This window comes from Isoptericola sp. NPDC056618, assembly GCF_042792715.1.
In the GTDB taxonomy this organism is placed as follows: Bacteria; Actinomycetota; Actinomycetes; order Actinomycetales; family Cellulomonadaceae; genus Isoptericola; species Isoptericola nanjingensis.
In genome coordinates this window covers 1-54,014 of sequence record NZ_JBHTVZ010000003.1, presented here as the reverse complement: position 1 = coordinate 54,014, position 54,014 = coordinate 1, and the positions used below count along the sequence as shown (strand labels likewise).

The 54,014-nt window shown below is 75.2% G+C and carries 58 protein-coding genes, 1 tRNA gene, 2 pseudogenes and 1 riboswitch (1 of these 62 running past the window's edge); of the genes and pseudogenes, 38 read left to right on the top strand and 23 right to left on the bottom strand.

The genetic code is table 11. The features are described from left to right. Window positions 1-414 carry the 3' portion of a thymidine kinase gene (locus tag ACFQ8T_RS06150; protein ID WP_430545670.1) on the top strand. 165 nt of this gene lie to the left of the window's left edge, so 414 of the gene's 579 nt are visible here — the last part of the coding sequence; its start codon lies off the left edge, out of view; the stop codon is at window positions 412-414. 27 nt (window positions 415-441) lie between these two features. Here the strand turns inward: ACFQ8T_RS06150 and ACFQ8T_RS06145 are convergent, their stop codons facing one another. Together ACFQ8T_RS06145 and ACFQ8T_RS06140 are read right to left on the bottom strand one after the other, a co-directional pair. After that, window positions 442-1,545 carry a fatty acid desaturase family protein gene (locus tag ACFQ8T_RS06145; RefSeq protein WP_430545669.1) on the bottom strand — a complete coding sequence of 368 codons (1,104 nt, stop codon included), beginning with the start codon at window positions 1,543-1,545 and terminating at the stop codon, window positions 442-444. 76 nt (window positions 1,546-1,621) lie between these two features. Continuing rightward, on the bottom strand, window positions 1,622-2,437 hold the full coding sequence (locus tag ACFQ8T_RS06140) for an inositol monophosphatase family protein (protein ID WP_430545668.1): 816 nt from the start codon (window positions 2,435-2,437) through the stop codon (window positions 1,622-1,624). Window positions 2,438-2,530: 93 nt separating this feature from the next. On the opposite strand from ACFQ8T_RS06140, the gene ACFQ8T_RS06135 reads away from it, so the two are divergent. Further along, on the top strand, window positions 2,531-3,376 hold the full coding sequence (locus ACFQ8T_RS06135) for a hypothetical protein (RefSeq protein WP_430545667.1): 846 nt from the start codon (window positions 2,531-2,533) through the stop codon (window positions 3,374-3,376). Between the two features lie 36 nt (window positions 3,377-3,412). Here ACFQ8T_RS06135 and ACFQ8T_RS06130 read toward each other — a convergent pair whose 3' ends face one another. Continuing rightward, entirely contained in the window at window positions 3,413-4,036 is a 624-nt protein-coding gene (locus ACFQ8T_RS06130) for a protein-L-isoaspartate O-methyltransferase (protein WP_430545666.1), read from the bottom strand. Window positions 4,037-4,162: 126 nt separating this feature from the next. On the opposite strand from ACFQ8T_RS06130, the gene ACFQ8T_RS06125 reads away from it, so the two are divergent. From ACFQ8T_RS06125 to ACFQ8T_RS06040, 18 genes are all read left to right on the top strand, one after another. Next, window positions 4,163-4,372, top strand: a complete 210-nt coding sequence (locus ACFQ8T_RS06125; RefSeq protein WP_429732001.1) for a dodecin family protein — start codon at window positions 4,163-4,165, stop codon at window positions 4,370-4,372. A 235-nt stretch (window positions 4,373-4,607) separates the two neighbouring features. Next, entirely contained in the window at window positions 4,608-4,916 is a 309-nt protein-coding gene (rplU, locus tag ACFQ8T_RS06120) for a 50S ribosomal protein L21 (RefSeq protein WP_430545896.1), read from the top strand. Between the two features lie 84 nt (window positions 4,917-5,000). Then, window positions 5,001-5,258, top strand: a complete 258-nt coding sequence (gene rpmA, locus ACFQ8T_RS06115) for a 50S ribosomal protein L27 (RefSeq protein ID WP_429764026.1) — start codon at window positions 5,001-5,003, stop codon at window positions 5,256-5,258. A gap of 92 nt (window positions 5,259-5,350) precedes the next feature. After that, the gene (gene obgE, locus ACFQ8T_RS06110; RefSeq protein ID WP_430545665.1) at window positions 5,351-6,868 is read left to right on the top strand and encodes a GTPase ObgE; all 1,518 of its coding nucleotides are present in this window, start codon (window positions 5,351-5,353) and stop codon (window positions 6,866-6,868) included. 25 nt (window positions 6,869-6,893) lie between these two features. Further along, window positions 6,894-8,024 carry a glutamate 5-kinase gene (proB, locus tag ACFQ8T_RS06105; RefSeq protein ID WP_430545664.1) on the top strand — a complete coding sequence of 377 codons (1,131 nt, stop codon included), beginning with the start codon at window positions 6,894-6,896 and terminating at the stop codon, window positions 8,022-8,024. 72 nt (window positions 8,025-8,096) lie between these two features. After that, on the top strand, window positions 8,097-9,584 hold the full coding sequence (locus ACFQ8T_RS06100) for an alpha/beta hydrolase family protein (RefSeq protein WP_430545663.1): 1,488 nt from the start codon (window positions 8,097-8,099) through the stop codon (window positions 9,582-9,584). 43 nt (window positions 9,585-9,627) lie between these two features. Continuing rightward, on the top strand, window positions 9,628-10,956 hold the full coding sequence (locus ACFQ8T_RS06095; protein WP_430545662.1) for a glutamate-5-semialdehyde dehydrogenase: 1,329 nt from the start codon (window positions 9,628-9,630) through the stop codon (window positions 10,954-10,956). Between the two features lie 61 nt (window positions 10,957-11,017). Beyond that, the gene (locus ACFQ8T_RS06090; RefSeq protein WP_430545661.1) at window positions 11,018-11,170 is read left to right on the top strand and encodes a hypothetical protein; all 153 of its coding nucleotides are present in this window, start codon (window positions 11,018-11,020) and stop codon (window positions 11,168-11,170) included. 64 nt (window positions 11,171-11,234) lie between these two features. Beyond that, window positions 11,235-11,807: a nicotinate-nucleotide adenylyltransferase gene (nadD, locus tag ACFQ8T_RS06085; protein ID WP_430545895.1), complete on the top strand. Its 573-nt coding sequence runs from the start codon at window positions 11,235-11,237 to the stop codon at window positions 11,805-11,807. After that, the gene (locus tag ACFQ8T_RS06080) at window positions 11,800-12,897 is read left to right on the top strand and encodes a hypothetical protein (protein WP_430545660.1); all 1,098 of its coding nucleotides are present in this window, start codon (window positions 11,800-11,802) and stop codon (window positions 12,895-12,897) included. Before nadD ends, ACFQ8T_RS06080 begins: the two co-directional genes overlap by 8 nt. After that, entirely contained in the window at window positions 12,894-13,340 is a 447-nt protein-coding gene (rsfS, locus tag ACFQ8T_RS06075) for a ribosome silencing factor (protein ID WP_430545659.1), read from the top strand. The genes ACFQ8T_RS06080 and rsfS overlap by 4 nt, the downstream gene beginning before the upstream one ends. Next, a complete protein-coding gene (locus ACFQ8T_RS06070) occupies window positions 13,337-14,026 on the top strand; it encodes a histidine phosphatase family protein (RefSeq protein ID WP_430545658.1) in 690 nt (229 codons plus the stop codon). Before rsfS ends, ACFQ8T_RS06070 begins: the two co-directional genes overlap by 4 nt. Before the next feature lie 90 nt (window positions 14,027-14,116). Beyond that, window positions 14,117-14,189: transfer RNA gene (locus ACFQ8T_RS06065), tRNA-Ala, on the top strand. 143 nt (window positions 14,190-14,332) lie between these two features. After that, window positions 14,333-14,444: riboswitch (TPP riboswitch) on the top strand. Then, window positions 14,438-15,076 carry an ECF transporter S component gene (locus tag ACFQ8T_RS06060; RefSeq protein WP_430545657.1) on the top strand — a complete coding sequence of 213 codons (639 nt, stop codon included), beginning with the start codon at window positions 14,438-14,440 and terminating at the stop codon, window positions 15,074-15,076. (Overlaps the previous riboswitch by 7 nt.) Then, window positions 15,051-16,532 (top strand): ATP-binding cassette domain-containing protein, encoded by a 1,482-nt coding sequence (locus ACFQ8T_RS06055; protein WP_430545656.1) that lies wholly within the window; start codon window positions 15,051-15,053, stop codon window positions 16,530-16,532. Before ACFQ8T_RS06060 ends, ACFQ8T_RS06055 begins: the two co-directional genes overlap by 26 nt. Further along, complete coding sequence (locus ACFQ8T_RS06050) at window positions 16,529-17,224, top strand: energy-coupling factor transporter transmembrane component T (protein WP_430545655.1); 696 nt, start codon at window positions 16,529-16,531, stop codon at window positions 17,222-17,224. Before ACFQ8T_RS06055 ends, ACFQ8T_RS06050 begins: the two co-directional genes overlap by 4 nt. 63 nt (window positions 17,225-17,287) lie before the next feature. Further along, window positions 17,288-17,896: a class I SAM-dependent methyltransferase gene (locus ACFQ8T_RS06045; RefSeq protein WP_430545654.1), complete on the top strand. Its 609-nt coding sequence runs from the start codon at window positions 17,288-17,290 to the stop codon at window positions 17,894-17,896. Window positions 17,897-17,952: 56 nt separating this feature from the next. Continuing rightward, window positions 17,953-19,176, top strand: a complete 1,224-nt coding sequence (locus tag ACFQ8T_RS06040; RefSeq protein WP_430545653.1) for an MFS transporter — start codon at window positions 17,953-17,955, stop codon at window positions 19,174-19,176. A gap of 10 nt (window positions 19,177-19,186) precedes the next feature. On the opposite strand, the gene ACFQ8T_RS06035 is transcribed toward ACFQ8T_RS06040, so the two are convergent. Next, window positions 19,187-19,957, bottom strand: coding sequence for an NAD(P)H-dependent oxidoreductase (locus tag ACFQ8T_RS06035; RefSeq protein ID WP_430545652.1), 771 nt, complete (start codon window positions 19,955-19,957; stop codon window positions 19,187-19,189). 115 nt (window positions 19,958-20,072) lie between these two features. Between ACFQ8T_RS06035 and ACFQ8T_RS06030 the strand changes: the two genes are divergently transcribed. The 4 genes from ACFQ8T_RS06030 to ACFQ8T_RS06015 are packed head-to-tail and all read left to right on the top strand — an operon-like array spanning window position 20,073 to window position 25,049. Beyond that, a complete protein-coding gene (locus tag ACFQ8T_RS06030) occupies window positions 20,073-21,095 on the top strand; it encodes a GlxA family transcriptional regulator (protein ID WP_430545651.1) in 1,023 nt (340 codons plus the stop codon). 32 nt (window positions 21,096-21,127) lie between these two features. Beyond that, on the top strand, window positions 21,128-22,375 hold the full coding sequence (locus ACFQ8T_RS06025; RefSeq protein WP_430545650.1) for an aspartate aminotransferase family protein: 1,248 nt from the start codon (window positions 21,128-21,130) through the stop codon (window positions 22,373-22,375). Window positions 22,376-22,419: 44 nt separating this feature from the next. Continuing rightward, window positions 22,420-23,667 carry an ectoine hydrolase gene (doeA, locus tag ACFQ8T_RS06020; protein ID WP_430545649.1) on the top strand — a complete coding sequence of 416 codons (1,248 nt, stop codon included), beginning with the start codon at window positions 22,420-22,422 and terminating at the stop codon, window positions 23,665-23,667. Beyond that, window positions 23,664-25,049 carry an aldehyde dehydrogenase family protein gene (locus tag ACFQ8T_RS06015; protein ID WP_430545648.1) on the top strand — a complete coding sequence of 462 codons (1,386 nt, stop codon included), beginning with the start codon at window positions 23,664-23,666 and terminating at the stop codon, window positions 25,047-25,049. Before doeA ends, ACFQ8T_RS06015 begins: the two co-directional genes overlap by 4 nt. A 36-nt stretch (window positions 25,050-25,085) precedes the next feature. Here the strand turns inward: ACFQ8T_RS06015 and ACFQ8T_RS06010 are convergent, their stop codons facing one another. The 3 genes from ACFQ8T_RS06010 to ACFQ8T_RS06000 all read right to left on the bottom strand — a co-directional run bounded on the left by ACFQ8T_RS06010 (window position 25,086) and on the right by ACFQ8T_RS06000 (window position 28,320). Further along, on the bottom strand, window positions 25,086-26,981 hold the full coding sequence (locus tag ACFQ8T_RS06010) for a rhamnogalacturonan lyase (RefSeq protein ID WP_430545647.1): 1,896 nt from the start codon (window positions 26,979-26,981) through the stop codon (window positions 25,086-25,088). Between the two features lie 115 nt (window positions 26,982-27,096). Then, a complete protein-coding gene (locus tag ACFQ8T_RS06005; protein ID WP_430545646.1) occupies window positions 27,097-27,426 on the bottom strand; it encodes a cupin in 330 nt (109 codons plus the stop codon). A 99-nt stretch (window positions 27,427-27,525) separates the two neighbouring features. Then, on the bottom strand, window positions 27,526-28,320 hold the full coding sequence (locus ACFQ8T_RS06000; RefSeq protein ID WP_430545645.1) for an HAD hydrolase family protein: 795 nt from the start codon (window positions 28,318-28,320) through the stop codon (window positions 27,526-27,528). 151 nt (window positions 28,321-28,471) lie between these two features. Between ACFQ8T_RS06000 and ACFQ8T_RS05995 the strand changes: the two are divergent. After that, a pseudogene (locus ACFQ8T_RS05995) lies at window positions 28,472-28,702 on the top strand (maleylpyruvate isomerase family mycothiol-dependent enzyme); the annotation flags it as partial. Window positions 28,703-28,770: 68 nt separating this feature from the next. Continuing rightward, window positions 28,771-29,073, top strand: coding sequence for a hypothetical protein (locus ACFQ8T_RS05990; RefSeq protein WP_430545902.1), 303 nt, complete (start codon window positions 28,771-28,773; stop codon window positions 29,071-29,073). Here ACFQ8T_RS05990 and ACFQ8T_RS05985 read toward each other — a convergent pair. Beyond that, a complete protein-coding gene (locus ACFQ8T_RS05985; RefSeq protein WP_430545644.1) occupies window positions 29,070-29,498 on the bottom strand; it encodes a VOC family protein in 429 nt (142 codons plus the stop codon). The two genes, ACFQ8T_RS05990 and ACFQ8T_RS05985, sit on opposite strands and share 4 nt — an antisense overlap. Window positions 29,499-29,569: 71 nt before the next feature. On the opposite strand from ACFQ8T_RS05985, the gene ACFQ8T_RS05980 reads away from it, so the two are divergent. After that, window positions 29,570-30,157, top strand: a complete 588-nt coding sequence (locus ACFQ8T_RS05980) for a TetR/AcrR family transcriptional regulator (protein WP_430545643.1) — start codon at window positions 29,570-29,572, stop codon at window positions 30,155-30,157. Window positions 30,158-30,188: 31 nt separating this feature from the next. On the opposite strand, the gene ACFQ8T_RS05975 is transcribed toward ACFQ8T_RS05980, so the two are convergent. The 3 genes from ACFQ8T_RS05975 to ACFQ8T_RS05965 form a co-directional block, all read right to left on the bottom strand. Beyond that, complete coding sequence (locus ACFQ8T_RS05975; protein WP_430545642.1) at window positions 30,189-31,805, bottom strand: UxaA family hydrolase; 1,617 nt, start codon at window positions 31,803-31,805, stop codon at window positions 30,189-30,191. Next, complete coding sequence (locus ACFQ8T_RS05970) at window positions 31,802-32,836, bottom strand: LacI family DNA-binding transcriptional regulator (RefSeq protein WP_430545641.1); 1,035 nt, start codon at window positions 32,834-32,836, stop codon at window positions 31,802-31,804. Before ACFQ8T_RS05970 ends, ACFQ8T_RS05975 begins: the two co-directional genes overlap by 4 nt. Before the next feature lie 97 nt (window positions 32,837-32,933). Beyond that, window positions 32,934-33,368: a carboxymuconolactone decarboxylase family protein gene (locus tag ACFQ8T_RS05965; RefSeq protein WP_430545640.1), complete on the bottom strand. Its 435-nt coding sequence runs from the start codon at window positions 33,366-33,368 to the stop codon at window positions 32,934-32,936. 153 nt (window positions 33,369-33,521) lie between these two features. Between ACFQ8T_RS05965 and sigJ the strand changes: the two genes are divergently transcribed. Beyond that, window positions 33,522-34,439 (top strand): RNA polymerase sigma factor SigJ, encoded by a 918-nt coding sequence (gene sigJ / locus ACFQ8T_RS05960; RefSeq protein ID WP_430545894.1) that lies wholly within the window; start codon window positions 33,522-33,524, stop codon window positions 34,437-34,439. A 58-nt stretch (window positions 34,440-34,497) separates the two neighbouring features. Next, the gene (locus ACFQ8T_RS05955; protein WP_430545639.1) at window positions 34,498-35,415 is read left to right on the top strand and encodes an NADP-dependent oxidoreductase; all 918 of its coding nucleotides are present in this window, start codon (window positions 34,498-34,500) and stop codon (window positions 35,413-35,415) included. 2 nt (window positions 35,416-35,417) lie between these two features. Here ACFQ8T_RS05955 and ACFQ8T_RS05950 read toward each other — a convergent pair whose 3' ends face one another. Beyond that, window positions 35,418-36,128, bottom strand: coding sequence for a rhamnogalacturonan acetylesterase (locus ACFQ8T_RS05950; protein WP_430545638.1), 711 nt, complete (start codon window positions 36,126-36,128; stop codon window positions 35,418-35,420). A gap of 180 nt (window positions 36,129-36,308) precedes the next feature. On the opposite strand from ACFQ8T_RS05950, the gene ACFQ8T_RS05945 reads away from it, so the two are divergent. From ACFQ8T_RS05945 to pntB, 3 genes are read left to right on the top strand one after another with little or no spacing between them, the layout of a single operon-like run. Then, window positions 36,309-36,731 (top strand): pyridoxamine 5'-phosphate oxidase family protein, encoded by a 423-nt coding sequence (locus ACFQ8T_RS05945; RefSeq protein WP_430545637.1) that lies wholly within the window; start codon window positions 36,309-36,311, stop codon window positions 36,729-36,731. A gap of 11 nt (window positions 36,732-36,742) precedes the next feature. After that, window positions 36,743-38,308, top strand: coding sequence for a Re/Si-specific NAD(P)(+) transhydrogenase subunit alpha (locus ACFQ8T_RS05940; RefSeq protein ID WP_430545636.1), 1,566 nt, complete (start codon window positions 36,743-36,745; stop codon window positions 38,306-38,308). Further along, on the top strand, window positions 38,305-39,726 hold the full coding sequence (pntB, locus tag ACFQ8T_RS05935) for a Re/Si-specific NAD(P)(+) transhydrogenase subunit beta (protein ID WP_430545635.1): 1,422 nt from the start codon (window positions 38,305-38,307) through the stop codon (window positions 39,724-39,726). The genes ACFQ8T_RS05940 and pntB overlap by 4 nt, the downstream gene beginning before the upstream one ends. 21 nt (window positions 39,727-39,747) lie before the next feature. On the opposite strand, the pseudogene mqo reads toward pntB, so the two are convergent. The 6 genes and pseudogenes from mqo to eis form a co-directional block, all read right to left on the bottom strand. Further along, window positions 39,748-41,307: pseudogene (mqo, locus tag ACFQ8T_RS05930) on the bottom strand (malate dehydrogenase (quinone)); the annotation flags it as partial. A 109-nt stretch (window positions 41,308-41,416) separates the two neighbouring features. Further along, a complete protein-coding gene (locus tag ACFQ8T_RS05925) occupies window positions 41,417-42,118 on the bottom strand; it encodes a maleylpyruvate isomerase family mycothiol-dependent enzyme (RefSeq protein WP_430545634.1) in 702 nt (233 codons plus the stop codon). Beyond that, window positions 42,115-42,798 carry a pyridoxamine 5'-phosphate oxidase family protein gene (locus tag ACFQ8T_RS05920; RefSeq protein WP_430545633.1) on the bottom strand — a complete coding sequence of 228 codons (684 nt, stop codon included), beginning with the start codon at window positions 42,796-42,798 and terminating at the stop codon, window positions 42,115-42,117. Before ACFQ8T_RS05920 ends, ACFQ8T_RS05925 begins: the two co-directional genes overlap by 4 nt. Then, window positions 42,795-43,388, bottom strand: a complete 594-nt coding sequence (locus ACFQ8T_RS05915) for a TetR/AcrR family transcriptional regulator (RefSeq protein ID WP_430545632.1) — start codon at window positions 43,386-43,388, stop codon at window positions 42,795-42,797. The genes ACFQ8T_RS05920 and ACFQ8T_RS05915 overlap by 4 nt, the downstream gene beginning before the upstream one ends. Before the next feature lie 19 nt (window positions 43,389-43,407). Further along, complete coding sequence (locus ACFQ8T_RS05910) at window positions 43,408-43,854, bottom strand: DUF2809 domain-containing protein (protein WP_430545631.1); 447 nt, start codon at window positions 43,852-43,854, stop codon at window positions 43,408-43,410. Window positions 43,855-43,865: 11 nt separating this feature from the next. Then, window positions 43,866-45,107, bottom strand: coding sequence for an enhanced intracellular survival protein Eis (gene eis, locus ACFQ8T_RS05905; protein ID WP_430545630.1), 1,242 nt, complete (start codon window positions 45,105-45,107; stop codon window positions 43,866-43,868). A 61-nt stretch (window positions 45,108-45,168) separates the two neighbouring features. Here eis and ACFQ8T_RS05900 point away from each other — a divergent pair, with 61 nt between their 5' ends. Continuing rightward, window positions 45,169-46,581 carry an MFS transporter gene (locus ACFQ8T_RS05900; RefSeq protein WP_430545629.1) on the top strand — a complete coding sequence of 471 codons (1,413 nt, stop codon included), beginning with the start codon at window positions 45,169-45,171 and terminating at the stop codon, window positions 46,579-46,581. Here ACFQ8T_RS05900 and ACFQ8T_RS05895 read toward each other — a convergent pair. After that, entirely contained in the window at window positions 46,565-47,029 is a 465-nt protein-coding gene (locus ACFQ8T_RS05895) for a GNAT family N-acetyltransferase (RefSeq protein WP_430545628.1), read from the bottom strand. The genes ACFQ8T_RS05900 and ACFQ8T_RS05895 overlap by 17 nt on opposite strands. A gap of 35 nt (window positions 47,030-47,064) precedes the next feature. Between ACFQ8T_RS05895 and ACFQ8T_RS05890 the strand changes: the two genes are divergently transcribed. Together ACFQ8T_RS05890 and ACFQ8T_RS05885 are read left to right on the top strand one after the other, a co-directional pair. Further along, window positions 47,065-48,129: a DUF2804 domain-containing protein gene (locus tag ACFQ8T_RS05890; RefSeq protein WP_430545627.1), complete on the top strand. Its 1,065-nt coding sequence runs from the start codon at window positions 47,065-47,067 to the stop codon at window positions 48,127-48,129. Window positions 48,130-48,180: 51 nt separating this feature from the next. Next, window positions 48,181-48,369, top strand: coding sequence for a hypothetical protein (locus tag ACFQ8T_RS05885; protein ID WP_430545626.1), 189 nt, complete (start codon window positions 48,181-48,183; stop codon window positions 48,367-48,369). Between the two features lie 158 nt (window positions 48,370-48,527). Here ACFQ8T_RS05885 and ACFQ8T_RS05880 read toward each other — a convergent pair whose 3' ends face one another. After that, on the bottom strand, window positions 48,528-49,115 hold the full coding sequence (locus ACFQ8T_RS05880; RefSeq protein WP_430545625.1) for an HD domain-containing protein: 588 nt from the start codon (window positions 49,113-49,115) through the stop codon (window positions 48,528-48,530). A 91-nt stretch (window positions 49,116-49,206) separates the two neighbouring features. Here ACFQ8T_RS05880 and ACFQ8T_RS05875 point away from each other — a divergent pair, with 91 nt between their 5' ends. Continuing rightward, entirely contained in the window at window positions 49,207-50,232 is a 1,026-nt protein-coding gene (locus ACFQ8T_RS05875; protein ID WP_430545624.1) for an epimerase, read from the top strand. Window positions 50,233-50,403: 171 nt separating this feature from the next. Next, window positions 50,404-51,171 (top strand): SDR family NAD(P)-dependent oxidoreductase, encoded by a 768-nt coding sequence (locus ACFQ8T_RS05870; RefSeq protein ID WP_430545623.1) that lies wholly within the window; start codon window positions 50,404-50,406, stop codon window positions 51,169-51,171. 92 nt (window positions 51,172-51,263) lie between these two features. Here the strand turns inward: ACFQ8T_RS05870 and ACFQ8T_RS05865 are convergent, their stop codons facing one another. Genes ACFQ8T_RS05865 through ACFQ8T_RS05855 form a run of 3 tightly spaced genes read right to left on the bottom strand, consistent with a single transcriptional unit; the run spans window position 51,264 to window position 52,987 of the window. Further along, window positions 51,264-51,764 carry an SRPBCC family protein gene (locus tag ACFQ8T_RS05865; protein WP_430545622.1) on the bottom strand — a complete coding sequence of 167 codons (501 nt, stop codon included), beginning with the start codon at window positions 51,762-51,764 and terminating at the stop codon, window positions 51,264-51,266. After that, complete coding sequence (locus ACFQ8T_RS05860) at window positions 51,761-52,138, bottom strand: ArsR/SmtB family transcription factor (RefSeq protein ID WP_430545621.1); 378 nt, start codon at window positions 52,136-52,138, stop codon at window positions 51,761-51,763. The genes ACFQ8T_RS05865 and ACFQ8T_RS05860 overlap by 4 nt, the downstream gene beginning before the upstream one ends. 39 nt (window positions 52,139-52,177) lie before the next feature. Next, window positions 52,178-52,987: a DUF2599 domain-containing protein gene (locus tag ACFQ8T_RS05855; protein ID WP_430545620.1), complete on the bottom strand. Its 810-nt coding sequence runs from the start codon at window positions 52,985-52,987 to the stop codon at window positions 52,178-52,180. A gap of 82 nt (window positions 52,988-53,069) precedes the next feature. Here ACFQ8T_RS05855 and ACFQ8T_RS05850 point away from each other — a divergent pair, with 82 nt between their 5' ends. Beyond that, window positions 53,070-53,942, top strand: coding sequence for a siderophore-interacting protein (locus ACFQ8T_RS05850; protein WP_430545619.1), 873 nt, complete (start codon window positions 53,070-53,072; stop codon window positions 53,940-53,942). Window positions 53,943-54,014 lie beyond the last annotated feature (72 nt).

Here is a 54,014-nt window from a genome sequence, read left to right as displayed (position 1 = left end):
GTGGCGTCCCACTCCGGGCTGGAGATGCCGTCGCGCAGCGTGCGGGACGCCGAGGAGATCCCGGGCCTCGTCGCGGAGGGCACGGAGCTGGTGGCCGTCGACGAGGCGCAGTTCTTCGGCCCCGACCTCGTGGGCGTCGTCACGGCGCTGGCCGACACCGGCCTCGTGGTCGTGGTCGCAGGGCTGTCCGTGACGTTCGACGGCCGCGCGTTCGCGCCGCTGCCCGAGCTGATGTCGGTCGCCGAGTCGGTCACGAAGCTCACCGCGGTGTGCGCGGTCTGCGGGCGCGACGCGGCGTTCCACGTCAGGCTCGAGGCGACGCCGGCAGACGACGACGCGCTGGCCCCGACGTCGGGCCACGTGGGGGGGTCCGAGTCGTACGAGGCGCGCTGCCGGCAGCACCGCGCGGGCTGACGCAGGAGCGGGCGCGTCGTCGGACGCTCAGCGGCGCCCGAGCCGCTGCCGCATCGGGCAGTCGAACGGGTCGCGGGCGGCGAGCCCGACCTCGTTGAGGTAGCGCACGACGATCGCGTACGAGCGCAGCAGGGAGGTCTCGGTGTAGGGCAGCCCGAGCCGTGCGCAGTGCGCACGGACGAGGAGGCGCGCCCGCGCCAGGTGCGGCCGGGGCATGCTCGGGAACAGGTGGTGCTCGACCTGGAGGTTGAGGCCGCCCATGAGGACGCTCATCCAGGCGCCGCCGCGCACGTTGCGGGAGGTGAGCACCTGCTTGGAGAGGAAGTCGATCCGGCTGCCCTCGGGGATCATGGTCATGCCCTTGTGGTTGGGCGCGAACGTCGCGCCCATGTAGACGCCGAACACGGCGAGCTGCACGCCGAGGAACGCGAACCCGAGCCCGAGCGGCAGCCACCAGAAGATCACGGCGACGTAGAGGGTCAGGCGCACCAGGATCGTGATCAGCTCGCGCCGCCGCGAGGCCCGGTCCTCCGGCGTGCCGGTCAGCAGCGACCGCACGGCGGTCACGTGCAGGTTGAGCCCCTCGAGGGTGAGCAGCGGGAAGAAGAGCCAGCCCTGCCGGCGGGTGATCGCGCCCAGGAACCCGTGGTGGTCCGAGGCCGCCTCCTCGGTGAAGGAGATGACGCCCGGCGCGACGTCGGGGTCCTTGCCCACCTGGTTCGGGTTGGCGTGGTGGCGGGTGTGCTTCGTCATCCACCACGAGTAGCTGATCCCGACCACGGCGTTCGCCAGGATGCGGCCGACGCGGTCGTTGAGCGGCCCGGACGCGAAGACCTGCCGGTGCGCCGTCTCGTGGGTGAGGAACGCGAGCTGCGTGAGCACGACCCCCAGCGCGGCCGCGATCAGGAGCTGGAACCACGAGTCGCCCAGCAGGACGAACCCGGTCGTCACGCCGCCGAGCGCCAGGAGGAGGACCAGCGCGTTGACGAGGTAGTAGCCGTACGCCCGGCGCAGCAGCCCGGCGTCGCGGACCTCCCGGGACAGGGCGCCGTAGGTGCTGGTGAACTTCGCCGCGGCGCCGCCGCGCGGGGCGGCGGAGCTGTCGAGGACGGCCGGGACGACTGGGGGCATGCGTGCCTCGCAGGGGTCGGGGTCGACTTCCCAGCCGAGGTGTGAGCGGTCGCTCGGTCGCGCGGATGACTCGAGCCTACGGGGCCGTAGGTTCGGGACAAGGGGGTTGTCCCCCCAGGGCGCGGATCCGTGCGAGGAGGTGCTCGGACGTCGCGGCGTCGGCGGCGGCGACGATGCCGCGCCCGCCGTGCACGGGCCCGCCGTCGAGGTCGGTGACGACGCACCCGGCCGCTTCGCACACGGCGACGCCGGGCAGGAAGTGGACGCTGCCGTCGACGTCGGCCCCGGTCACGTAGGCGGCGTGCCGGCCCGCGGCCACCCAGGCGAGCGCGAGCGAGCTGGACGCGACCCGGACCGCCCAGGCCCCGCGCAGCCCGGCGTCGGCGACGAGCGCGGGCGCCCCGCGGCCGTTGTCGACGTCCATGTTGACGAGGCGGGTCACGGGGGTGGGCGAGGCATCGACGTCGGGGTTCTCCGCCGCGCGCCGCACGCGGGTGCGGACGCCGTCGGTCCACACCACCTCGCCGGTGAGGGGGTCCGCGACGGCCGCGGCCAGCACGTGCTCGACGGCGCCGCGACGCTCCGCGAGGGCGACGTTGACGCCGAACGACGGGACACCGGCGGCGAAGTTGAGCGTGCCGCACAGCGGGTCGACGTACCACCTCCGGGCGCTGTCGCCGCCGGACGCGCCGAGCTCCTCGCCGACGACGGCGTCGCCCGGCCGGGCCGCGGCGAGGACGTCGCGGACCGCCCGCTCGGCGGCGACGTCGGTGTCGGTGGCGAAGTCCAGCCCGACCTTCGCGTGGCGGGTCACGGGTCGCCGGAACGCACCGGCGACCACCGCGGCGCCGGCCAGCGCGGCCTCGACCGCGACCTCGGAATCGATCGTCACGACGCCGAGCATGGCAGAACTTCATCCTCGTCAGACGCCGGACGGCTGCATAGTCTCCTTCGGCACGCAACAGAACGTCGGACAGGACAAGAGATGAAGCGCACGATCGCCGCGATCCTCGCAGGAGCCGTCGTGGCCACCGGCCTCACGGTCGCCCCGGCGCAGGCCGCGTCGAGCGGGTCGGCGGGGAGCGTCAGCCACCCGGACGTCGTGCTGTACAACGGGCAGCACAACAAGACGGCCAAGATCACCTACTCGGTGAAGAACCCGACGAGCGCGCAGATCCATGAATGCTTCGCCGACGAGTCGTACCCCGAGTACGGCGAGGCCTACACCGGTTGGGGCGAGCTCGACTGGTCTATGGACATCGGGTACTACGACCGGTACGGCAACTCCGTGGGTGGTGGGGCGTTCCTCTACTCGGGCAAGAACGCCAGGTCCGGCAGCGTCACCTCGAGCCGCTGGTACGACTGGGAGGACTTCGGGCGGTACTCCGCCAGAGCGGTCGTGGACCGGAGTTTCTCGGTCTACGGAGTCGATGACGAGGGATACACCTGGGAGCACTACTGCACCCTGCCGGAGCGCACCTACTCGGACTCCTTCTCCTTCAAGCGCGCCAGCTACCTGTCCGTCAACGCCACCCCGGAGCCCGTGCGCAAGGGGTCGTCCGTGACGGTCAAGGGCACGCTCCGGTACTGGAACCCCGACTACCACTACGGTGAGGGCGCGCTCCGACCGCTCACGAGCCGCACGGTGAAGATCTACTTCGACCCGTGGGGATCGAAGGGCCCGGTCTACAAGGGGTCCGCGAAGACGTCCAGCAAGGGCACGTACGCCAAGAAGCTCAAGCAGTCGTCGTCGGGCACGTGGATCGTCAAGTACGCCGGAAGCAGCACCCTCACCGCCAAGCAGGCGACGGACGGCGTCAGGGTCCGCTGAGCCCACGCTGTGGCGTTCGGGTCGTGGGGGCCAAAGTCAGGCCCGGTCCTCCACGAGCGGGACGAAGGAGTACGTCCCGTGCTCGGAGGTGCGGACCGCACCGCGCTCGTCGCGGGTCACGAGCACCATGACGTGCCGCACGGGGATCACCATCCGGCCGCCGGGGGCGACCTGGTCGACCAGCTCCGGGGGCAGCCGGGTGGGCGCGGCGGACACGAGCACCCGCTCCCATCCTCCGATGCGCGGGGCGCCCAGGCGGCCGGGGACGGCCCGGGCCACCCGGGCCCAGGGCATGCCGGTGCGGCGCACGTTGGCCGCGCCCCAGGCGGCGAGGTCCGCGTGCCGCTCGAGGCCCAGCACCGACCCGGTGGGCCCGACGAGGCGAGCGAGCAGCGCCGTCGTCCAGCCGGAGCCGGCCCCGACGTCGAGCACGTCCGCACCCACCGGCACCTCGAGGAGCCGGAGCATCGCCGCGACGGTCGACGGCTGCGAGCACGTCTGGCCGTGCCCGATCTCGACGGGGCTGTCCGCCTCGGCCCAGCGGACGCCGGCGCGGGGCAGGAAGCTCCGCCGGTCGACGTCGCGCAGCGCGTTCGTCACCGCGTCGTCGACGCCCCCGGCCCCCGTCGGCAGGGCCGGCCGTCCCGTCCGCCCGGTCATCCCTCCATCGTCGCCCCGGAGCGGTCCGGACACCGGGCGGGACGCCGGGCGAGCAGGCCCGGCCGGGTCGACGATCGGAGGGACGGCCGGCGACGGACGCCGGCCCGCCCGAGATCGGAGGACGACATGGCAGGCACGGTCGCGCGCGTCACGGAGATCACGGCCCGGTCGGACACGAGCTTCGAGGACGCGATCCGCGTCGGCCTCGAGCGCGCGGGCCAGACGGTCCGCCACATCACCGGCGCCTGGGTCAAGGAGCAGAAGGTGGAGGTGTCGGACGGCGCCATCGTCGCGTGGCAGGTGGACCTGCAGGTGACGTTCGTGCTCGAGGGCTGACCGGCGCTCGCTCGAGACCGACCCGTGGGGTGGGGCACGTCACGGCCACCGACGGTGGAGGACGTTTGAACCGATCGGCACCGTGACGTAGTCTTGGACGTCGGCGCGCCTTCGGCGTGCCAGTCCCGTGTGCTCACGACGCACCGCACTCGACCGCCGCGGCGGGCCGAGTTGCAGACCAAGTCGGTGAAGAACGTCGTGCGGCATGCCCAGACCAGGAGAGATGAGCAGCAACGTGGTGTACGCGATCGTCAAGGCCGGTGGCCGTCAGGAGAAGGTGTCCGTCGGGGACATCGTCGTCATGGACCGAGTCAAGGCGCAGGCCGGTGACACGGTGGAGCTGCCCGCTCTGCTTCTGGTGGACGGGGAGAAGGTGACCACCGACGCCGCGAAGCTGGCGAAGGTCACGGTCACCGCCGAGGTCGTGCGGGACGAGAAGGGCCCGAAGATCACGATCCTCAAGTACAAGAACAAGACCGGCTACCGCAAGCGCCAGGGTCACCGTCAGTCGCTGACCCGCCTCAAGGTCACCGGCATCAAGTGACTCACCGCCGGGCCGAGCGCGACACCCCGCAGCACGGCCCGCGGCACTGATCCCCTCGTTCTTCGCAGAAAGCAGGTCTGACAGATGGCACACAAGAAGGGCGCGAGCTCCTCGCGCAACGGTCGTGACTCGAACGCGCAGCGCCTCGGCGTCAAGCGCTACGGCGGTCAGGTCGTCAAGGCCGGCGAGATCATCGTCCGCCAGCGCGGCACCCACTTCCACCCCGGCGAGAACGTCGGCCGTGGCGGCGACGACACGCTGTTCGCGCTGACCGCCGGCTCGGTGGCCTTCGGGACGCGTCGTGGCCGCAAGGTCATCGACATCGTCGCGGCCGAGGTCTGAGCCTCACCGAACGTTTCGACTCACCCGAGTCCACGACGAGGGGCGCACCGTCGCGGTGCGCCCCTCGTCGCTTTGCCTGAGAGGATCTGACCATGGCCAGCTTCGTCGATCGCGTGGTGCTGCACGCCGTGGGCGGTGACGGCGGCCACGGCGTCGCGTCGATCCGCCGCGAGAAGTTCAAGCCCCTGGCGGGGCCCGACGGCGGCAACGGCGGCGACGGCGGCACCGTGAAGCTCGTCGTGGACCCGCAGACGACGACGCTGCTCGAGTACCACCACTCGCCGCACCGCCGCGCGACCAACGGCACGCAGGGCATGGGCGACGACCGCGACGGCGCCAACGGCGGCGACCTCGTGCTCGGCGTGCCCGACGGCACGGTCGTCAAGGACCGCGACGGGAACGTGCTCGCCGACCTGGTGGGCGCGGGCGCGGAGTACGTCGTCGCGCAGGGCGGCCGCGGCGGGCTGGGCAACCGCGCCCTGGCCTCCCCGAAGCGCAAGGCCCCGGGCTTCGCCCTCCTCGGCGAGCCGGGGGAGGAGCACGAGGTCGTCCTCGAGCTCAAGTCGATCGCCGACGTCGCCCTCGTCGGGTACCCGAGCGCCGGTAAGTCCTCGCTGGTCGCGGCGATCTCCGCCGCGCGCCCCAAGATCGCGGACTATCCGTTCACGACGCTCATCCCGAACCTCGGCGTCGTGCAGGCGGGCGACACCCGGTACACCGTGGCCGACGTCCCCGGCCTCATCCCCGGCGCCAGCGAGGGCAAGGGCCTCGGGCTCGAGTTCCTGCGCCACGTCGAGCGCACCGCCGTGCTGGTGCACGTGCTCGACTGCGCCACCCTCGAGCCCGGCCGCGACCCGCTCAGTGACCTGGACGTCATCGAGGCGGAGTTGGCCGCGTACGCCGGCGACCTCGGTATCGAGGGCGGCCGCGTGCCGCTCACCGAGCGCCCCCGTCTCGTCGTGCTCAACAAGATCGACGTGCCCGAGGCGCGCGACCTCGCCGAGCTGGTGCGCCCCGACCTCGAGGCGCGCGGCCTGCGGGTCTTCGAGGTCTCGACCGCCAGCCACGAGGGCCTGCGGCCTCTCACCTTCGCGCTGGGCGAGCTCGTGGAGCGCGCCCGTGCGGCAGCCCCCGCGCCCGAGCCGACGCGCGTCGTGCTGCGCCCGCGCGCCGTCGACGAGGCGGGCTTCACGGTCACCGCGAAGAGGGACCACGAGGGCGTCTACTACGAGGTGCGCGGGTCGAAGCCCGAGCGCTGGGTGCGCCAGACGGACTTCAACAACGACGAGGCCGTCGGGTTCCTCGCGGACCGGCTCGCCAAGCTGGGCGTCGAGGACAAGCTCCTCAAGGCCGGCGCGGTCGCGGGCGACGAGGTGCGCATCGGCGACCCGACCAACGCCGTCGTCTTCGACTGGGAGCCCACGCTCACCACGGGCCCGGAGCTGCTGGGCGCGCGCGGTACGGACCTGCGGCTCGACGAGAGCGCGCGGCCGACGCGCGGCGAGAAGCGCCGCGAGCACCACGAGCGCATGGACGCCAAGACGGAGGCGCGTCGCGAGCTGTGGACCGAGCGCGAGTCGGGTCACTGGACGGACCCCGACGACGCCTGACGGCCGATCCGGCGAGAATGCACGGGTGAACGCCGCCACCTCCCGCGCCAGCCTGCCCACGGCACACCGGATCGTCGTCAAGATCGGTTCGTCGTCGCTCACCGGCCCGGACGGGCACCTGGACCTGGCGGCGCTGCGGGCGCTCGTCGACGTCCTGGCCGCGCGGGTGGCGGGCGGCGCCCAGGTCGTCCTCGTGTCCTCCGGCGCGATCGCGGCCGGCATCGGGCCGCTCGGCCTGAGCGCACGCCCCCGCGACGTCGCGACCATGCAGGCCGCCGCCATGCTGGGCCAGGGGCAGCTGGTGGCCCGGTACACCGAGGCGTTCGCGGCGCACGGCCTGCAGATCGGGCAGGTGCTGCTCACCGCGGAGGACACGGTGCGCCGGTCGCGGTACCGCAACGCGCAGCGCTCCCTGGAGCGATTGCTGGCGCTCGGCGTCGTGCCGGTCGTCAACGAGAACGACGCGGTGACCACCGACGAGCTCACCTTCGGCGACAACGACCGCCTCGCGGCCCTCGTCTCGCACCTCGTGCGGGCCGACGCCATGGTGCTGCTCACCGACGTCGACGGCCTGCACGACGCGCCGCCGTCGCGCCCGGGCGCCCGGCGCATCGCGCACGTGGGGGACCTCGCGGACCTCTCCGGGGTCGAGGTCACCGCGCGCGGGAGCGCGGTCGGCACGGGCGGCATGGTCACCAAGCTCGAGTCGGCCCGGATCGCGACCGGTGCCGGCGTGCCGGTCGTGCTCACCAGCGCGCGGAACGTCGCCGCCGCGCTGGCGGGCGAGGACGTCGGCACGTTCTTCGCGGTCACCGGCCGGCGCACGACGGCGCGGCGGCTGTGGATCGCGCACGCGGCCCAGGCGCACGGCCGCCTCCACCTCGACGACGGCGCGGCGCGGGCCGTGCTCGGCGGTCGCGCGTCGCTGCTGCCCGCGGGCGTCACGCGCGTCGAGGGCACCTTCGAGGCGGGCGACCCGGTGGAGCTGGTCGCGCCCGACGGCGCGGTCGTGGCGCGGGGGCTCGTCTCGTTCGACTCGGGCGAGCTCCCCGGCCTGCTCGGGCGCTCGACGTTCGACCTGCGGGCCGAGCTCGGGGAGGGGTACGACCGCGAGGTCGTGCACCGCGACGACCTGGTGCTCGAGCACCGGCGATGAGTTCGCCGGCCCCCGGGCGTCGGTAGGGGCACGGGCGCGCACGGAGCGCGCCACCGAACCCCGGAGGCCGGCATGCGCCGTCCGCACCACGCCACCCCGACCCCTGCCCGCACCGTCGCCGGCGGCGTCCTCGTCGCATCCCTCACCGCCGTCGCCGCGCTCGTCGTCGCGCCGACGGCGGCCGCCTCGACCGCCGCACCGGCCGCGACTGCCGCGTGCGGGCCCACGAAGACCGGGGTGACCGAGCACTGTGGCGAGCTGGCGGGAGCCCGCTACCGCGTGCTCGTCCCGGACGACTGGAACGGCACGCTCGTGCTGTTCAGCCACGGCCACTACCCGTCGGAGTTCTTAGGCGGCTTCCCCGCGCCCCATCTCCTGGGCAACCAGGAGCTCAGCGAGGGCGTGCTCACCGACCACGGGTACGCCGTCGCGGGCTCGCTCTTCCAGGGCGACGGCCTGGACTTCACGGTCCCAACGGCGGTGGGCGACCAGTCGCGGCTGCTGGACTGGTTCGAGGAGAACGTCGCCGAGCCGGACCGCACCGTGACCTACGGGCAGTCGATGGGCGCGGTGACCGCCGTCAAGCACGCGGAGACCGAGCCGGGGCGGATCGACGGCGTGCTCACCGTGGGCGGCGTCCTGGACTGGGTGGGCCAGCTCGACGCGATCCTCGACATGAACCTCGCGACGCAGGTGCTGCTCACCGACGGCACCGACGCCCACGGCAACCCGATCGAGCTCGTCGACGCCGAGGACCCGGGGGCGAGCCGCGACGCCCTGGTGGCGGCGCTCGCCGAGGCCCAGGAGACGCCCGAGGGGCGGGCCCGCATCTCGCTCATCGCGTCCCTCAACACGGTGACGGGCTGGTACGGGATGAACGAGCCGCGGCCCGCCACGCTCGAGGAGCGGGCCCGCGGCCAGGCGCAGTGGCTGATCGGCGCCTACACGCTGGGCCTCGGGCCCACGGGCCGGGTCGACCTCGAGGCGACGCTGGGCGGCAACCCGAGCAGCACGGACCTGGACCACCTGCGCGCCCGCCTCGCACGGTCGGGCACCGCGCCGGACGTCGTGGCCGCCTACGTGCGGGCCGGGCTCGACCTGCGGGACGACCTGGCGGCGCTGGAGGCCGCGGAGCCGATCGAGGCCGACCCGGCGGCGCGGGCGGCGATGGTCGCGCACCGACCGGAGGGCACGACGCCGTCGCCCGTCCTCACGCTGCACACGACGGGCGACGGCGGGGCGCCGCCGTCGGCCGAGCGCTCGTTCGCGCACCGCGTGCGCGAGGCGGGCGACCCCGGACGGTTCCGCAGCCTGTACGTCGAGCGGGGGGCGCACCTGTCCGTGAGCCTGGGGGAGGAGCTCGTGGCGCTGCGCACGCTGGAGCGGCGCATCGACACCGGCCGCTGGCCGTCGCTCGCGCCGCGCACGCTGAACCGGGCGGCCGACGCGCTGGGGCCGGACTACCGGGCCACGTTCGAGGTCGTCACCCTGCAGACCTTCGACCACGCCCCGGCGTTCACCCGGTTCGTGCCGCCGCCCGCGCCCCGTCCCTCCTGGTGAGAGGGGCCTGCCGCCGCGCGCGCCACCGTCGTACCCTCGGGGGATGACCACGACCCTCACGGAGGACCTGACGGCGGGCGGCGCGGGTGCCGGCAGCGCCGGCGACGACGTCGCGGCCGCCGTCCGCGACGTCGCCCGGCGGTCCCAGGTCGCGTCGCGGACGCTCGCGACCGCCACCAGGGCCACGAAGGACGCCGCGCTGCACGCGCTGGCCGACGCGCTCGAGGGCGCGGCCGACGAGATCGTGACGGCGAACGCCGACGACCTCGCCCGCGGGCGGGAGCGCGGCCTGAGCGACGGGCTGCTCGACCGGCTGGCGCTCACGCCGGCGCGGATCGGCGCCATCGCCGGCGCGCTGCGCGAGCTCGCCGGCCTGCCCGACCCGGTCGGCGAGGTGGTGCGCGGCCAGACGCTGCCGAACGGGCTGCGCCTGCGCCAGCTGCGCGTGCCGATGGGCGTGGTCGGCATGATCTACGAGGCGCGGCCCAACGTCACGGTCGACGCCGCGGGCCTGGCGCTGAAGTCGGGCAACGCGGTGATCCTGCGCGGCGGCAGCGCGGCGGCGTCGTCCAACGCGGTGATCGTCGACGTGCTGCGCCGGGCGCTGGAGGCCCAGGGCCTACCCGCCGACCTCGTGCAGACGATCGACGCGTACGGGCGCCCGGGCGGCGTCGCGCTCATGCAGGCGCGCGGGCTCGTGGACGTGCTCGTCCCGCGCGGCGGGGCCGACCTCATCCGCACGGTCGTCGAGTCGTCGACCGTGCCGGTCATCGAGACCGGGGTCGGCAACGTGCACGTGTACGTGGACGCCACGGCCGACGTCGCGAACGCCGTCGAGATCGTCATGAACGCCAAGACGCAGCGGGTCGGGGTGTGCAACGCGGCCGAGACGCTGCTGGTGCACGCGGACGCCGCGGAGGCGTTCCTCCCCGCGGCGCTCGCGGCGCTCGGCGGGGCGGGCGTGGTGCTGCACGGCGACGCGCGCACCGTCGCCCTCGCGCCCGAGTCGGTCGAGGTGCTCCCCGCGACCGACGCCGACTGGGGCACCGAGTACCTCGCCCTCGAGCTCGCCGTGCGCGTCGTCGACTCGCTCGACGACGCGATCGAGCACATCCACACCTGGTCGTCGGGGCACACGGAGGCGATCCTCACCCGGGACCTGGCCGCCTCCGAGCGCTTCGTCGCCGAGGTCGACTCGGCCGCCGTGATGGTGAACGCCTCGACGCGCTTCACCGACGGCGGCGAGCTGGGCCTCGGCGCCGAGATCGGCATCTCCACGCAGAAGCTGCACGCGCGCGGGCCCATGGGCCTGGCCGAGCTCACGACCACCAAGTGGGTCGTGCACGGCGACGGGCACGTCCGGCCCGCGTGAGAGACTGACCCCCGACCCTGCCCGTCAGCAACCCGTTGCCCACCCCGCACAGGAGGAACCCGTGCTGCACACCGCCGTCCAGGTGGCCCAGGAGGCCACCGAGCACGCCGAGACCATCTCCCCGATCGCGATGGGTCTGCTCGCGTTCGGTGGCCTGGTCGCCGCGCTCGTGGTGACGTACGCCTTCCGCAACGTGTCCAACCGCCACCACTGACGGCCCCCGTCCGGTCAGCGTGAACGAGCCGTCGTCGCAGCCGCGCCGTCCGCGCCTGGGCGTGATGGGCGGCACCTTCGACCCCATCCACCACGGGCACCTGGTCGCCGCCAGCGAGGCGGCGGCGCTGCTCGACCTCGACGAGGTCGTCTTCGTGCCCACGGGCAAGCCGACCTTCAAGCAGCACCAGCGGGTGTCCCCGGCCGAGCACCGCTACCTGATGACGGTGATCGCGACGGCGTCGAACCCCCGGTTCACGGTGAGCCGGGTCGACATCGACCGTCCGGGCCTCACCTACACCGTCGACACGCTGCGGGACCTGCACGAGCAACGACCCGACGCCGACCTGTTCTTCATCAGCGGCGCCGACGCGATCGAGCAGATCCTGACCTGGAAGGATGCCGCGCTCCTGTGGGAGATGGCACACTTCGTGGCTGTCACGCGGCCGGGGCACCAGCTCATGGTGGACGGCCTGCCCCACGACGGGGTCACGACGCTGGAGGTCCCGGCGCTGGCGATCTCGTCGAGCGACTGCCGTCGCAGGGCGCAGGCCGGCCAACCGGTGTGGTACCTGGTGCCGGACGGCGTGGTCCAGTACATCGCCAAGCACGGTCTGTATCGAGGTCTCGATGAGTGACAACAACCCGTCCCGCCCGCTGACCCGCCGCGAGATCCGCGAGCGGGAGCAGGCGGCCGCCGCCGCGCAGGCGAGCGCCGGTCCGCCTGCGCCGTCCGGGCCCGAGTACGGCGAGCCCGCCGCAGCGAGGTCGCCGTTCGCCCCGCCCGCCGGGCCGGCGCCGGCGCCGCGGTTCTCCGCGCCGGCGGCCAGCGCGCCGTCCCGCCGCTCCCTCCGCGAGCAGAGCCCGGCGCCCGCCCCCGCGCCCGCGCCGATGGTGCGGCCGCCGTCCACCTCCGCCGGGGTGCGCGGGCTGGACGAGACGGGTCGGCTGGCCCCGATCCAGCGACCGACCGGCGAGATGTCCCGCGCCGTCGCCCCGACGCCCTCGGTGCGTCCCGCGGCGCCGTCCGGCGCCCCGGCCGCGCCGCCCGCGCGTCCCTCGACCCGCCGTGACCAGGGCGCCGCCGCGGCGGGCTCCGCCACCGGGTACGGGTTGCCGCCGGTGGCCGCCCCGTCGAGCACCCCGGCGAGCGCCGCGCCCGCGGCCCCGGCGGCCAGCCCGCCGGCCACGGTCGCGCCGCGCCCCGACGGCGCCGCCCGTCGTTCCCCGTTCGCGACGACGGGCACCTCCTCGCCGTTCGGTGCCACGTCGGCCCCGGTGTCTGCGCCGCCCGCGCAGGCGGCCCCGAGCCCGGCGCCGACCGCCGCCCCCGCGTCAACGGCACCCCCGCTGCCCTGGGCCAGCCCGGCCACCGAACGGCCCGCGTCCGTGCCGCCGTCCCGCACCTCGGCGGGGGCCGCGCAGCCGGCGGCCGCGCCGGAGCGACCCGCCGCGTCCCCGTTCGACGCGCTGGTCGCGTCGGAGCAGCCCGTCCGGGCGCGCTCGGCCGCGCCGCTGGACGACGAGGACGACGACGAGGACTGGGACGAGCCCGAGGCGTCCTACACCTGGCTGCACTACATCGTCCTCGTGGTCGTCGCGTTCGTGCTGGGGCTCCTGGTCTGGAAGCTGCTGCTCGGGGACAACGGCGCCCAGGACTTCACGACCGACGGCGCCGCGCCCGCGAGCGTCGTCCTCCCGTACGAGCACCCCGGAGCCGCTGCATGACCGCCAGCCCCCGCGCCGTCGAGCTGGCGGTCGTCGCCGCTCGGGCCGCCTCGGACCGCAAGGCGCAGGAGATCATCGCGCTGGACGTGAGCGACCAGCTGGTGCTCACCGACGTGTTCCTCATCGCCTCGGGCACGAACGAGCGGCAGGTCTCTGCCATCGTGGACGCCGTCGAGGAGGCGATGTTCCTCGCCGGGTCCAAGCCGATCCGCCGCGAGGGCAAGGCGCAGGCGCGGTGGGTGCTGCTCGACTTCGGCGAGGTCGTCGTCCACGTGCAGCACGCCGAGGACCGCGTGTACTACGCGCTCGAGCGCCTGTGGAAGGACTGCCCGGCGGTCGAGCTGCCGGAGGACGCGCGCGGCGGCGACGGCGCGGCGGCCGCCGCCGAGTACGGCGACGGCGGGGGCGACGGAGCGATCCGGCTCGCGGGCGACGAGCGGTGACGGCCGGCACCGTCGTCCTGCTGCGGCACGCCCGCACCGCCTACAACGCCTCCCTGCGGCTGCAGGGGCAGATCGACATCCCGCTCGACGAGGTCGGGCGCTGGCAGGCCGCGGAGGGCGGCTCCGCGCTCGCGTCGTCGCACCGTGCGACGCGCATCGTGTCGTCCGACCTGGGCCGCGCCGTCGAGACGGCGAACGCCTACGCGGACGCGCTCGGCGGGGAGCCCCTGGTCACGGACGAGCGCCTGCGCGAGCGCGGCTTCGGCGACTGGGAGGGCCTCACGGGCGCCGAGCTGCAGGAGCGCTGGCCCGAGGAGTACGCGGCCTGGCGCCTCGGCGCCGAACCCGTGGGCGCGGGGGCCGAGACGAAGGCGGCGGTCGCGCAGCGCATGGCCGAGGCCGTGGCCGAGCACGCCGCGGACCTGGACGACGACGCGACGCTCGTCGTCGTGTCGCACGGGGCCGCCATCTCGCTGGCGGTGACGGCGCTGCTCGGGCTCGACCCGACCACCTGGCGCGGGCTGTCGGGCATGCACAACGTGCACTGGTCGCACCTGCACCGTGCGGGGGAGGGGGCCGTGCCGGCCTGGCGCCTCGTGGCGCACAACGTGGGCGCGGGGTACCCCCTGGACCGCTGGCAGGCGGGGCCGGACTGGAATTTGGAACCTGGCCCGAAGTCTGCCTAAGATATCGACGTTCCGAGGGGCGCAAGCCCGGAGGAACACACCGAATCAGACGAATCGCCTGGCCGTCCGCGGTCGCGAGAGTCGGTTCTCGGGGCTGTGGCGCAGCTGGTAGCGCACCTGCATGGCATGCAGGGGGTCAGGGGTTCGAGTCCCCTCAGCTCCACCCCGACGAGAAGGCCCGGAACCTCATGGTTCCGGGCCTTCTTGCGTGACCAGGGGTTTCACGGTGCGGGACGCCCTTGCGCCGTCGCCGTGGTCGCCTAGGGTCGGACCTGCGGCCGCGTCGTCGGCCGCCACATCTGAAGACACCCATGACAGGGGAGCGCCGTCGAAGGGGCGCTGAGAGTGCGGGCACAGCCGCAGACCCTTGGAACCTGCTCCGGTTAGCACCGGCGAAGGGAGTTACCTGGAATGTCCGCGCCCACTGTCCTGCGCAGCCCGTCCCTGCGGTACCGCACCGTCGACCTCGTCACCGTGGCCATGCTCGGCGTGGCCGTCGGTGTCGTCTTCTGGGGCTGGACCCAGCTCTACCACCTGCTCTCCGCCGGGCTGGCCGTCGCCTTCCCGCCGGCCACCGGGCTGCTCGGGGGCGGCTGGCTGCTCGGCGGCGTGCTGGGCGGCCTCATCGTCCGCCGCCCGGGCGCGGCGCTGCTCACCGAGGTCGTCGCCGCGAGCGTCGAGGCACTGCTCGGCGCCGGCTGGGGCTTCTCGGCGATCGTCTCCGGCGTCGTCCAGGGGTTCGGCGCCGAGCTCGTGCTCGCCCTGTTCCTCTACCGCCGGTTCGGCACCGCCGTCGCGGCCCTGGCGGGTGCGACGGCGGGCGCGTGCGGCGCCGTCTACGAGTGGTTCGCCTACTACCCGGACTGGGCGTGGGGCTTCCGGCTGGCGTACCTGGGCCTCTTCGCGCTGTCCGGCGCGCTGCTCGCGGGCCTGGGAGGCGCGGCGCTCGTGCGCGCCCTCGCGCGGGCCGGCGTGCTCGACGCGTTCGGGCCGGGGCGCGACCTCGCCGACCGCGGCGACGGTCGTGCCGCCGATCGCGCCCGGGCCTGACGGCGTGGCGCGCGACGACGTCCGGGCGCTCGTGCGGGGGCTGAGCTGGCGGCCCACCGGGCGCCGGGCCCCGACGATCGAGGGCCTCGACCTCGCCGTCGGCGCGGGGGAGTGCGTCGGCCTGGTCGGGCCGAGCGGGGCGGGCAAGTCGACCGTGCTGCACGCCCTGGCGGGGGTCCTGGGGGACCCGCTGCCCGGTGACCTGTCCGGCACCGTCCACGTGGACGGCGGGGTGGGGCTCGTGCCGCAGGACCCGGGCTCCGCGGTCGTCGCGGCCCGGATCGGCCGGGACGCCGCCTTCGGCCCCGAGAACTCCGGCCTGCCGCGGGAGGAGATCTGGCGTCGGGCCCGGGAGGCTCTCGACCGGGTCGGGCTGCGGTACCCGCCCGACCGGCCGACGTCGGCCCTCTCGGGCGGCGAGCTGCAGCGGCTCGCGCTCGCGGGGGCGCTGGCGAGCGCTCCGGGCCTGCTGCTCCTGGACGAGCCGACCGCGATGCTCGACCCCGCCGCCGCGGCCGAGGTCCGCGCCGCCGTCGTCGGCGCGCTGGAGGGTACGGACACCGCCCTCGTGGTGGTCGACCACCACGTCGGGCCGTGGCTCGAGCACCTGGACCGCCTCGTGGTGCTCGGGCCGGGGGGCCGGGTCACGCACGACGTCGCGCCCGCCGCGCTGCGCGACGGCGCGGCCGGCCCGCGCGGCGACCTGACGCGCGCCGGCGTCTGGCTGCCCGGGGTGGCGGCGCCCGCCCCGCTGCCCGTCCCGGCCGCGCTGGTCGCGCCGGACGACGCCGGGCCGGAGGTCTCGGTCGACGCCCTCGAGGTCGACCTGACGACGCGCGGCCTGCGCGGCCGTACCACCACGCGGGCGCTCGACGGCGTGGCCGCGCGACTGCCTGCGGGGCGCCTCACGGCCGTCACGGGGCCCTCGGGGGCAGGGAAGTCCACGCTCGTCGCCACCCTCGCGGGGCACCTGCGGCCGACCGGCGGCGAGGTGCGGGGCGTCCCGGGGCGTACCGCCCCCTCGCGAGACCTTGCACGGTCGTGCGGCTGGGTGCCGCAGCACCCGGAGCACGGCCTGCTCGCCCTGCGCGTGCGGGACGAGGTGGAGCTCACCGGAAGCCGCCTCGGAGTCCCGGTGGACGTGGACGAGGTGCTCGCGCTGCTGCGCCTGGACCACCTCGCCGACGCGCACCCGTTCCGGCTGTCCGGCGGCGAGCAGCGGCGGCTCGCGCTGGCGGCCGCGCTCGCGCACCGGCCGGGGCTCGTGCTGCTCGACGAGCCGACCGTCGGCCAGGACCGGGGGACCTGGGCGGCGGTGGCCGGGTGGGCCACCGCCGCCGCCCGGCACGGCGCCACCGTCGCGGCCAGTACCCACGACGCGCACCTCGTCGCCCTCGCCGGGCACCAGGTGCGGCTCGGCGGCGCGGCACGGGAGCGACAGGCGGTGGCGGCATGACCGGCGTGCTGGGGCGCGTGAACGCCCTCGTGCTCGTGGCGCTCGGGCTGCTCGGGCTGGTCGCCTCCCTGGGCGTCCGGGACGTCGCGAGCGCCGGCGTCGCGCTGGGCGCCTGCCTGGCTTTCGGGCTGGTGCTCCTGCCGCGCGGGGCCGGCGCGCCGGCCCGGTACCTCGCGGTCGTGGTCGCCGTCGCGTCGGTGGCTTGGTCCACCTGGCTGCTCGGCGGCCGCGACCCGGTGGAGGCCGCCGTCGCGGGGGCCCGCATCGCGGTGCTCGCGCTGCCGGGCGTGGCCCTCGCCCCGCTCGTCGACCCGAGCGCGCTGGCCGACCAGCTGGGCCAACGGCTGCGCCTGCCGGCGCGCTTCGTCGTCGGGGTCGCCGCGGCGCTGCAGCGGTTCGAGCGGCTCGGTGCGGTGTGGGAGCAGGCGTCGCGGGCCCGCCGGTCGCGCGGCGTCGGGCCCGGTCGGGGCCCGCTCTCGCGGGCCCGCCACGCGGCGTCCGTGACGTTCGCCGTCCTGGCCGCCACCCTGCGCGACGCGGCCGCCATGTCCGTCGCGATGGACGCCCGCGGCTTCGCCTCCGCCCACCACCGCACCTGGGCGGAGCCGGCGGCATGGACCCGCACCGACACCGTCGTGCTCGCTTGCGGCACGCTCGTCGCGGCGCTGCCGTTCGCCGTCCTCGTCGGGTAGCGGTCGCGCGGTAGGCGCCGCCCAGGAGCCGCGGGGCGCAGAATGGGCAGCGGGAGGTGCTCGATGGCCCGCCAGGTGCACGACTTCGACGCCCTGTACGCCGCCGATGCCCCGCCGCCGTGGGAGATCGGCCGCCCGCAGCCGGCGCTCCTGGCGCTCGTGCGGCGGTCGGTGCTCGCCGACCCGGTGCTCGACGTCGGGTGCGGCACGGGCGTGCTGGCGCTCGCCGTCGCCCGGGCGGGCCACCGGGTGGTGGGCGTGGACGCCGCGGCGCACGCGATCTCCCGCGCGCGGGAGCGGGCCGCTGGGGCGATCCTCGACCCGCCGGGCGAGGTGCGCTTCGACGTCGCGGACGCGCGCCGGCTCGACCGCCTGGGCCTCCGGCCGCGGACCGTCCTCGACTCGGGGCTGCTGCACACCCTGGACGACGCCGGCCGCGCGGCCTACGTGGCGGGGCTGGAGGCGATCTGCCCGTCCGACGCGCTCGTCGCCGTGCTCGCGATGTCCGTGGACGCCGGGCTGGGCTGGGGCACGACCGCCGACCGGCTGCGCGCGGCGTTCGAGGCGCCCGCGTGGTCGGCCACGGTGATCTCGGACGCCGAGATCGCCGCGCGCACCGCGGGGGAGGAGGTCAGCCTGCCGGCGCTGCTCCTCACGACGAGGCGCGCGTGACGAGACGTCGGTGAACGGACGGGCCTCGGTCAGGCCCCGTGCGATAGGAAGGGTGCGTGCCCTCCCCGCCCCTCTTCCCGTTCCGCAGCGTCGTCCTCGGGGCGTTCCTCCCCACCCTGGTGCTGGAGATCGGCATCGGCGCGCTGCTGCCGGTCGTGGCGGTCACCGCCACCGGCCGCGGCGCGACCCTCACGGTCGCCGGGCTCGTGGCCGCGCTGCTGCCGCTCGGCAAGATCGCGTTCGACCTGCCGGCCGGTGCCCTCTCCCAGCGCCTCGGCGACCGGGTGGCGATGCTGGTGGCCGGCAGTGTCGCCGTCGTGGCGTTCACGACGATCGCGCTGTCCTCGGCGCTGTGGGGCCTGGCGCTGGGCGTGCTCGCCCTCGGCGCGGCGAACGCCGTCTTCAACCTCGCCCGGCAGGCGTACCTCACGGAGATCACGCCGCCGCTGCGTCGGGCGCGGGTCATGTCGACGCTCGCGGGGGTGCACCGCATCGGGCTGTTCCTGGGGCCGTTCGCGGGCGCCGCGGTGATCGCGGCGACCTCGCTGCACGGAGCGTTCTGGCTGGGCACCGGCTCGGCCTTGGTGGCGGTGCTGGTGATCGCCCTGGTGCGGCCGGAGCCGCGGGCCGACGCCCCGCTGCCGCGGCCCGCCGGCGGGCCGCGCGTGTCCATCGCCGCGGTCGCGCGCGAGCACCGCCAGCTGTTCGCGACCCTCGGCGTCGCCATCCTGCTCGTGAGCGCCGTGCGCGGCGCGCGGCAGACCGTCATCCCGCTGTGGGGCGAGCACCTGGGGCTCGACGCCGAGGTGACGTCGCTCGTCTTCGGCGTCTCGGGCGCCCTGGACATGCTGCTGTTCTACCCGGCGGGCAAGGTGATGGACCGGTTCGGCCGGCTGTGGGTGGCCGTCCCGTCCATGCTCACGATGGCGGTGGGGCTGGCGGTGCTGCCGTTCGCGCACACCGCGGGAGCGCTCGCCGTGGTCGCCGCCCTGCTGGGGGTGGGCAACGGCATGGGCTCGGGCATCGTCATGACGCTGGGCGCCGACGTCGCACCTGCCGCGGTGCGGCCCACGTTCCTCAGCGTGTGGCGGCTCTTCCAGGACACGGGCGACGCGCTCGGCCCGCTGATCCTGTCGGCGGGGGCGGCGCTGGGCTCGCTCGCGGCCGGGGTGTGGGCCACCGCAACGCTGGGCGGCGCGTCCGCGGCCGCCCTCGCGCGCTGGGTGCCGCGGTACTCCTCGCTCGCGAACCTCGTGCCGCCCCGGCGCCGGCGGACCTGACGCCGACGCCTCAGGCGCGCCGGTGCACGCCCAGCCCGCGGCCGCCGGGCGCCACCGCGTCGCACAGCTCCCCGCGCCCGTCGTAGTCCCCGCCGTCCTGGGGCCGGTAGGGCACGAAGGGCCCGTCCGGCAGCGCGAGCAACCGGCGGCGCAGGTCGTCCGCGGCCGCGGCGAAGCCGGCGTCGTCCAGACGGCTCGCGCCGGGCACGAGCACCGGCTCGGCCACCTGCATGCCCGTGTACCAGAACGTGCCGTGCAGCAGCGGGAACAGCACCTCGGCGAGGTCGCCGTGCAGGCCGCGCGGGCCGAGCCCGGTGCCCGCCCCGACCGTGACCACGGCGAGCGCGCGGCGGCCGGCCAGCCCGCCGTCGCCGTACCGGCGCGTGCGGCCGGCCTGGTCGCGCACGTTGTACGCGTAGCCCTGCACGAGCACCCGGTCGAGCCAGCCCTTGAGGATCGCGGGCGTGCCGTGCCACCACAGGGGGAACTGCACGACGACCGTGTCGGCCTGGGCGAGCTTGTCGTGCTCGGCCCGGATGTCGGGCGCGAGCGTACCGCCGCGCAGCGCGCGCTCCGAGGCGCCCGCGACGTCGAGCCGGTCGCCGTCGCCCACGGCGTCGCCGAAGTCGGCGGCCGTGACCACGGGATTCCAGCCCATCGCGTACAGGTCGGACTCGACCACCTCGTGCCCGGCCCCGCGCAGCGCGCGGACCCCCTCGTCCCGCAGTCGCGCCGTGAGCGACCGCGGTTCCGGATGGGCCAGCACCCACAGCACCCGCATCGGACCGTCCTTCCCGTCGGGGACAGGCGCCGGTCGGCCGCCCGTCCTTCCAGGGTGCCGGGCGGGCCACCGGGCGGCCAGTGGCCGGAAGGCCACGATGTGCAAGGATCGAGCCATGCCTGCGAGACGGACGCGCGCACCCCGCCGGCACCTCGTCGCGGTGCTGGTGCGCGACGGCGTGATGCCGCTCGAGCTCGGCGCGGTGCACCAGCTCTTCGGCGTCGCGCGCGACGCCGGCGGCGAGCGGCTCTACGACGTGCGCACGTGCGCGGCGGCCACGGGACCCGTGCGGACCGACGCGGACTTCATGATCGACGTCCCGCACGGCCCGGGCGTGCTCGCGCTCGCCGACACCGTCGTCGTGCCGGCGTCGCACGCGCTGGACGACGTCGACGAGGACGACGCCGTCACCCCCGGCCTGCTGGCGACCGTCCGCCCGGACGCGCGGGTCGCGTCCATCTGCACCGGGGCGTTCGCGCTCGCCCGCGCCGGGCTGCTCGACGGGCGACGCGCGACGACGCACTGGCTGTCGGCCGACCGGTTCCGGCAGGCGTTCCCGAGGGTCGACCTGCACCCGGACGTGCTGTTCACCGAGGACGGCCGCGTCTTCACGTCGGCCGGCGAGGCGGCGGGCATCGACCTGTGCCTGCACCTCATCCGCTCCGACCACGGCGCGGTGGTCGCGAACGACGTCGCCCGCCGGAGCGTCGTGCCGCCGTTCCGCGACGGCGGCCAGGCGCAGTACGTCGACGCCCCGGTGCCCGAGCCGACCGGGGGCCACACCGGCCCCGCGCGTGCGTGGGCGCTCGAGCACCTCGACCACCCGCTCTCCCTGGACGACCTCGCCCGGCACGCGTCGATGAGCACCCGCACCTTCACCCGCCGGTTCCGGAGGGAGGTCGGCGTCTCGCCCGGGGCCTGGCTCCTGCAGCAGCGCCTGCTGCGGGCGCGCGACCTGCTGGAACGCACCGACCTCCCCGTGGACGTCGTCGCGCGCCGGGCCGGGTTCGGCACCGGGGCGTCGCTGCGCCAGCACTTCGCGCGGGCGCTGGGCGTCTCGCCCGCCGCCTACCGTGCGACCTTCGGCCCCGGCCCAAGACATCAGAACGTGACGGAGGTCGTCCCGCGAGTTCCTTGACGGGGCGGGCCTCGGGCACCTACATCTGGTTGATGGAGGTCTTCGAGAAGTGGGAATCCGAGATCCGGGGGTACAGCCGCACGTACCCCACGGTGTTCGCCTCGGCGTCGAACGCGCGGCAGGTGGACGAGGCCGGCCGTAGCTACGTCGACTTCTTCGCCGGCGCGGGGGTGCTGAACTTCGGGCACAACAACCCGCGCATGAAACGCGCCATGATCGAGTTCCTCGAGGCCGACGGTGTCGCGCACAGCCTCGACATGGCGACCACCACGAAGCGCGACTTCATCGCGAAGTTCGTCTCCACGGTGCTGGAGCCGCGCGGCATGACGATGAGGCTGCAGTTCATGGGCCCCACCGGCAGCAACGCCGTCGAGGCGGCGCTCAAGCTCGCCCGCAAGGTCACCGGGCGGCGGGAGGTGGTCGCCTTCACGCACGGGTTCCACGGCATGACCCTCGGGTCGCTCGCGCTCACGGGCAACGACGTCTTCCGCCGGGCCGCCGGGGTGCCCCTGGAGAACGTGCACCGGCTGCCCTTCGAGACCGCCCCCGGGGGCGGTCTCGCGTCGCTCGAGGCCTACCGGGCGCAGCTCGCCGACGTGTCGAGCGGCCTGCTGCCCCCGGCCGCGTTCGTCGTCGAGACGATCCAGGCCGAGGGCGGCGTCAACGTGGCGAGCGCCGAGTGGCTGCACGCCGTGCAGCGCCTCGCCCGCGACGTCGGGGCGCTGTTCGTCATCGACGAGATCCAGGTGGGCTGCGGCCGCACCGGCAGCTACTTCAGCTTCGACGGCATGGGGCTCGACCCCGACGTCGTGTGCCTCGCCAAGGGGATCGGCGGCTACGGGACGCCCCTGGCGATGAACCTCAACCGGCCCGAGCTGGACGCGCACTGGGCGCCGGGGGAGCACACCGGCACCTTCCGCGGCCAGGGCCTGTCGTTCGTGGCCGGACGCGAGGCGCTGACGTACTTCGACGACGACGAGCTCATGACCCAGGTGCACGCCAGGGCCGAGCGAATGGTGTCCGTGCTGGACGAGCTGGCGGCCGTGGCCCCCGACCGCGGGTTCGCCGTGCGCGGCCGCGGCATGATCCAGGGCCTGGACGTCGTCGACGGCGCGTTCGCCAAGGCGGTCGCGGCGGAGTGCTTCGCCCGAGGGCTGCTCATCGGCCCGTGCGGCAGCGGCGGGCGCGTGCTCAAGCTCATCCCGCCCCTGACCATCCCCGACGACGACCTCGACGAGGGCCTGGAGATCCTCGCGGGGGCGGTGCGCGACACCCTCTAGCGCCCCCGACCGGGGGCGCGTGACACCAGCTGAAGGAGGCCGGCATGCGGCAGCGCGACGACATGACGTTCCCGTTCGAGGAGTACGCGAGGCGCCTCGGCGACCTGCGCCGCCGCATGGCGGAGCGGATGCTGGACGCGGTGGTCATCACCGACCCCGAGAACCTCATGTACCTCACGGACTACCAGACCACGGGGTACTCCTTCTTCCAGGCGCTGGTCGTGCCGCTCGAGGACGAGCCGTTCATGATCACCCGCGCCATGGAGGAGTCGAACGTGCACGCCCGCACGTGGGTGGAGCTGACCCGTCCCTACCCGGACACGGGCGACGCCATCCAGAGCCTGGTGCAGTCCCTGCGAGAGTTCGGCCTCGACACCAAGGACGTCGGGTACGAGCGCAACAGCTACTACTTCCCGGCCTACCACCAGGACTACATCCACAACTCGTTCACCGACGGCCGCCTGCTCGACTGCTTCGGCATCGTGGAGGAGGGGCGCGTGACCAAGTCGGACGCCGAGATCGCCGTCATGCGGCGCGCCGCGCGCGCCACGGAGGTCGGGATGGCGGCGGGCATCGAGGCAGTCGCCGCAGGGGTGACGGAGAACGAGATCGCGGCGGAGATCGCGTCGGCGATGTTCCGCTCCGGCGGCGAGTTCCCCGCGGTGATGCCGTACGTCACCTCGGGGCCGCGGAGCATGATCGGGCACGCGACGTGGGAGGGGCGCACCGTGCAGCCGGGAGAGCACGTCTTCCTCGAGGTCGGTGGCTGCTTCCGGCGGTACCACACCGCGATGATGCGCACCGTGGTGCTCGACGACCTGTCGCGCAGCATGCTGGTGGCGCAGGAGCGGATGAAGCTGGCGCTCGCGGAGGTCAAGGCGGCCATCCGGCCCGGGCTCACCGTGTCCGACGCCGACAACATCGTGCGGAACATCATCTCGGACAACGGCGTCGGCGCACGGCTGGTGACCCGGTCGGGGTACTCGATCGGCATCGCGTTCCCGCCCAGCTGGGACGAGGGCTACATCGTCAGCCTCAACCAGGGCGACCCGCGCGTGCTCCGGGAGGGGATGACGTTCCACATCATCCCGTGGATGTGGGGCGTCGACGGCGACAAGACCGTCGGCATCTCCGACACGGTCCGGGTGACGGCCGACGGGTGCGAGTCGTTCTTCACCCTGGCCGAGGACTTCACCTGCAAGCCCGAGCACGCCGCGGGGAGGGCGGAGGGCGAGCCCCTCTCGCTCGTGCAGGACACCACCACGGACGCCACCGAGGAGGAGACCGCATGATGCTGATCGCGACCGACCCGAGCACGGGCGAGGTGGTCCGCGAGGTCCCGGCGGCGACGCCGGGCGAGGTGGACACCACCCTGGCGGCCGCCGAGGCGGCGCGGGCCGCGTGGCGGGACCGGGGGCTCGTCGGACGCGCCGAGGTGCTGCACGCGGTGGCGGCGGACCTCCGCGCGCGGGCCGACGAGCTGGCGCCCCTCATGACGCAGGAGATGGGCAAGCCGATCTCCGAGGCGCTCGGCGAGGTCGAGAAGGCGGCCTGGTGCGCGGACCACTACGCCGAGCACGCGGCGGCTTACCTGGCGACCGAGGAGATCGCCTCCGACGCGACGCGCAGCTACGTGCAGCACCTCCCGCTGGGCACGGTGCTCGGCGTCCTGCCGTGGAACGCGCCGTTCTGGCTGGCCCTGCGCTTCGCGGCGCCCGCCCTCATGGCGGGCAACACGGGCGTGCTCAAGCACGACCCGCACGTGCCGGGCTGCGCGGAGGCGATCGGCGACGTGTTCGCGCGGGCGCTGTCGGCGTCGGGCGCGCCGCAGGGCGTGTTCCTCAACCTGCCGCTGGAGACCGCGGACGTCGCCGGCGTCATCCGGGACCGGCGCGTGCAGGCGGTGTCGTTCACCGGGTCGTCGCGCGGGGGGTCGGCCGTGGCCAGCGTCGCGGCCGCCGAGATCAAGCCCGCGGTGCTGGAGCTGGGCGGCTCCGACCCGTGCGTGGTCCTCGCCGACGCCGACCTGGACGCCGCAGCCGACACCATCGCCCTGTCGCGCATCATCAACGCGGGCCAGTCGTGCATCGCCGCGAAGCGGATCATCGTCGAGGACGCGGTGCACGACGCGCTGGTCGACCGGCTCCGGGACCGGCTCGCCGCGCTGAAGGTGGGCGACCCGCGCGACCCCGCCACGCAGGTGGGGCCGATCGCCCGCGCCGACCTGCGCGAGAACCTGCACCGTCAGGTCACGCAGACGGTGCAGGCGGGGGCGCGCCTGCTGCTCGGCGGCGAGCTGCCCGACGGCCCGGGTTGGTACTACCCGCCCACCCTGCTCGACGACGTCACCGACGACATGACCGCCGCCTGCGAGGAGACGTTCGGTCCGGTCATGGCGGTGCTGCGGGCCGCCGACGCCGACGAGGCGCTCGAGGCCGCGAACCGGACCGAGTACGGCCTGGCGGCGAGCGTCTGGTCGACGCCGGAGCGCGGCGAGGCGATGGCCCGCCACATCGCGGCCGGTCAGGTCTCGGTGAACGGCATCGTCAAGACCGACCCCCGGCTGCCCAGCGGAGGGGTGAAGCGCTCCGGCTACGGGCGCGAGCTCGGCCCGCACGGCATCAAGGAGTTCGTCAACGTGCAGCAGGTGTGGGTCGGCCCGCGCCAGGGCTGAGCCCGGCGCGGGCCGACCGTACGGGGACGACGGTCGTCAGTCCACCGTGGCGAAGCTGGGGTGCGGCGGCTGGTTGTACGCCGTGTTCTGCCACGCGACGGCCAGCCGGTACTGCCGGTCCTCCATGAGCGACGGGTGCGCGATGTCGGTCGGGATGTCCGTGGAGTAGATCCGCAGCGCGCTGGAGTCGGTCGTGCGGAAGACGACCTCCTCGCGCCAGTCGCCGAGGATGTCGGCCTGGAGCGCCGGCGTCGCCTTGGTGCCGTTGTTGGACGCGACCCCCGCACCCGTGAGCAGTCGGGTGTCGCCGCTCGCGCCGTACTTGTCGATGTGGGTGTCGTCCAGCAGCTCGCGCTGCCCGTCGCCGTCCCACCAGATCACGAAGTTGGTGGAGCCCGGCTTACGACCCACCTCGGAGCCGTCCGTCGCGCTGCGCAGGCCGGAGACCTTGGACGACCAGACCTCGGCCCCGGGGTTGTCCGCGGTGATGTCCGCGGCCACGCCGCGGCCGTTGTCGGAGCCGGCGGCCGGAGCGCTGGAGAGGATCCTGCCGGTGGCGGCGTCGGCGACCCAGTGCGCGGGGTCGCTGCCGGACTCGGACGGCTTGAACACCTCGAGCCCGGGGTTCGACGGCACGAGGTCGCTCACGTGGTAGGCGTCGCCGTGGTGGGTGCCGTTCTGCCACAGCCCGTACCCGTTGTCGTCGATCGCCATCGAGCCGTAGAGGATCTCGTCGCGGCCGTCGTCGTCCACGTCCGCGATCGAGAGCTGGTGGTTGCCGCGTCCCGTCCAGTCGGGCCCGTTGGTCGACGAGCTGGAGTCGAACGTCCAGCGGCGGGTGAGCGCGCCGTCGCGGAAGTCCCACGCGGAGACGGCCGTCTTGGCGTAGTAGCCGCGCCCCATGACGATGCTCGGCCGGGACCCGTCGAGGTACGCCGTGCCCGCGAGGAAGCGGTCCACCCGGTTGCCGTACGTGTCGCCCCAGTCGCCGACGTTGCCGCGGGCGGGCCGGAAGTCGACGGTGTCGAGCTCGGCGCCGTCGGTGCCCCGGAAGACCGAGAGGAACTCTGGTCCGCTGAGCACGTAACCGCTGGAGTTGCGGTGGTCGGCGTCGCCGTCCCCGATGACCTGACCGGTGCCCGAGACGGTGCCGTCGCCGGTCTTCACGGCGACTTCGGCGGCGCCGTCGCCGTCGTAGTCGTAGACCTGGAACTGCGTGTAGTGCGCCCCGGCGCGGATGTTGCGGCCGAGGTCGACGCGCCACAGCCGCTCGCCGTCGAGTTCGTACGCGTCGAGGTAGACGTTGCCCGTGACGCCGGACTGCGAGTTGTCCTTGGCGTTGCTCGGGTCCCACTTCAGGACGATCTCGTACTCGCCGTCGCCGTCGAGGTCGCCCACCGACGCGTCGTTCGCGGAGTAGGTGTACCCGTCGCCGGCGGGCGGCACGTCCAGCGGGACGTCGAGCGAGCTCGCCTCGGCGCCCGCGACGGGCGCGAGCGTGAGGGACTCGCCGGCGACCTGCCCGGCGGCGTCCTCGGCGGTGCCGGCGGACAGCGCGGCCCTGGCGCGCGCGGCCCCGTCCCCGACAGCGAGGACGGCGTAGCGGGCGTCGGCGGGCGCGCCGCGGTCGAGGAACGATGTCGCGCCGGTCACGGCGGGCCCGGGCACCCGGACGCCGTCGCGGTAGACGTGGAACGCCGCGTCGCCGCCGTCGGACGCCAGAAGGCGCCAGCTCACGCGGTTGCCGTCGGCGCCGGGCGTGCTGATCACCGCCCGGCCGCCGGGCGACGCGTCCGCGGCGGACGCCGGCACCGCGGGGGCGGGCGGGGCGCCGGCGGCGAGGGCGGGGGAGGCGAGGGCGAGCGCGCAGAGCGCGCCCACGGCGGTGGCGAGCGTGGTGGTGGCTGCGGTCGTGCGGAGAGTCGGCAGCATCGTTGCTCCGTTCCGGTTGAGACGATTCACACCGTTCGGGACCGAGGCTGCCAGAAACCGGTTGCCCACGTCACCCCCGGGTCTCACGACGTGGGACGTACGGGAGGGCCGGCGCTCAGGGCTTGGGGATGCTGGTCACCGTCGTGAGGAGGAAGACCGAGTCCTCCAGCGCGCTGACGGCGTGCCGCTCGTGGGTCAGCACGCGCAGCTGCCCGGCGTGGACCTCGTCGTTCCCGTCGAGCGCGGTCACCCGCACGCGCCCGTGCAGCACCAGGACCGAGGCCGCGGGCGGCGAGTTGTGCTCGCCCAGCTCGATCCCCTCGACCAGCGCCAGGATCGTCTGCCGCAAGGGGCCGTCGTGCACGACGACCTCCGCGCTGCGGCCGTTCTCCGCGGCGCGGGCCTTGTCGAGGTGGGTCGTCGTGAGGGCGTCCAGGTCGGCCATCAGGGGGCTCCGTCCGTCGGTCGGCACGCGGGTCCGCGTCGTCGCGGGCCCGCGGCCCTCACCGTACCCGCGGACGCCGCGCGTCGGGGTCGTGGCGGGTCAGGCAGTGCCGTCGATCATCCCCAGCCGGGCGAACGCCTCCGCGACGCCGCCGCGCGCGGGCCCGGGCACCACGAAGTCCGCCTCGGCGAGGACGGCCGGCGGCGCGCCCTCGACCGCCACGGCGGTGCCCGCGTACTGGAGCATCTCGACGTCGTTGTACCCGTCGCCGACGCCGACCGCCTGCGCGGCCGTGAGCCCCAGGTGCTCGATCACGGCCGCCATCCCGACGGCCTTGTGCACCCCGGCCAGGTGGATCTCCCCGGCGTTGTCGCCCGTGTCCGCGTAGGACGAGGGGAGGATGCCGACCTCGGGGCCGAGCTCGGTGCGCAGGCCTGCGATCGGCACGCGCGAGTCGAAGTAGCTGATCTTGGCGTACCGGACGCCCGCGAGGTCGCCGGGCATCCGCAGCACGTCGAGGATCTCGTGGGGTGCCGCGTCCCCGCGGACAGCGAGGCGGGCGTCGAGGCCGACCGGCCCGTACACCGCGTCGGGGGTCTCCAGCAGGTACGCGACGTCGTGGGCGTCGAGCACGTGCCGCACGCGCGTCGCGAGGTCGTCGGGGAAACGGAGGTCGGCCACGACCTCGCCGTCGAGCCGGACGAACGCACCCGCCGTCGCCACGATGCCGTCGAAGCCCGCCGCCAGGAGCGACGGCGGCAGCATCGACTCGGGGCGGCCGGTGCACAGCAGCACCCGGTGGCCGGCGCGCCGCGCGGCACGGACGGCCTCCTCGTGCGCGGGCGGCACCGCACCGTGGTCCGCGTAGGTGCCGTCCACGTCCAGGAACGCCACGCGCGCCCCGTCACTCATCGAACCCGACACGGGCGCAGTCCTCCAGGTCTTCGGCGTCGTCGTGGGCACCGTCGAGCCTAACCGCGGCGTCGGTGTCCCGTGGTTGGCTGCCCACGTGACGACGAGCACCCCGCGCGCCGAGACCTGGTCCATGATCCGTGCCGAGCGCGAGGCGCTCGCGGACGAGCTCGAGGAGCTCGACGACGCGGCGTGGGCCGGGCCTTCGTTGTGCGGGGACTGGACCGTGGAGGACGTCGTCGCGCACCTCACGGCGGGCGCGAGCACCGGCCGGTGGGCCTGGCTGCGCAGCATCGTCGGGGCGCGGTTCGACGCCGACCTGCACAACGCGCGGCGCCTGGCGGAGCACCGCGGCGCGACGCCCGTCGAGACGCTCGAGCGCTTCCGTGCCGTCGCGACCGGCACGGTCGCGCCGAGCGGGCACACGGCCGCGTGGCTGGGCGAGTCGTCGTGCACGGGCAGGACGTCCGCACGCCGCTCGGCATCCCGCGCGTGCCGCCGGTCGCCGCGACCACCGAGGTGGCGCGCTTCTTCGCCGCGCGCGACTTCACCGTCCCCGGCCGGAGCGTCGCGCGCGGCCTGCGCCTCGAGGCGACCGACGGCCCGTTCGCGCACGGCCACGGCCCCGTGGTCCGCGGCAGCACCCTCGCGCTCGTCATGGTGCTGGCGGGCCGGCGGGTGTTCTGCGACGCGCTGACGGGCGAGGGGCTGGCACGGGTGCGGGAGCGCGTCTAGGCGCCCTCGGCCTCGGCGCCGGCCCTGGCGTAGAGACCGGCGAACTCTGCGGACGGCGGGATCGGGGTGACGACGTCGACGAGCACGCCGTCGGGCCCGGCCACGATGAAGTGCCGCTGGCCGAACGCCTCGTCGCGCAGCGGCAGCAGCACGTCGTGTGCGCCCCTGGCGAGGACGCGGGCGTGCACGGCGTCGACGTCGTCCACCTCGACGGTGACGAGGACGCCGGCCGCGCGGGCGCCCCGGGCGGGCTCGGGGATCGTCTCGTGGTCCGCGTCGACGACGGCGAGCTCCGCCGTGCCGGAGCGCAGGCTGACGTACCAGTCCGAGGAGAACGTCGGCGTCATGCCGAGGAGGTCGGCGTAGAAGCGCGCGGCTCCCGGGACGTCCGAGGCGGCGAGGACGGGGTACAGGCTGGTGATCATGACGACTCCCGGAGGGTTTACGTACGGCGTGTACGTATCTATACATTCATGGTGTCGGTAACCTGTCAACCATGCCGAGGAGATCGAGGGCGGAGAGCGAGGCGACGGCGGCCGCGATCCTCGCCGCCGCGCGTGGGCTGTACGCGGCGCGGGGGTACGCCGCCGTGGCGGTCGAGGAGGTCGCCGCGGCGTGCGGCGTGACACGGGGCGCCGTGTACCACCACTACGGCAGCCGCGCCGGGCTGTTCGCCGCGGTGCACGCGGACGTGACCGCGGCCGTCGGCGCGGAGATCGAGCGCGCGACCGACGGCCTCGGCGACCCGTGGGAGAGCCTCGAGGCGGGCTGCCGCGCCTTCCTGTCGGCGGTCGTCGCCGACGACGCCCGGCAGGTCGTGCTCGTCGACGGGCCGGCCGTGCTCGGCTGGGCGCGCTGGCGCGAGGACGACGCCGCGAGCTCGGGGCGGTTGCTCGACGAGGTGCTCGGCGAGCTCGCGGACGCCGGACGGGTGCGCGCCGCCGACGTGCCCGCCACGTCCGCACTGCTGTCCGGGGCCATGAACGAGGCGGCTCTCTGGGTGGCCGCCTCGCCCGACCGCGACCGCGCGCTCGAGCAGGCGTGGGCCGCGCTGAGCCGCCTGCTGCGCGGGATCGAGGCCTGAGCCCGACGGGTCTGCCGGGCTCGAGGCCGCGTCAGGTGACCGCTCCGAGCTGCCAGGGCACGAACTCGTCGGCGCCCAGGTCGAGCTCCTCCGAGACGGTCTGCTCCCCGGACGCGACGGCGAGGATCTTCTCGAACAGCTCCTCGCCCACCTCCTCGACGCTCAGCCCGGTCTCGACGATCCGGCCGGCGTCGAGGTCCATGTCCTCGCTCATGCGGCGGTAGGTGTCGGAGTTCGTCGCGACCTTGATCGACGGCGACGGCTTGCAGCCCAGCACGGAGCCCCGGCCGGTCGTGAAGACGACGACGTTCGCGCCTCCCGCGACGATGCCCGTCACGGACACCGGGTCGTAGCCGGGCGTGTCCATGAAGGTCATGCCGCGCTCGGTGACGGGTTCGGCGTACTCGTGCACCGCGACGAGGTCGGCGGTGCCCGCCTTGGCGACGGCGCCGAGCGACTTCTCGAGGATGGTCGTGAGACCGCCCGCCTTGTTGCCGGGGGACGGGTTGTTGTCGAGCGTGCCGCCGCCGGCCGCCGCGTAGCCCTGCCACCAGTCGAGCCGGTCGAGCAGGCGCTGGCCCACCTCCCGCGACACGGCGCGGCGCAGCAGCAGGTGCTCGGCGCCGAACACCTCGGGCGTCTCGGCGAGGATCGACGTGCCGCCCTGCGCGACGAGCAGGTCGGAGGCGTGGCCGAGCGCGGGGTTGGCCGTGATCCCCGAGAACCCGTCGGAGCCGCCGCAGTTGAGGCCCAGCACGAGCTCGGACGCGGGGGCCTCCTCGCGTCGCAGCGCGTCGATCGCGGGCAGCATCTCGGTGACGGCGGCGACGCCCGCGCGCACGGTCGCGCGGATGCCGCCGGTGTCCTGGATGGTGAGCGTGCGCACGGGCAGGTCGTCGCGCAGCTCCAGGCCGTCGAGCACGGAGGCGGCGGGCAGCATCTCGCAGCCGAGCCCGACGACGAGCAGCCCGGCCATGTTCGCGTGGGACGCGTAGCCGCGCAGCGTGCGCAGGGTGACCTGCGCGCCCTCCGACGTCGGGACCAGGCCGCAGCCGGTGTCGTGCGTGAGCGCGACGACGCCGTCGACGTGGGGGTAGGCGTCGAGCACCGGGCCGCGGAACTGGTCCGCGATCATCCGGGCAGTGGACGCCGAGCAGTTCACCGACGTGAGGATGCCGACGTAGTTGCGGGTGCCCCAGCGGCCGTCCGAGCGGCGGTAGCCCTGGAACGTGCGGCGCGTCGTGGGCTCGGGGAGAGTGGTGCGCGCGGTGCCGAACTCGTACTCGCGGGCGCCGTCGTCCATGCCCAGGTTGTGCGTGTGCACGTGGTCGCCCGACACGACGTCCTTCGTCGCGCGGCCGATGGACTGCCCGTACTTGCGCACCTCCGTGCCGGCCGCCACGGGGCGGACGGCGAGCTTGTGGCCCCGGGGCAGGGTCGAGCGGGTGGTCGCCTCGGTGCCGTCGGGCAGGCGCACCGTGGTGCCCGTGGGCACCTGGCGCGTCGTGACGGCGACGTCGTCGGCCGGCCGGAGCAACAGCGCGACGTCGGCGAGGTCGACGACGTCCGGCAGCGGCGGATCGGCGGGAGCGCCCGGCGTGGGGGTCGCCGCGAGCGGCAGCAGCGGGTGGTGCGGGGCGGTGCTCATCGGATCGCGACCTCGGGATCGGTGGAGAGGGGACGGGCGTCGGTGACGGCGGGGGCGGGAGTCGCCGGCGCGGTGGACGCGCGCACGACGAGCTCGACGGGCAGCCGGCGGTGCTCGGGCTCGGGGGAGCCGCCGGCCAGCAGGTCGACGGCGACCCGTCCGGCCCGGGCCAGCGGCACGGCGACGGTGGTCAGGGCGGGAGTCACGAGCGACGCCGCGGCGACGTCGTCGAACCCGACGACGGACACGTCGGCGGGCGTGGCGACCCCGCGCGCGTGCAGCCGGGCCAGGACGCCGAGGGCGACGAGGTCGTTGAAGCACAGCACCGCCGTGGCGCCGGCCGCGAGCGCGAGGTCCGCGGCCTGGACGCCGCCCCCGTGCGTCGGCCGGAAGGTGCCGAGGTCCAGCACGGCGTCGCCGGTCGTGACCGTCGAGAGCGTGGCCAGCGCCGTCCGGCGCTCGGCGTCCGACCACGAGGTGCGCGGCCCGCCGGCGTAGGCGACGACGTCGTGCCCGAGGGCGCGCAGGTGGTCGAGCGCCTGGCGCACCCCGTCGGCGATGTCGAACGAGACCGACGGCACGCCGGGCGCCTCGCGGTTGACCAGCGCCACCGGGCCGTCCGCGGACACCAGCAGCGGCCGGAGCCGGTCGGCGGGCAGGCGCGGCGAGCAGAGCACGAGCCCGTCGACCCGGTCGCCGAGCCGGGTGATGACGTCGGGCTCGACGGTGACGTCCTCGTCGGTGTCGGCGACGAGGACCTCGCGGCCGGTCTCCCGGGCCCGCGCCTGCACGCCCTTGGCGACAGCCGCGAAGAACGGGTTGGCGAGGTCGGGCACGACCAGCCCGACCGTGCCGGTGCTGCCGGTGGTCAGCGCGCGGGCCGCGGGGTGGGGCCGGTAGCCGAGCGACTCCGCGGCCCGGGCCACCTGCGCGCGGTTGGCCGCCGACACGTGCGGCGCGTCGCTCATCGCGCGCGACGCGGTGGCGAGCGAGACGCCCGCCGCGCGTGCGACGTCGCGGAGCGTGACCACGCGGACCTCCGGGGTTGAGCCACGCTGGAACCGGTTCCAGCGTGTTTCACCCTAGCGGTTCGTCGGGCGCTGCGGAAGCCCGCGCCTCCCGCGCCGGTCAGTGGACGGGATAGTGGCTGGTGATCGCGACCCGGTTCCAGGCGTTCATCACGACCGCGAGCCAGCCGACGGCGCCGGCCTGCTCGTCGGTCAGGGCGTCCCGGTCGGGCTGTGGCCGCTCCGGCACGTCGAGCCGGGTGACCTGCTCGGCGAGGGCGAGGGCGGCGCGCTCGGCGGCGGTGAAGTACTGCGACTCCCACCAGGCGGCGAGGACGGCGAGGCGGTCCGTGCTCTCGCCCTGGGCCAGGGCGTCGCGGGTGTGCATCCGCAGGCAGAACGCGCACCCGTTGAGCTGGGAGACCCGAAGCTTGACGAGCTCGACCAGCAGGGGGTCGAGGCCCGCCGCGGTGCACGCGGCGGCGGCCTCGCCGTCGAGCGCGAGGAGGGACTTGTAGGCCGCGGGGTGCGTCTTGCCGAGGTTGATCGTGGTCACGGGGATCCTTCGGTTCGTCGGTGATGGTGTCGCGCTTGCCCTCCTGACGATGCACGCGAGCGGGACGTCAGGCCTGGCGGGCGGGCGTGGCGCGGGCAGGCATAGTGTCGGCGCGGTGGCGCGGGGACGGCGGACGAGAGGGAACGGGTCGTGATGGGCGAGGACGGCGGGGACGGTGCGCTCCTCGACGGGGAGCGACGTCGGCTCGTCGGCCTGGCGTACCGGATGCTCGGGACGACGGCGGAGGCCGAGGACGCGGTCCAGGAGGCGTTCGTCCGCTGGTACCGCCTCGACACGTCCGAGCGGGCGGCGGTCGTGAACCCCGCCGCCTGGCTGACCCGGGTCACGAGCAGGGTGTGCCTGGACGTGCTCGGCAGCGCGCGGGCGCGCCGCGAGCGGTACGTCGGGCCATGGCTGCCCGAGCCGGTGCCCGGCGACGTGTTCGCGCGGGCGACCGGGGCCGACGGCGCCGACGTCGCCGACCCGGCGGAGCGGGTCGCGCGGGACGAGTCGGTGAGCACCGCGCTCCTCGTGGTGCTGGAGGCGATGACGCCCGCCGAGCGGGTGGCGTTCGTGCTGCACGACGTCTTCGGGTACTCCTTCGCCGAGGTGGCGGAGACGTTGGGGCGCACGCCGGCCGCGTCCCGGCAGCTGGCGAGCTCGGCGCGGGCCCACGTGCGGGACGGCCGGGCGGGGGAGGCGGGCCCGGGTGAGCACGACCGCGTGGTCGCGGCCTTCGCGCGTGCGGCGGACGGCGGAGACCTGGCCGCCCTCACGGCGCTGCTCGATCCGTCGGTCGAGCTGCGTTCCGACGGGGGCGGCGTGGTGCGGGCGGCGCTCAACCCGGTCCACGGCTCGTCGAAGGTGGCGCGTTTCCTGCTCGGCGTCCTGGACCGGCAGGCGGACGCGCGGCTGGAGCTGCGCACCACGGCGGACGGCGCGGCTCTGACGTTCGTGCGCGGCGGACGTGTCACCGGGGTGGTGAACCTCCGCGTGGTCGACGGGCAGGTCGCCGCGGTGTGGGTGCAGTGGAACCCGGGCAAGCTCACCCGCTGGAACCCGCCCTCCTGACATCTCGTGCGGCTGCGTCGTCGGACGGTCGACAACCCACCGACCGAAGGAGCGGGCCATGCAGGCAGTCGTCGTGGAGGACCAGGAGGCCGGCGTCGCCGGGATGAGGCTCGCGGAGCGTCCTGCGCCGCACGCCGCGGAGAACGACGTGATCGTCCGGGTGCACGCGTCCGGGTTCACTCCCGGCGAGCTCACCTGGCCCGGGACCTGGACCGACCGGGCCGGGCGGGACCGGACCCCGAGCATCCCCGGGCACGAGCTGTCCGGGGTCGTCGAGGAGCTCGGCTACGGCACCACCGGGCTCACGGTGGGGCAGCGTGTGCTCGGCCTCGCGGACTGGACCCGCGACGGCACCCTCGCCGAGCTCGTCGCGGTCGAGGCGCGCAACCTCGCGCCCCTGCCGGCGGACGTCGACCACGTCGTGGCGGCGAGCCTGCCGGTCTCCGGCCTCACCGCATGGCAGGGCCTGTTCGTGCACGCGCGCCTGCAGGCGGGCCAGAGCGTGCTGGTGCACGGCGCGGCCGGCGGTGTGGGATCGGTCGTCACGCAGCTCGCCCGCGAGGCCGGCGCGCACGTCGTCGGCACGGGCCGCGCGCGCGACCGGGAGGCCGCGCTCGGGCTCGGCGCGCACGAGTTCCTCGACCTGGAGCGGGAGGGCCTCGCGGCCGCGGGCGGGGTCGACCTCGTCTTCGACGTCATCGGCGGGGACGTCGCGATCCGATCCGCCGCACTCGTGCGCGGGGGCGGCACCCTGGTGACGATCGCAGGCCCGCCCGGGGCGCGGCCCGCCGACGGGCGCGCCGTGTTCTTCGTCGTCGAGCCCGACCGGGAGCAGCTGGCCGGGCTCGCCCGGCGCGTGCGGGAGGGCCGCCTGCGGACCGTGATCGGCACGGTCGTCCCGCTGGCGGAGGCCCCGGCGGCGTTCGCCGCGCCGCGCCGGGCCCCCGGCAAGACGATCGTGCGCGTCGGCGGCTGAGCTCAGGCCGGCTCGTCGTCGAGCCAGCGGAACCAGGCGTCGGGCACGTCCTCGTCCAGCCGCCGTACCTCGTGGCTCTCGAGGACGCCCGAGGTGAGGAGGCCGGTGGCGACGAGCCGGGCGACGGCCCCCGCGCCGGGCGGGTTGAAGTGCGTGTCGTCGCGGCGCCCGTCGTCGGCGTGGAAGAAGTAGTGCAGCGTGCGCTCCGGCCCGAGGTCGTGCCACAGCGCGAGCGAGTCGCGCTGGACGTCCACGAGCGGCACGTCCTCGCGCGCGGCGAGGGCGCGCATCGCGTCGGGGTACTCGCCGTGGGCGGGCACGGCCCGGCCCGCGTCGTCGAACCGGCGTCGTTCGACCGACGTCGCGAGCACCGGCTGCGCGCCGGCGGCGCGCGCGACGTCGACGAACCGGGCGAGGTGCTCGGTGTACGACGTCCAGGGCTCGGTGTGCCGCTCGGGGTCCTCGACCTTCGCGTCGTTGTGGCCGAACTGGATCACCAGGACGTCGCCCGCCCGCAGGTCGCGGGCCACGGCGTCGAGCCGGCCCTGGGCGACGAAGCTGCGCGTGCTGCGGCCGTTGCGCGCGTGGTTGGCGACGGCGACGGCGTCGTCGAGGTAGTACGGCAGGGCCATCCCCCAGCCGGTCTCGGGCGCGGCGGCGCGGCTCTTCGGGCCGGCGGTGGAGTCTCCGGCGAGGTGGACGGTGCGGGGCATGCGGGTCCTTTCGGGGAGCGGACGACGGAACCGGGCAAGCGCTTGCCGATCACCCTAGCGGGGGTACGACACGACGAGATCGCGTGCATCCGCGCACGTCCAGGGCGTAGCGTCGGCGCCGAGCGACCGAAACGTGCCACGCACCACGATGAGCGTCACGAAGTCTGCGAGGAGTCAACGATGCCCCGTCCGCCGTTCCCGGCCCCCGTGCTCGACCTGCTCCGCCGTCCCCAGCCCGCCGTGATCGGCGTCGTCCGCCCGGACGGCAGCCCCGTCACCGCGGCGACGTGGTACCTGCTCGAGGAGGACGGCGCGGGCGGCTGGCACGTGCTGGTGAACCTCGACGCGACGCGCAAGCGGGTGCAGCACCTGCGCGCGAACCCGCACGTGAGCCTCACCGTGCTGGCCGACGACTGGTACACGCACGCCACGCTGCTCGGCCGCGTCACCGCGTGGCGCGACGACGCCGACCTCTCCGACACCGACCGCATCGCGCGCCACTACACCGGCGACGCGTACGGCGTGCGGGACCGTGCCCGCGTGACCGCCGTGGTCGAGGTCGACCGCTGGACGGCGTGGGGCAGCCTGCGCGACGCCCGCTGAGGGAGGCGGCCGTGCGCATCGGAGCCCCCCGCACCGCCGGGGCGGACCCGCGCCTCGTCGCCGTCACCCCGGACGCGGTCCGTCGTCTCGTCGCCCTCGGGCACGACGTCGTCGTGGAGCCCGGGGTGGGGGACGGCGCGCGCCTGCCCGCGCACGACTACGTGGCGGCAGGGGCCCGCGTCGCGGACCGCGCCGACGTGTGGGCGGCCGACGTCGTGGTCACGCTGCACGCGCCGGGCCTCGCCGAGCTCGACCTGATGCGGCCGGGCGCGACGCTCGTCGCGCAGCTCGCCCCGCCGACGAGCCCCGACCTGCTGGCGGCGCTCGCCGCCCGCGGCGTGACGGCGCTGGCCCTCGACACGGTGCCGCGCATCTCGCGCGCGCAGGCCCTGGACGTCCTGTCGGCGCTGTCCAACGTGGCCGGCTACCGCGCGGTGGTCGAGGCGGCCGAGGAGTTCGGCGGCATGTTCACCGGTCAGGTGACGGCCGCGGGCAGCACCCCGCCCGCGCGGGTGTTCGTCATCGGCGCCGGCGTGGCCGGCCTGGCCGCGATCGGCACCGCGGTGAGCCTCGGCGCCGAGGTGCACGCGTTCGACGTGCGGCCCGAGGCGGCCGAGCAGATCGAGTCGCTCGGCGCCCGCGTCGTGCGTGCCGACGACGCCGTCCAGCAGGTCAGCGCCGACGGGTACGCGAGCGCGCAGAGCGCCGACCAGGAGGCCGCGGCCCTGCGCGCGTACGCGGAGCAGTCCGCGCGGGCGGACGTCGTCGTCACGACCGCGCTCGTTCGCGGCACGGCGCCGACGACGATCACGCGCGCGATGCTCGACGCGATGCGGCCCGGCTCCGTGGTCGTGGACCTCGCCGCGCCCGGCGGCGGCAACTGCGAGGCCACGGTGCCGGGGGAGCGGGTGGTCACCGGCCGCGGGGTCGTCGTGCTCGGGTACACCGACCTGGCCGCGCGGCTGCCGCAGCACAGCTCGCGGCTGCTCGGCACCGTGGTGGTCAACCTGCTCACGCTGCTCACGCCGGCCAGGGACGGCCGCGTGGTGCTCGACCTCGACGACCCGGTGGTCCGCGGCATGACGGTGACCCACGAGGGCGCGGTGACGTGGCCGCCCCCGCCCGTCGCGGTGTCCGCGGCGCCGCCGCCGGCCCCGGCGCCCGTGCCGCCCGAGCCTGCTCCCGTCGACCCCGGGGCCGAGCGCCGTCGCCGCGGGATGCGCCGCACGGTGCTGGGCGCGCTCGGCGCCGTGGCCGCAGGCCTGCTGATCGCCGTCTCGCCGCCGGACGCCGTCGGGCACTACACGGTGTTCGCGCTCGCGGTGGTGGTGGGCTTCTACGTGATCTCGAACGTCACGCACGCGCTGCACACGCCGCTCATGGCCCAGACCAACGCCATCAGCGGCATCATCATGGTCGGCGCGCTGCTGCAGATCGGCGACTCGTCGCCGCTCGTCACGACGCTCGCCGTCCTGGCCGCCGCGCTCGCGAGCGTCAACGTGTTCGGCGGGTTCCTCGTGACCCGCCGGATGCTGGGCATGTTCCGTCGGGAGACCCCGGGCGGGGAGGCGTCATGACGGTGACGTCGGTCGCGCAGGCCGCGTACGTGATCGCGGGGCTGCTGTTCGTGCTGTCCTTGGCGGGGCTGTCCGCGCAGGAGTCCGCACGACGCGGCACGGTGCTCGGGATGCTCGGGATGGGCCTGGCGATCGTCGCGACGATCGCGCTGGCGCTCGACCGGTCGCAGCGCCCGTGGCCCGTGACGGCGGGGCTGATCCTGCTGGTGCTGGTCGTGGGCGCGGCGGTGGGGTCGTGGCGGGCGCGGCGCGTCGAGATGACGCAGATGCCGGAGCTCATCGCCCTGCTGCACTCGTTCGTGGGGCTCTCGGCGGTGCTGGTGGGCTACGGCTCGTTCCTCGCGGAGCCCGTGGGTGCCGCGGCGGCGGGCGGTGACACCGTGCACCGCGTGGAGGTGTTCCTCGGCGTGCTCATCGGCGCGGTGACGTTCACGGGCTCGGTCGTGGCGTTCGGCAAGCTCTCCGGGCGGCTGCCCTCGGCGCCGCTCACGCTGCCCGGCCGGCACGCGCTCAACCTGCTGGCGCTGGTCGCGTCCGCCGGCCTGCTGGCCTGGTTCGTGAGCGCGGACGACGACGGGGCCGCGGTCCTGCCGCTGCTGCTCATGACGCTCGTCGCGCTGGCGCTCGGCTGGCACCTCGTCGCCGCGATCGGCGGCGGGGACATGCCGGTCGTGGTGTCGATGCTCAACTCGTACTCCGGCTGGGCCGCGGCGGCGGCGGGCTTCACGCTCGGCAACGACCTGCTCATCATCACGGGTGCCCTGGTCGGGGCCTCCGGCGCGATCCTCAGCTACCTCATGTGCAAGGCGATGAACCGGTCGTTCTGGTCCGTCGTGCTCGGCGGCTTCGGCGCGGGGGCGACAGGCGGCCCCGGCGGCGGCACGCAGGAGGCGGGGGAGGTGCGCGAGACGTCGCCGGACGAGGTGGCGGGGCTGCTCACCGCGGCGCGCTCGGTCGTCGTCGTGCCCGGGTACGGCATGGCGGTGGCGAAGGCCCAGCACCCGGTGGCGGACCTCGCCGAGCGGCTGCGGGCGCGCGGCGTGACCGTCCGGTTCGGCGTGCACCCCGTGGCGGGGCGGCTGCCGGGCCACATGAACGTGCTGCTGGCCGAGGCGCGCGTGCCCTACGACCTGGTGCTCGAGATGGACGAGGTCAACCCCGACCTGCCTGGCACCGACGTAGTGCTCGTCATCGGCGCGAACGACACGGTGAACCCGGCGGCGCAGGACGATCCGTCGTCACCCATCGCGGGCATGCCCGTCATCGAGGCGTGGAAGGCGCGCGACGTCGTGGTGTTCAAGCGGTCTCTCGCCACCGGCTACGCCGGCGTGCAGAACCCGCTGTTCTTCCGCGATAACACCCGGATGCTCTTCGGCGACGCCAGGGAGCAGGTGGACAAGATCGTCCAGGCTCTCTGACGCCGCCGAGGAGGGTCGAGCTCAGAAGCGGGAGTCCGCCTGCGACTCGTAGACCGCGGCGTCCAGGACGCCGTCGGCGTGGAGGTACGACGGCGAGTCCGGGACCGGCGTCGCGTCGATCGTGCTGGCGTCGGCGGGCACGCCGTCCAGGCTGGGCATGACCGAGGCGAGCTCGGGGCGCCACTTGGTGAACCGGAACGGGAAGCACCGCTCGAGCAGGTCGACCATCGCGGAGGCCGCGGTCGAGGCGCCCGGCGAGGCGCCCAGCAGGCCGGCGATGGAGCCCTCGGCGCCCGTGACGATCTCGGTGCCGAACTGGAGCACGCCCCTGCCGTCGGCGTCGCGCTTGATGACCTGCACGCGCTGGCCGGCCGTCAGCTTCTCCCAGTCCTTGGGGTGCGCGGTCGGCATGAACTGCTGCAGCGCCTGGAACTTGGTCTCGGGCGCGGCCATCAGCTGGCCGACGAGGTACTGCGTGAGGTCGAGGTTCTTGAGGCCCGCGCCGAGCATCGACGTGACGTTGTTGGCGCGCAGCGACGTGATCAGGCCCAGGTACTTGCCCTTCTTGAGGTACTTGGGGCTGAAGCCGGCGTAGGGGCCGAACATGAGGTACGTCCTGCCGTCGACCACGCGGGTGTCGAGGTGCGGCACGGACATCGGCGGGGCGCCGACGTCGGCCTTGCCGTACACCTTGGCCTGGTGCTGGGCGACGAGCTCCGGGTTGTCGGTGCGCAGGAACTCGCCCGAGATCGGGAAGCCGCCGAAGCCCTTGATCTCGGGGATGCCGGCCGACTGGAGCAGGGGGAGCGCGCCGCCGCCGGCGCCGACGAAGACGAACTTCGCGGTGACGGTGCTGGTGCGGTTCCGCGCGTTCCAGGAGCGGTCCTTGACGCGCAGGCGCCAGCGGCCGTCCTTGGTGCGCTTGAGGCTCTTGACCTCGTGCTGCAGCTTGAGCTCGGCGCCGTTCGCGACGAGCCCGTCCACGAGCTGACGCGTGAGGTTGCCGAAGTCGACGTCGGTGCCCGACGTCGCGCGGGTGGCGGCGATCGGCTCGTCGGCGTCCCGCTCGGCGGTCAGGAGCGGCGCCCAGCGGCCGACGGTCGCGCGGTCGGTGCTGTACTCGAGGTCGCGGAAGAGGGGGTGCACGCGCAGCGTCTCGTACCGGCGGCGCAGGTAGTCCACGTTCTTCTCCCCGCGCACGAACGTCATGTGCGGGGTGTTGCTGAGGAACGAGTCGTCCTTGAGGCGGCCGGTGGCGAGCAGGTGCTGCCAGAGCTCGCGCGAGATCTCGAACTGCTCGTTGATCGCCACCGCCTTGGTGATGTCGATCGAGCCGTCCTTGCGCTCGGGCGTGTAGTTGAGCTCGCAGAGCGCGGCGTGCCCGGTGCCCGCGTTGTTCCACGGGTTCGAGGACTCCTGCGCCACGTCGTCCAGGCGCTCGTAGATCCGGATGGACCACGACGGCTCGAGCTGCTGGAGCAGCGTGCCGAGCGTGGCGCTCATGATTCCGCCGCCGATGAGGACGACGTCGACGTCGGCCCCTGTGGGGGCCCCAGCAGTCGTAGCACTCGAAGTCACCGGCTCACCATACGCCGCGCGTGAAAACTGTCACAAAGAATGAGAGCAACCTCACACGGGCCCCTGACCTGCAGTGACGTGGGTCACACCGACTGCCGGGCGCCGCCGCAGGTCAGGGCTTCGGCGCCGCCGACGACGGCCACGGGCCGAGCGTGGGCAGCGGCGCGGCGACGCCGTCCCGGAGCGCCGAGACGGGCCCCGCGGGCGTGCGACCGGCGAGCCACGCGGCGACGTCGCGCGGCTCGCCGACGAGCTCGAGCCCGCCGTCGTCCGCCGGGAGCCGCACCGCGAGGAACTCCCGCAGGTGCGCGCAGAACGCGTCGTCCCACGTGCCGTACCCGAGGGAGCGGTCGCCGAGGCCGGCGGTCGCGTCGACGGAGTGGATGCGCGCCTCGCGCCACCAGGCGAGCAGGGCGTCGGTCAGCACCCCGTCGCGGTAGGCGACCGGGGCGGCCCAGAGGGCGTCGCCCGGCGCAGGCCAGGCCGCGGCGAGACGGACGCGCGAGGCCTCGAGCGCCGCGGCGTGCTCGGCCGCCGTGCGGCCGGCGCCCGCCTCTATGGCGGCGTCGCGGCCGACCTGCCCGCCGTCGTAGGGCGCGATCTTCTCGCCGCGCGCGGCGTGCTCCGCCTGCCGGGCGAGCGCGGCGCCGACGTTCGCCACGTGCGACAGCACGTGCCCGCGGCTCCACCCGTCCAGGGGCGACGGGTCGGCGCCCGCGCCCTCGGGCAGGGTGCGGACGACGTCGATCAGGGCGGCGAGCGCGGCGTCCGCGTCGTCCAGGGCGTGCGCGAGGGTGGTGTCAGGGGTCGTCACGGCCACAACAGCTCCTTGGTCCAGGCGTCGGTCTCGGGCGGGGCGCTCGGGGTGGCGCGGTAGCGGAGGCGGGACTGGCCCTTGTCGTCGCTCGCCGCCCAGAACTCGACGGTGGCAGGGGCCAGCACCCAGGCGGTCCAGGCGGGGGCGACGACGGCCGGATCCTCCCGGGTGCCCACGAGGCGGGCGGCGAAGGCGTCCCAGTACTCCTGGCGGGAGCCGAGCGGCTCGCTCTGGTGGCCGACGAGCCCGGCGGCGCGCGAGCCGTCCGGGCGGGCGCGGAAGTCCGCCGCTCCCGCCTCGGGGCCGGCCGAGGAGGCGCGTCCGGTGACGCGGACCTGCCGGCCGAGCTCGCGCCAGAACACGGTGAGCGCCGCGTGCGCGTTCTCGGCCAGGTCGCGGCCCTTGGGGCTGGTCGCCTGCCCGGCGAACCACCAGCCGTCGGCGGTGACGTCCTTGATCACGAGGGTGCGCGCGTGCACGTGGCCCCCGGCGTCCGCCGTCGACAGGGTCGCCGCGTGCGGGGCGCCGATGCCCGCGGCGAGCGCGTCGTCGAACCACTGCGCGAAGAGCTCCTGCGGCGTGGCCGGGGCGGTGGCGAGGTCGTCCAGGTCGACGCCGAACGGCGGCAGCCCGGGCGGGAAGGTCGGCAGGGCGCGCAGGCGCTCGCGGAAGGTCACGTGGTCTCCTCGGTGGGGTCGGTGTGCCGGTCGTCGGGAAGGTCGGTCAGGAGCGCGACGAACCCGCGCACGGCGGCCCGCATCGCGTCGGGGTCGCCGGTGGCGCGGGCGAGCACGTAGCCGCCCTGCACGATCGCGACGGCGGCGTGCGCGCGGTCGCGGGCGGCGTCGTCGGGCAGGCCGGCCTCGCGCAGGGTCGTGGCGACGACGTCGAGCAGGCGGACGAAGTAGGCGGTGACGACGTCGCGCAGGCCGTCGTCGTCCATGACGGCCTGGTCGCTGGTGAGACGACCGATCTTGCAGCCGGCCAGGGCGTCGCGGGGGCGCTCGACGTAGGCGACGACGCGGTCGAGTGCCGGCGTCGTGCCCTCGAGGTCGCGGCGCGCGGCGGTGAGCGCGCTCTCGACGGTGGCGCCGACGGCGGCCGCGGCGAGGTCGTGCTTCGTCGGGAAGTGGTGGTACAGGCTGCCCTGCCCCACGCCGCTGGCCGCCAGGACCTGGCGGGGGCTGGTGGCGCCCACGCCCTGGGCGGCGAACATCTCCTGCGCGGCGGCGACGAGGCGGTCGCGCGCATCGGTCGACGTGCTCATGCGGCTACCATACCTACCTCTAGGTATGGCGGCCAGCCCCCGCGCGCCCGCGCCGGGCGACGACGCGTACGAGGGCGACGCCCGCCGCCACGCCGACGGCGACGCCCACCGCGGACCAGAGCAGGACCGTCGCGGAGAACGCGGGGTCGAGCACCGGGGCGAGGGCGGGCCACCGCTCGGCGAGCGCGCCGGGCAGCGGGGTCAGCCGCAGCAGCTCGACCGCCGCGCACAGCGCGAACCCGGTCAGGCCCGCCGTGAGCGGGCGCATCCCGGGGCGGACGACCAGGACGAGGACGGCGACGAGGGCCGCGGCCAGCACGTCGCCGAGCGCGTCGCCGACCGGGTCCGGGAGCCGGTGCTCGGCCAGCCGTCCGACGCGCGCGACGACGACCGCCAGCAGGAGCAGCACGAAGCGGGGTGCGAGCGCGCGGGCCAGGGTGGCGGAGGCGGGAGAGCGGCCGGGCACGGCAGAGCGCCTCAGAAGTAGTCGCGCACGTGCACCTGGCGGCCGCCCCACAGGGCGTCCCAGACGGCGTCGTGCGCGTCGGGGCCCGAGGCGCCGCCCGCGAGCCGGGCGTTCGCCGTCGACTGCGCGCCCGTCCACGTCGCGGCCAGCCCGGCGGACGTGAACGTCAGCCGGTCGCCCGCGGCCGCGGCGTCGTCGGGCGAGACGCGCACCGCGCCGTCGGCCACCTCGAGGGTCCACGCGCCCTCGAGGTCGGGCGTCCGCGGGTCGACGACGGCGAACGGCACGCGGGCCGTCACCGGGGCCACACGGGAGGCGCCGAGCGCGCCGGGCACGTCGAGCAGGCGCAGCATGTACGGGCGCGGCACCGAGGTGGCCGCGTGGTCGGGCAGCACCAGGCGGGAGACGTCGGCCCCCGACCAGCCGCCCGACGTGCAGACCCGCACCCCGCCCGCGACCGACGCGAACGAGGCGAGCACCCGCCACAGGGCGCGGGCCGCGTCGGGGACGAGCGCGACGAGGTCGTCGACCTCGATGGTGTTGGTGCGGTCGTAGCCCGTGCCGCGCGACCAGCTCGCGAAGCCCAGCACCTCCTCGTCCGACCCCGCGCCGCGCACCGCGAGGCTGACGCCGGTGTACTCGGCGTCGGGCCCGACCATCTCGTCGGCCTCCATGGTGAACGGCGTCTCGCCGCGCGAGAGCGGCCCGTTCTGCGCGGACGCCCACTGCTCGTACACCCGCCGGACGGCGGGGACGTCGTCGGCGGTGGCGCGCCGGGCGCGCACGCCCTCGGCGGGCCGGGGCACGGCCGCGAGCGCCGCCATCGGGATCTGCACGTCCTCGAAGGCGCCGACCACCTCGTAGCCCAGCCCGCGGTAGATGCCCGCCGACGACGGGTAGAGCGTCGAGACGACGTCCCCGAGCGCGCGGGCCTCCGCGAGCGCGGCCTCCATCAGCGGGCGGAGCAGCCCGGTGCCCCGGTGCTCGGCGGCGACGGTGACGCCCGCGAAGCCTGCGGTGGGCAGCCGGGCACCGTGGAACCACGACGTGAACGACCGGACGCCCAGCCCGGCGACGACCTCACCCGCGTCCGTCGCGACCCAGGGCCGGATGTTCGGCAAGGGCCAGGCCGCCGGGTCGGGGTCGGGTGCGGGCGTGGACGGCACGCCGAACGCCTCGGCGCCGAGGCGCCTCGAGGCGGGGACGTCGGTGATGGCTGTGCGCCGGAACTCTGGTCTCGCGTCGCTGCTCACGTCGGTGACGGTAGCGCCCCGCGGCGGGCGCGTCACCGGCATTGCGCCGTACCGTGATCCGGTGAGCACACCGTCGGTGCCCGACGCGACGCAGGCGCGGCTGCGCAGCCGCGTCCTGGTGGTCGCGATCCTGGCCTCGTTCGTGTCGTTCCTCGACGGCACCGTCGTGAACGTGGCCCTGCCCGCCATCGGTGACGAGCTCGGCGGCTCGGGGGAGGCGCGGCTGAGCCTGCAGCAGTGGGTGGTGGACGGCTACCTCGTCACGCTCGGTTCGCTCATCCTGCTCGCGGGGTCCCTGTCGGACCTGTACGGGCGGCGCCGGGTGCTCGTCGCGGGGCTGGTGGGGTTCGCCGCGGCGTCGGTGCTGTGCGCGCTCGCGCCGACCGGCCCGGTGCTCGTGGGCGCCCGACTGCTGCAGGGGGTGGCCGGGGCGCTGCTGGTGCCGAGCTCGCTGGCGCTCATCATCTCGACGTTCGAGGGCGAGGCGCAGGGACGCGCCATCGGACGATGGACGGCGTGGACCGGGACGGCGATGATCGTGGGCCCGTTCGTCGGCGGCGGCCTGGTCGACCTGCTGTCCTGGCGCTGGGTGTTCTGGATCAACCTGCCGGTCGTCGTCGTCACGCTGGTGCTGCTGCGGCCCGTGCCCGAGGTGCACCAGACCACCGGGCGCCGGCTCGACGTGCCGGGCGCCGTGCTCGCCGCGACCGGCCTCGCGGCGGGCGTGTACGGGCTCATCGAGCGGACGTGGGCCGCCGTCGCCGTCGGCGCGGTGCTCCTGGTCGCGTTCGTGGTCTACGAGCGGCGGGCGCGCGACCCGATGATGCCGCCCCGCCTGTTCGCCGCGCGCAACTTCGCGTGGGGCAACGTCGCGACGTTCGCCGTCTACGGGGCGCTCTCGCTCGGCGGGTTCGTGCTCGGCCTGTTCCTGCAGCAGGTGGCGGGCTACTCGGCCACCGCCGCCGGGGTGGCGCAGCTGCCGTCGACCCTCGCGATGCTCGCGCTGTCGACGCGCTTCGGCACCCTCGCCGCCCGGTACGGGGCGCGGTGGTTCATGACGATCGGGCCGGTGGTCGCGGGCGCCGGCTACCTGCTGCTCCTCACGATGGACGCGAGCGCCCACTACGTCACGCAGGTGCTGCCGGGGCTGCTCGTGTTCGGCCTGGGCCTGTCCATCACGGTCGCTCCGCTGACGGCGGCGATCCTCGGGGCGGCACCGCCCGCGGACGCCGGCATCGCCTCCGCGGTGAACAACGCCGTCTCGCGCGTGGCCGGGCTGCTCACCGTCGCGTTCGCCGGCGTCATCCTCGGCGGGGTGCTCGACGTCGCGTCGTTCCACCGCGCGCTGCTGGTCACCGCGGGGCTGCTCGTGCTCGGCGGCCTGGTGAGCATGGTCGGCATCCGGGACGTGCGCCGCCCGGCGGCGTCCGGCACGGCGGACGCCGCCGGTCCCGACGTCACAGGGGCAGCTTGAAGCCCTCGTGCGACTGCGCGTAGCCGAGCGACCGGTAGAACCGGTGCGCGTCCGGGCGCTGCTTGTCCGACGTGAGCTGGGCGAGGACACAGCCGCGCTCGCGGCCGCGCTCGTGGGCGTGCTCCATGAGCGCCCGGCCGAGGCCCTGCCCGCGCAGCGCGGCGTCGACGCGCACCGCCTCGACGAGGAGCCGCGTCGCGCCGTTGCGCGAGATGCCGGGCACGAACGTCAGCTGCATGCAGCCCACCACCGCGCCGTCCAGCTCGGCGACGACCAGCTCGTCGTTCGGGCTGGCGTCGACCGCCTCGAAGCCCGCGACGTGCGCGGGGCCGAACACGCCGGTCCGGGCGGCGGCGACGGCGTCGTCGGCGATGAGCTCGACGACGCGCGGCAGGTCGTCGCGGGTCGCGAGGCGGAAGGTGACGGCGGGGGCGGAGGAGTCGGGCACGCCCGGACGCTAGCAGGCGGCGCTAGCCTCGCCCCGTGACCGAGCATCCGACCGAGCATCCGACCGAGCATCCGACCGGGCCTCCGACCGAGCGCGAGATCACCGCCGACGTCGCCCTCTGCCTCCCGGACGGGCGCCTGAACCCCGACGCGGTCGGGTGGTCGCGGGCGCCGGTGCACGACACGTCGGGCGTCGGCCGGGGCCTGCGCGGGCTCGGCCGGAACAAGCGGTGGGAGTACTGGGCGGTCGTGACGCCGGACCATGTCGTCGCGCTCACCACGTCCGCGCTGGACTACGCCGCGCTGCACCAGGTGTGGGTGCTGGACCGGGCGTCCGGCGAGGAGGTCGACGCCGTCGCGATCGCCCCGCTGAACCGGTCGGCGACGCTGCCCGGCCGCCTCGGTGACGGCCCCGTGCGGTCGCGCACGCGGGCCGTGGCGGTCGCCGTCGACGAGGGGCCCGGTGGCACGCGCCTGCGGGCGCGGACGGCGCGCGTGGACCTCGACGTGACCGTGCCCCGGCCGGCGGGCCGGGACCTGCTCGGGGTCGTGGTGCCCTGGTCGCCACGGCGCTTCCAGTACACCGTGAAGGACGTCGGGCGGCCCGCGGCCGGCCGGCTCCTGCTCGACGGCGTCGAGCACCCGGTGGCCGCGGGGGCGTGGGCCGTGCTCGACCACGGGCGGGGCCGTTGGCCGTACCGCGCCACCTGGCAGTGGGGCGTGGGGTGCGGCCGGGGCGTCGCGGGCGACGGCACGAGGCACGAGGTGGCGCTCCAGCTCGGCGGGACGTGGACGCGCGCCGGCGCGACCACCGAGAACGGGCTGTTCGTCGACGGCCGTCTCCACAAGATCCACGACGAGCTCGACTGGACGTTCGACCGCGGCGCGTACACGGAACCGTGGCGCGTGCGCGGCGAACGGCTGGACCTCACCTTCGTCCCCGCCCACGACCGCGTGAGCCGCACCCAGCTCGGCGTCGTGGCGTCGTCCACCCACCAGTGCTTCGGCACCTGGTCGGGCCGGGTCACGACCGACGACGGCGCACGCCTCGACGTCGAGGGCCTCGACGGCTGGGCGGAGGACGTCGCGCAGCGCTGGTGATCGGGGGTGCCGGCCGGCGGCCGGGCTGTCGTGCCGCCGTGGTGTCGGACCGTGAGCGTGCTGCGGTACGTGCGCGGCCTGCTGGTCGGCCGGCACCTGGGCGACCCGGCCCGGCGGTCGACGAGCTCGACGCCGCCACCGCCGGGCCGCCGTGGCTCGCCGCGCTCGCCGTCGACGAGCTGGCGCGCGTGCGGGACACCGCGGCGCGCTCGCGGGTACGGGTGGCCCGTGCGCGGCTGAGCCCGCGGTTCACCGGCGAGCACCACCGGCGAGCACCGCTCAGCGGCCGCGCCGCCCGAGCATCCGCTGCCGGACGACGGCGCCATGCCCCCGACGTGGGCCCGGGTGCTGCCCCGGCTGCGTCCGGAGGGTGAGTTCGCGGCGGGCGCCGGCGGCGCTCAGCGCACCCGGTCGGCCCCACCCGCGGCGACGTAGGCGGCGACGACCGACGCGGGCTTGCGCGCGGCCTGGTCCCGGAGGCACGCGCTGAAGGTCTCGCGGAAGTCGAGCCGCGGCCACCGTGACTCGACGTCGGCGAGGAGCGTCGTGGGCCAGGCCTCGAGGCCGCGGCCGCTGACGTCGGCGCCGGTGGACCGGGCGAGCAGGTACCCCTCCGGGCGCTCGTCCGCCGGGACGTCGTCCTCGTCGAGCATGTGGTCGACGACCGCCCGCGCCACCCGGTCGCGACGGTCGACCGACCAGCCCGCGCCCGCGGCGACGGCCCACGCGACGTTCCCGCCCGCGACCTCGAACGGCTCCGCGTGCGCGTCGAAGCCGGCGGTCAGGCCCGTGTCGTGCAGGAGGCCCGCGACGGCGAGCACCTCGTCGTCGACGGGGAGGGCCAGCCGCCGCCCCAGGTCGGCCGCCAGGAGGGTGGAGCGCACGGCGTGGTGCACGAGTGCCGCGGGGGAGAAGCGCACGAGCACGTCGAACGCCGCGCGGACGGGCACGGATCGGGGCAGCCCGTCGGGCAGCGCGTCGGTCATGGCACGGACGGTAGCGCGTCGGCGTCCCCGGGCGTTCTGCCGCGGGCAGAAGGCGGGGCCGGGCGGCGTCGGGGTGCGCCAGGGTGGGGCCATGAGGCTCCTGGTGCTGGGTGGTTCGGTGTTCCTGTCGAGGGCGGTCGCGGCGGACGCCGCGGCGCGCGGGCACGAGGTGGTGGCCGCGAACCGCGGCCGGTCGGGGACGGTGCCGGAGGGCGTGCGGCACGTGCCGCTGGACCGTGCGGACCCGTTCCCGGAGGCCCTCGCGGCGGAGGGCTTCGACGCCGTCGTGGACGTGTCGCGCACCCCGTCGCACGTGCGGCGCGCGGTCGCGGCGCTGCCCGACGCGCACTGGGTGTTCGTCTCGACGATCAACGTGTACGCGGACGACGCGGATCCGGGCGGGCCCGGCGTCGGGCGGCTGCGCGAGCCGCAGCCGGACGACGTCGACGGGGCGGAGGACCCGGAGGCCTACGGAGCGATGAAGGTCGCGTGCGAGGACGCCGTCCGCGACGGTGCGGCCGCCGCCGTCGTCGTGCGCCCCGGCCTCGTCGTGGGCCCGGGCGACCCGAGCGGACGGTTCGCGTACTGGCCGGCGCGCCTGGCCCGGGTACCGGGTGGCGCCGCCGACGTGCTGTCGCCGGGCGACCCCGCGGACCCGGTGCAGGTGATCGACGTGCGCGACCTCGCCGCCTGGGTCGTCGACCTCGCCGAGCGGCGGACAGAGGGGACCTTCGACGCCGTCGGGCCGGTGACCGCGGTGGGCGAGCTGCTCGCCGCGGTGGCGCGCGGCGTCGGCGCCGCGCCACGCTGGGTGTGGGCGGACGACGCCGCCCTGGAGGCCGCCGACGTCCGGCCCTGGTCGGGGGAGAGGTCGCTGCCGCTGTGGCTGCCGCGGCCCGAGTACGCGGGGATGCCCGCGCACGACGCCGCGCCCGCGGCGGCGGCCGGGCTCGCGTCGCGGCCGGTCGAGGAGACGGCACGAGACACGCTGGCGTGGCTCCGAGCGGCGCCCGACGCGCACGTCACCGGGCTGACCGCGGACGAGGAGGCCGGCGTCGTCGCCGACGTCGAGGCCGCCCTGCGCCGGACCGCGCAGGAGGCTGACCCCGGCGTCTAGTGCGTCACTCTCGGGGGTGACCGGGCCTCGGCGCCCGGCGCGCGGGCTTACGGTCGAAGGGTCAGCGCCCCTCTCTCACGAAGGTGACGGGGCGGTCGTTCGTCCCGTCCGGGCCGTCGTCACGCAGACCGCGTCCCTGCCCGTCGGGGCGTGGTGCGAAGGAGTACGGACATGGCGGCAGGCAGCAGTCTCGCGGGTCGGGTGGCGCTCGTGACGGGCGGCGGTTCGGGCATCGGCGAGGCGGCGAGCAAGGAGCTCGCGGCGCACGGGGTCCGGGTCGTCGTCACCGACATCCGGCTGGACGCCGCGCAGCGCGTGGCCGACGAGATCGTCGCCGAGGGCGGCGAGGCCGCGGCGTTCGAGCAGGACACCGCGGTGAAGGAGGACTCCGCCAAGGCCGTCGAGTTCGCGAAGGCCACGTTCGGCGGGCTCAACTACGCCGTGAACAACGCGGGCATCGGCGGCACGCAGGCGCCGGCGGGCGAGACCGACCTCGACGACTGGGACCGGGTCATCGACATCAACCTCAACGGCGTGCTCTACGGCATGCGGGCGCAGATCCCGGCGATGCTCGAGCGGGGTGCCGGCGAGAGCGCGATCGTCAACATGGCGTCGATCCACGGCACCGTCGCGGCGCTCGGCAACGGCGCCTACACGGCCGCCAAGCACGGCGTCGTCGGCATCACGAAGAACGCCGCCGCCGAGTACGGCCCGCAGGGGCTGCGCATCAACGCGGTCGGCCCGGCGTACATCAAGACGCCGCTGGTCGAGTCGAGCCTCCCCGCCGAGGCCCGCGAGGCGCTCGTCGCCAAGCACCCCCTCGGCCGCCTCGGCGAACCGGAGGAGGTCGCGCGCGTCGTGCGGTTCCTGCTGTCGGACGACGCGTCGTTCGTCACCGGCGCGTACTGGCTGATCGACGGCGGCTACACCGCCGTCTGACCCCGCGCCCCCGCTGCCGAACAGGCGGTTGCCACCGGTGTAGGCCTCGATGCGGTCGCGTACCGGTGGCACCCGCCTGTTCGGCGCTCGGGTCAGCGGGAGGCGAGGGCGGCCGCGAGCTCGTCGACGAGGTCGAAGCCCTCCTGCAGCCCGCCCTCCATGCCGGACTCGACGATCGCGTCGCGGACCTCCTTGCTCGGCGCGCGGGTGACGAGCGTGAGAGTGGTGGCGCCGTCCTCCTCCGCGAACGTGTAGGTGTTCAGGGTCGCCGCGGCGTCGCCGTCGGGCATGCCCTCGAAGACCTCCGTGTGCACCAGGCGCTCCGGCGGGACCACCTCGGTGAACTCGCCGTGGAAGGCGACCTCGAACCCGCCGTCGGCCTGCATCACGTAGCGGTAGGTGCCGCCGGGACGGGGGTCGATCTCGACGCTCGTGACGGTGCCCCGCCTGCCCGCCCACCAGCGCGCGATCAGCTCGGGCTCGGTGAACACGCGCCAGACGTCGGCCGCGGGGGCGGCGAACCGGCGCACGACCTGGATGTCGGTGTCGTTCGGCAGCGTCAGGACGGCGGTGCCGGTGGTGGTGCTGGTCATGATCGATCTCCTCGGGGATCCGGGGGCTGGTCCGGGCGGGTGCCCGGCGGGTCGTCCAGGGTGTCGAGCAGCTCGTCGATGAGCTCGAACCGCTCCTCCCACAGCCGCTCGTACCGGCCGACCCACGCGTGGATCTCCTGCAGGGGCCGGGCGTCCGTGCGGTAGAGGCGACGACGGCCGTCGTCGCGGACCTCGACCAGCCCGACCTCCCGCAGCACCTTGAGGTGCTTGGAGACCACGGGCTGGGCGACGTGGAGCAGCTCGGCGAGCTCGCCGACGCCCCGTTCCTGCTGCGCCAGGGCGTCGAGGATCTCGCGGCGCCGAGGCTCGGCCACCGCGTTGAACGCATCCGTCGTCGTCGCTGCGCGTGCCATGAGACAAACCTATGCCTATATCGGAATATGTCAAGCGGGTCAGGGGGTCGGGTTGCAGCGCGCGGCCATGGTCGCGACCAGCCCCACGTCCGGCCGCCACGGCTCCAGGTTCCACGAGTCCTTGTCCGGCGCGCCGAACGCGTGGCACTCGAGCTGGTCGTGCATCGTCGCGGTGTCGACCCCCGGGTCTGCCGCCACCAGCTCGGCCCAGACCAGGTCTGTGCCGGCCTGCCCGGCCTCGCGTGCCCAGACCGTCGGCACGACGGCGAGGGACCGGCCGCCCTCGCGGTCGCCCCAGTCGGTCCGCTCGACGGCGGACGTACCGAGGGTGGTGGTGACGTCGTCGTCGGCGCGTCCCGACGTGCCGGCCGCGAGGGGGCGGACCTCCAGGTGCGTGTCGTCCGCGGCGACGAGGCGCGCACCCCGGGGGGCGGACAGCCCGCCGACCGTCGTGCCGCCGGTGCGCACTGTGACGCTGCCGTCGGCGCGGGTCTCGAACGTGCCGCCCGAGACCAGGGTGATCGTCGGGGGGGCGGCGTCGCCGACCGCGGACCGTTCGAGGGTCACGGTCGCCGTGCCGGCCTGCTCGTCCGGGGTGACGTGCACGCCCGGGTGGTCGGGAGTCGCGCCGGGGACCGACACCTCCAGCGTCACGTCGCCGGCCGTGACCTCGACCCGGACCGGCTCCTGGGGGGTCGCGGTCGGGGCCGCGGACGGCGTCGCGCTCGTCATCGCGCTCGGCGTGGCGCTCGGCGTGGCGGTCGGCGCGGGCGCCGACGGCGTGCAGGCGCCGAGGGCGAGGAGCAGGGCGAGCGCGGGGAGCGCGCGCGACCGGGGGTGGGGCTGCACGGTCCCAGTCTCGGGCACGAGGCCGGCCGCGACACCGGAGAGGGACTGGTCAACGAGGTGAGGTTCGCCTAACCTTACCGACGTGAGCACCCGAACGCTGTCGAAGCCGGTCGACCCGCACGTCCTCGTCGCCGAGGTCGTCACGACGAAGCGCCTGAGCCCGCACCTGCAGCGGGTCACGCTCGGCATCGGCGACATCGACCGCCTCACGCTGGTGGGCGACGACCAGTGGTTCCGACTCTTCCTGCCGCGCCCGGGCCAGGACGCGCTGAAGCTCCCGACGCGCACGTCGAACCTCGGCTGGTACGCCCAGTACCTCGCGACCCCGCGCGCCCGCCGCCCGCTGGTGCGCAACTACACGATCCGCGCGGCGCGGCCTGAGCTGCACGAGATCGACGTCGACTTCGTGCTGCACGGCCACGACGACGCGGCGTCCGCGGGACCGGACGGCGGCCACGAGCCTCTCGGCCCGGGGGCGGGCTTCGCGCTGTCCGCCCGCCCCGGGGACCGGGTCGGCATCCTCGACCAGGGCACCTACCACCACCGCCAGGCCGCGTGCGACTGGCGACTGCTCGTCGCCGACGAGAGCGGGCTGCCCGCCGTCGCCGGCATCTGCGAGGCGCTGCCCGACGACGCGCGCGGCGTCGCCGTGGTCGAGGTGCCCACCGCCGACGACCGGCAGGACTTCCGCGTCCCCGCCGGCGTGGACCTGCGGTGGGTCGAGCGCGACCGTGCCGCCGCCGACGACCCGGCCCTCGGCGAGGTGCCCGGCCGTGCCGCCCTCGACGTCGTCCGCGGGGCCGACCTGCCGGCGGGCGCCGGGTACGCGCTCGTCGCCGGCGAGCAGGCGCTCGCGGCCGGCGTGCGGCGGCACCTGGTGAACGACCGGCAGTGGCCGAAGACGGCGATCGACTTCGTCGGCTACTGGCGGCACGGCAAGGCCTCGCCCAGCTGACCCTCCTCCTTCCAGCAAGCGATCTCTCGCGCCATCCGACCGGATGGCGCGAGAGATCGCTTGCTGGAAGGC

Excerpts from the sequence above, each read along its gene's own strand:
- ACFQ8T_RS06030 (WP_430545651.1), top strand. The coding sequence starts at position 20,073 with ATGCCTGCGAGACGGACGCGCGCACCCCGCCGGCACCTCGTCGCGGTG.
- ACFQ8T_RS05915 (WP_430545632.1), bottom strand. The coding sequence starts at position 43,388 with ATGAGCACGTCGACCGATGCGCGCGACCGCCTCGTCGCCGCCGCGCAG.
- sigJ (WP_430545894.1), top strand. The coding sequence starts at position 33,522 with ATGGGCGAGGACGGCGGGGACGGTGCGCTCCTCGACGGGGAGCGACGT.
- ACFQ8T_RS05870 (WP_430545623.1), top strand. The coding sequence starts at position 50,404 with ATGGCGGCAGGCAGCAGTCTCGCGGGTCGGGTGGCGCTCGTGACGGGC.
- ACFQ8T_RS06045 (WP_430545654.1), top strand. The coding sequence starts at position 17,288 with ATGGCCCGCCAGGTGCACGACTTCGACGCCCTGTACGCCGCCGATGCC.
- ACFQ8T_RS05865 (WP_430545622.1), bottom strand. The coding sequence starts at position 51,764 with ATGACCAGCACCACCACCGGCACCGCCGTCCTGACGCTGCCGAACGAC.
- rpmA (WP_429764026.1), top strand. The coding sequence starts at position 5,001 with ATGGCACACAAGAAGGGCGCGAGCTCCTCGCGCAACGGTCGTGACTCG.
- doeA (WP_430545649.1), top strand. The coding sequence starts at position 22,420 with ATGCGGCAGCGCGACGACATGACGTTCCCGTTCGAGGAGTACGCGAGG.
- ACFQ8T_RS06130 (WP_430545666.1), bottom strand. The coding sequence starts at position 4,036 with ATGACCGGGCGGACGGGACGGCCGGCCCTGCCGACGGGGGCCGGGGGC.
- ACFQ8T_RS06005 (WP_430545646.1), bottom strand. The coding sequence starts at position 27,426 with ATGGCCGACCTGGACGCCCTCACGACGACCCACCTCGACAAGGCCCGC.
- ACFQ8T_RS05880 (WP_430545625.1), bottom strand. The coding sequence starts at position 49,115 with ATGACCGACGCGCTGCCCGACGGGCTGCCCCGATCCGTGCCCGTCCGC.
- ACFQ8T_RS06050 (WP_430545655.1), top strand. The coding sequence starts at position 16,529 with ATGACCGGCGTGCTGGGGCGCGTGAACGCCCTCGTGCTCGTGGCGCTC.
- ACFQ8T_RS06135 (WP_430545667.1), top strand. The coding sequence starts at position 2,531 with ATGAAGCGCACGATCGCCGCGATCCTCGCAGGAGCCGTCGTGGCCACC.
- nadD (WP_430545895.1), top strand. The coding sequence starts at position 11,235 with ATGGGCGGCACCTTCGACCCCATCCACCACGGGCACCTGGTCGCCGCC.
- ACFQ8T_RS05860 (WP_430545621.1), bottom strand. The coding sequence starts at position 52,138 with ATGGCACGCGCAGCGACGACGACGGATGCGTTCAACGCGGTGGCCGAG.
- ACFQ8T_RS06010 (WP_430545647.1), bottom strand. The coding sequence starts at position 26,981 with ATGCTGCCGACTCTCCGCACGACCGCAGCCACCACCACGCTCGCCACC.
- ACFQ8T_RS05950 (WP_430545638.1), bottom strand. The coding sequence starts at position 36,128 with ATGCCCCGCACCGTCCACCTCGCCGGAGACTCCACCGCCGGCCCGAAG.
- ACFQ8T_RS06095 (WP_430545662.1), top strand. The coding sequence starts at position 9,628 with ATGACCACGACCCTCACGGAGGACCTGACGGCGGGCGGCGCGGGTGCC.
- ACFQ8T_RS05980 (WP_430545643.1), top strand. The coding sequence starts at position 29,570 with ATGCCGAGGAGATCGAGGGCGGAGAGCGAGGCGACGGCGGCCGCGATC.
- ACFQ8T_RS05955 (WP_430545639.1), top strand. The coding sequence starts at position 34,498 with ATGCAGGCAGTCGTCGTGGAGGACCAGGAGGCCGGCGTCGCCGGGATG.
- ACFQ8T_RS06100 (WP_430545663.1), top strand. The coding sequence starts at position 8,097 with ATGCGCCGTCCGCACCACGCCACCCCGACCCCTGCCCGCACCGTCGCC.
- pntB (WP_430545635.1), top strand. The coding sequence starts at position 38,305 with ATGACGGTGACGTCGGTCGCGCAGGCCGCGTACGTGATCGCGGGGCTG.
- ACFQ8T_RS05945 (WP_430545637.1), top strand. The coding sequence starts at position 36,309 with ATGCCCCGTCCGCCGTTCCCGGCCCCCGTGCTCGACCTGCTCCGCCGT.
- ACFQ8T_RS06025 (WP_430545650.1), top strand. The coding sequence starts at position 21,128 with ATGGAGGTCTTCGAGAAGTGGGAATCCGAGATCCGGGGGTACAGCCGC.
- ACFQ8T_RS06015 (WP_430545648.1), top strand. The coding sequence starts at position 23,664 with ATGATGCTGATCGCGACCGACCCGAGCACGGGCGAGGTGGTCCGCGAG.
- ACFQ8T_RS06125 (WP_429732001.1), top strand. The coding sequence starts at position 4,163 with ATGGCAGGCACGGTCGCGCGCGTCACGGAGATCACGGCCCGGTCGGAC.
- ACFQ8T_RS06035 (WP_430545652.1), bottom strand. The coding sequence starts at position 19,957 with ATGCGGGTGCTGTGGGTGCTGGCCCATCCGGAACCGCGGTCGCTCACG.
- obgE (WP_430545665.1), top strand. The coding sequence starts at position 5,351 with ATGGCCAGCTTCGTCGATCGCGTGGTGCTGCACGCCGTGGGCGGTGAC.
- ACFQ8T_RS06080 (WP_430545660.1), top strand. The coding sequence starts at position 11,800 with ATGAGTGACAACAACCCGTCCCGCCCGCTGACCCGCCGCGAGATCCGC.
- rsfS (WP_430545659.1), top strand. The coding sequence starts at position 12,894 with ATGACCGCCAGCCCCCGCGCCGTCGAGCTGGCGGTCGTCGCCGCTCGG.
- ACFQ8T_RS05985 (WP_430545644.1), bottom strand. The coding sequence starts at position 29,498 with ATGATCACCAGCCTGTACCCCGTCCTCGCCGCCTCGGACGTCCCGGGA.
- ACFQ8T_RS06060 (WP_430545657.1), top strand. The coding sequence starts at position 14,438 with ATGTCCGCGCCCACTGTCCTGCGCAGCCCGTCCCTGCGGTACCGCACC.
- ACFQ8T_RS06145 (WP_430545669.1), bottom strand. The coding sequence starts at position 1,545 with ATGCCCCCAGTCGTCCCGGCCGTCCTCGACAGCTCCGCCGCCCCGCGC.
- ACFQ8T_RS05875 (WP_430545624.1), top strand. The coding sequence starts at position 49,207 with ATGAGGCTCCTGGTGCTGGGTGGTTCGGTGTTCCTGTCGAGGGCGGTC.
- ACFQ8T_RS05975 (WP_430545642.1), bottom strand. The coding sequence starts at position 31,805 with ATGAGCACCGCCCCGCACCACCCGCTGCTGCCGCTCGCGGCGACCCCC.